Here is a 57,671-nt window from a genome sequence, read left to right on the forward strand (position 1 = left end):
TCCACAGACAGGCCACCAGAAAGACCACGCCGCCCAGCCACTCGGCGGCGCCGGCGAAGCCGTCACCCATGACGGCCAAGGGCTCCTGGTTGCCGGTCAGCGAAATGATGGCCGCCTGGGCCACGCCGAACAGGCTTTCACCCACGATCATGCCCGAGGCCAGCAGCATGGCGCGGCGCTGGGGCACATCGGCGAATTTCTCGAACGGCACGCCGGCCGCCTTGGCGCGCTGGGCCAGCACGCGGTCGACGATGTAGGCCAGCAGGGCGCCCAGGCTGACGGGCACGGTGACCGTCATGGGCAGGTAGATGCCCAGGGCCACGGCCAGCGGCGGCAGGCGGAAGCGGCGGGTGGTGGCCTTCAGCACCTCATCCACCACCACCAGGCAGATGCCGACCACGGCGCCGATGCCCAGCATGGACCAGTCCAGCTTGCCGCTGAGGATGCCGGTGGCCAGGGTGGCCATCAGCGTCGCCTGCGGGGCGCCCAGGGTCTTGGTCGGGTCCATGCCCGGGTCCAGCGGCGCGCCGGCAAAGCCGTAGGCGTGCTGCAGTAAATTCAGCACCGGCGGGATGACGGCGGCGCCGACGATGCAGCCCAGCACCAGGGCCACCTGCTGGCGCCAGGGCGTGGCGCCCACCAGCTGGCCGGTCTTCAGGTCCTGCAGGTTGTCGTTGGCGATGGTGGCGATGGTCAGCACGACCGAGGTGGTGAACAGCGCCAGCGCCACGGCGGCGCCGCGGATGACCGGATCGGCCACCCCGTCCTTGCCCAGCAGGGTGACCAGCAGCAGGGACGAGGCGATGGCCGCCAGGATGCCGATGCTGGAGATGGGGCTGTTGGAACTGCCGATCAGGCCCGCCATGTAGCCCGAGGCGGCGGCGACGATGAAGCCCATGACGGCGGCGAAGACGACGCCGGCCAGGACCAGCACCACCAGGTGGGTGGACAGCGGCGTGCCCAGGATGAAGGAGATGAACAGGCCCGCCAGCGGCACCAGCAGCACGGCGGCGATGGCCATGACGTAGTGGAAGGGGATGTCCTGCTCCACCCGGGGCACGGAATGGACGTTGCCGGCACGCACGGTCTTCATGGCGTTCAGCGAGGCGCGGATGCCGTCCGTCATGGGCTTGGCCAGGACGATCAGGGTCCAGATGGCGGCGGCGGCGATGGCGCCGGCGCCGATCAGGCGGACCTGCTGGCGCCAGACGACGCTGTTGGCGTACTTGATCAGGTCCATGCCATCGGCGGGCGGGTGCAGCCAGGTCAGGATGGGCACGGCGCCGAACCAGGCGATGGCGACACCGACGAACATGGCGAAGCCCACGGTGGCGCCCACCAGGTAGCCGGCGCCCAGCAAGGCCATGGACAGGCCGGTGCCCAGGCCGGTGACGGCGTTGCCGATGCGCAGGAAGCCCTGGAACTGCTCCGTGAAGAAGCGCATCGCCGTCATCAGGAAGAACCCGATGGAAACCAGGGTGCCGGCGATCACGTCGCGCAGGCCGGCGCCCTTGGCGGCCTCGTCCGCACCGGCCTCGCCGGCGGTGTCGGGAGAACCGACCTTCAGCACCTCGGCGGCGGCCACGCCCTCTGGGTAAGGCAGGTTGCCCTGCACCACCATGGCCCGCCGCAGGGGCACCGTGTACATGACGCCCAGGATGCCGCCCACGGCGCAGATGCCGGCGGACTGCCAGAAGGGGAACCCGGTCCAGTAGCCGACGATGACCAGGCCGGGCAGCACGAAGATGACGGACGACAGGGTGCCGGCGGATGAGGCCAGCGTCTGCACGAAGTTGTTTTCCTGGATGGTGCTGTCCTTGGCCAGGCGCAGCACCGCCATGGAGATGACCGCCGCCGGGATGGAGGAGGCGAAGGTCAGGCCCACCTTCAGGCCCAGGTAGACGTTGGCGGCGGTGAACACCACGGTGATCAGGGCACCCAGGATGATGCCGCGCAGGGTCAGTTCCCTAATCGAGCTGCGCGCGAACCGGGTCATCGGATGAAATCCGTCATATGTGAGGAATCCCCATCTGCGTCGTATCGACGTCGTCGTGTAGGCGCCGGCCGCTTTCGTGAGCCCCTTCAAGCGGGCGCCGGGCTGGATGGGCCGGGAGTTTAGCGGGCGCCCCCGGCCCCGTCGAGGCCAGCCGGACGGACCAGGCCAGAATCCGGGGCTTTCCCGCCAAAAAGCAACGGGGCCGGCGCTGGGCCGACCCCGTTCCTTACTTTATTGCGTCGTTGACGCGGTTCCCTCAGGCGCCGGGCGCCGCCATCCGGCGGCTTGGCCATCCTCGCTCCGCCCTTCGGTGCCCGCTGTGGGGCCAGCGGTCGCTGGCCTTGTCGGCACGAGGATCGTGGTCAGGGGCGCCTGGGAGATGGCATCAAGCCGGCTGGTTCAGGTACAGCAGCCAGGCCTTGGCCAGTTCGCCGACACCTTCCGGCGCGCTGGTCAGTTCCTGGAAGGCCTTCTGGGCCTGGTCCTTCTGGCCGGCGTTCAGGTAGGCGACGGCCAGGTGCAGCTTGGCGTCGTTGGGGGCCTTCAGGCCGCCCTTGTCGATGCCCTTCTGGATCAGCTCGATGGCCTTGGTGTAGTTGCCGTAGCTGGCGTAGGCCTCGCCCAGCTTCTCCAGCGGCAGGCCCGTGGGGGCCTTGGAGACTTCGGCGACCTGCTTGTCGATGCCCTTCTGGTCTTCGGCGGCGGCCTTCGTCGCCTCGGCCAGCATCTGCTTGGCGGTCGGGTTGCCGGCCAGCTGGCTCTGCCCCTTTTCCAGGACGGCCTTGGCTTCACCCGGCAAGGTGGCGCGGGTGGCCAGGTCGGCGTACTCCAGGTACTCGTTGCTGCCCTTGATGGCGCCGACGCGCGCGCTCAGGCGGTAGAGGTCCAGCGCCAGCCGGTCGGAGAAGCCGGGCTTGCGCGGCAGGAAGGCCAGGTAGTCGGCCCAGTAGTCCGGCTTCTGGTAGTGCTGCAGCAGGATGGCGATGTAGTCGACGTAGCTGCCATAGTCCTTGCGCTGCGCGGCGCTGTCCACCAGCATCTGGTAGACCTGCTCCTGCGCCGGCTTGCCGGCCTTCTCATCGGCGTCGATGGCCTGCTTGCAGTTCGTGTCGGTCGCGGCCCAGTCCTTCAGCGACCAGGAGGCCTGGCAGCGCAGGGTGTACATTTCCGGCGTGGCGCCGCCCTTCTGGATAACGGCGTCCGACTTGGCCAGGAACTTGGCGTAATCCTTGTTCTGGTAATACAGTTGCGACAGAGTCCGCTCGCGCTTGGCGGCGTCCGCCTCCGGCAGTTGGTTGGTGGCCAGCTCGGCCTCCAGCGCGTCGATCAGGTGCGGCGTGTCGTTCAGGCCCAGATAGGCCTGCACGCGCATCTCGGCGATGAAGAAGTTCTCGTACGGCGTACGGTCGGCCTTGGTGGCCTCGGCCTGCGCGGTGGCGTCGATGATGGCCTGGTAGTTCTTCTCGTCCAGCGCCTTCTGGGCGGCCTGCAGCGGCGGGGTCAGCTCCTTGCTGATCTGCTTCTCCGGCGGCGTGGCGTCGGCCTTTTCCTTGTCCTTGGCCTGGGCGGTCCCGATACCGGCGGCCACCAGGGCACCCAGCATGAGGGGATAGAATTTGGCGCGCATTCGGTCCTCGTCGATGGCAATCAGGTGATGGCCCGGTTCGGCGTCGCGTCGAAGGGGCCAAGGTCGAATTCGGGGCAACCGCCTCCCCCATCGCCGCGATCTTCCCCGATGGGGACGTCGCTGCCACGGAAGGATAGGGTTAATCCCTGGCGGGGCGACCCTGCGGGATGGAACGGGTGCTCGTCAACCCCTACACCCGTCTTCTGTCAAAAGCAGGGCGGGCGCATCGAAAGAGGCCGGCTTAGCCGAAAGTAAGGTCCAGCAGGTACAGGGCGGCGCCGATCAGGGCGCCCAGCACCGTGCCGTTGATGCGGATGAACTGCAGATCCTTGCCCACGCCCTCTTCCAGCCGGCGGGCGAAATCGGCGGCGTCCTGCGCCTTCAGGGTGTCGGTGATGAAGCTGCGGATGGACACGCGCCAGCCGGGGATGGCGGCCAGGAAGGCCCCTTCCACCGCAGCGTCCAGCCGGCCACGGGTGGCTGGTTGCTCCAACTCCTGCGCCAGCGACAACAACATGGCGTCCAGCGCGTCGCGCAACACGCCATCCGGCTTGGCCGCGTCCTCCAGCGCCGCCGTCTTCAAGCGGCCGATCAGATGGTGCAGCAGCAGGCGCAGTGTCCTGATGTCCACCGCGTTGCGCAGCACCGACGCCAGCCGGTCCCCCAGGGGGTCGCCGTCCAGGATGCGGTCGGGGATTTCCGCCAGCCATAGCCGCAGGGCGTGGCCGGCCTCGCTGTGGGGGCTGCGCAGATCGAACAGGTGGCCGGCCAGGGCGTCCGTCACCTGGTCGGCCAGACTGCGGTCCAACGACCGGGGCATCCACCATTTCGACCGGGTGGCGACCGCGTCGCGGATGTGCGGCCGGCTGCCGTGGATCAGCACCACGCCGTAATCCGACACTTCCTGGATCAGGGCTTCGAACAGGGGGCTGTTGACGGCCTCGCGCAGCAGGCGGGCGACCATCGGCCGGATGTCCATGGCGCGCAAACCTTCCATCGCCGCCCGGGCCAGGGCCTCGCGCAGCGCCGCCTCGCGTCCCCGGGACAGCAGGCGGGGCAGGGCGGCCAGCGCCAGGTCCGCCAGCTGGGCCCGGTTGGCGGGGTCGGCCAGGGCGCCGGCGAGCTGGTCGGCGGCGTTCAGCCGCTGCACCTGGCCCCGCAGCCGGTCGGGGGCCAGGAACTCGCTGTCGATGTAGGTCGCGATGCCGTCGGCGATGCGGTCGCGGTTCTGCGGCACCAGGGCGGTGTGGGGCACCGGGACGCCCAGCGGATGGCGGAACAGGGCGGTCACGGCGAACCAGTCGGCCAGCCCGCCCACCAGGCCCGCTTCCCCCACCGCGCGCAGCAGACTCCAGAACCCCGGCCAGGGCCAGCCGATATAATCGGGCAACAGGCGCGGCACCAGACGTGCCGCCAGCCACAGGCAGGCGACGGTGGCGAGGTAGAGGCCGGCGACGCGCCGCCAGCGGCGCAGGGCGGCGGCGCGGTCGCCGGCGGTGGCGGGGTCGAAGGGCAGGGGCAGGGGGTGGTCAGGCATGGGCATCCCGGGGGGGTGTGGCGGGCCTCATGATGACGGCGCCCGGCGGCGCTGTCCCGGACCATATGGCCGTGGCGGGACGGAACCACCCGCCACGTCGAGACCAGCGGCTGGGAAACCGCGGCGGCCGGCGGCCGGTTCCCCGGAAACCACAGGTTGCGGTGGCCGGACCGTCAATCGGCGGCGTCTTCCTCCTCGTGGAAAGGGAAGCCGCGCAGGGCGCTGTCCATGTCGCCGCTGTCGGAATGGAAGCGATAGGTGCGGTCGGCGGGTGCGCGATAGCGTCCGGACTGCAGGCCATCCAGGATGCGGGCGGAGATCCAGCCCGACAGCAGGCTGGCGGGTGCTGCCAGCGCCCGATCCGGATGCTTGAGGTAGGCGCGGTCGTAAAGGGCGGCGCCGATGGCCGCCCCATGCTGGGCCAGGAACTCCGCCAGCAGATCGACGAATTCGACGGGTTCCAGCAGGGGTTCCACCGTGCCGGCGGCGCGTGCCAGCACAGGGTACAGCAGGTGGGTGCGATCGGCGAAGCGGCCGTCACGCTCCACCCGATCGGCCACCAGGTTCAGGTAGCGACTGCGGGGGGCGGGCTGGCTGCGCAAGGCCGCGTCCAGGATTTGGCGGTGGTTCATGCGGCGGCGTTCGGCGTCTGCAACTTTTCCTGGCCGGCCAGCTTGCGGGCTTTCCCGTAGCGGGGCCACCTTTTTATATAGGTTCCGCCGGCCGCGTTACCCAGGGCGGTGAAAGGGGCTGCTGGGCGCGCGCGGAGCCGCTTCCCGCCGACGGGGCTGGATTTTGCCGGCAGCAGCCAGTAGACCAATGGCCGACAGCCCCTGATCCGGGCGGCACTGATGATCCAGCAATGACTTCGGGAGAGACTTTTTATGCGGAAGCTCATCGAGGGATTTCTGAATTTCCGCGCCAACGCCCTTCCCGAATACGCGCGCCGTTTCCAATGGCTGGCGGAGGTTGGGCAAAATCCGCGCGCGGCCGTGGTCGCCTGCTGCGACAGCCGCGTCGACCCGCAGATGATCTTCTCGGCCGGGCCTGGCGACCTGTTCATCATCCGCAACGTCGCCAACTTGATCCCACCCTACCAGCCCAACAGCGACTTCCACGGCACCAGCGCCGCGCTGGAATTCGCCGTGCGCCAGCTGCGCGTGGGCGACATCATCGTCATGGGTCACACCCGCTGTGGCGGTGTTAAGGCCCTGATGGCGGAGGGGGAGGCCGACGGCGACTTCATCGGCCACTGGATGTCCATCGCCAAGAGCGTGCGCGGCAAGGCCCGGGACACGGCCGAGGCCGAGCGTGAGGTCATCCGCCTGACCATCGCCAACCTGCTGACCTTCCCCTGGATCAAGGCGGCGGTTGAGGCCGGCGGCCTGCGCCTGCACGGATGCCTGTTCGACGTGGCCGACGCCGACCTGCTGCTGCTGAACCAGGCCACGGGGGAGTTCAGGTCCGTGCAGGAGGGCATCGAGGGTATTCCCCTCTAGCCGGTACGCAGCCGAAACGACAAAGGGCGCCCCTCGCCAGGGCGCTCTTTTTTATTCCTGGAGCCAGTCGCCGGAGGCCAAGCCGCCTGATGATCAAGGCGTACTAAACAGGCTGTGCCGGGCAGCCGATAAACCGGCTGCCGGCCGGCAGGTGCTCGCCCTTCATGGCCAGGGACAGGGGGCCCAGCTCGGAACCCCGGCCCAACACGGAATCGTATAGCACCACAGACCCGGCCCCGACGTGGGCGCCGGCCTCGATGGTGACGGGGCCCAGCTTCATGACCCGGTCCTCGAACAGGTGGGTCTGCAGGGTGACGCCCGGGCCCATGGCGGCATCGTCGCCGATGTGGATCATGTCCAACTCGCACAGATAGGCCGTTTCCAGATAGACGCGGCGGCCCACCGTCGCGCCCAGCAGGCGCATGTACAGCGGCAGGAAAGGCGTGCCCAGGAAGGGGCCCAGGACCCAGCCCGCGAGGGCGTCGTACAGCGAGGTCACGAACTCGATGCGCCAGACGGCCGTGCTCCACAGCGGGTGGATGCCGGGGCGGAAGCGGCCGATCACCCCCCACTTCACGCAGGCCAGCAGCAGGGCGGCGCTGACGCAGATGACCAGCGGGCCCAGGCCCAGCCACAGCAGGGCCAGCCACAGGCTGGAGACGGCCAGGGCGTGGGCCGCCAGCCACAGGGCCCCCACGGTGGCGATGCCGGTGATGGCGCCCTGCAGCAGGACGCGCAGCGCCTCGATGGCGGCGCGGGTGGCGATCAGGCGCGACGTGGGGGCGACGGTGTAGGCCTCGGAAATGCCTTCCACCTTCTGCCGCCGGGGCAGTCGCACCGGCGGCAGGCCCAGCCAGTCCGTCTGGCGGGCGGCGTCCGAGGGGGCGGTGGACAGCACGCCCACCAGGCAATTGTCCGGCAGATCGGCGCCGGCCGGCAGGAAGGCGGAGTTGCCGACGAAGGTGTCATGGCCCACCCGGGTGGGCGCGAAGCGCACCAAGCCGCCGTGGATGGCCGGGCTTCCCACCAGCGAGGCGTCGGCCAGGAAGGCGCGGTCACCCACCTCCAGCTGCTCCGGCACCACGTGGGCGACGGTCGACACCTCGCAGGCGTGGCCGATCTTGGCGCCCAGCAGGCGCAGCCAAGTGGCGGAGAAGAGGCTGCCGTAGACGGTGTACAGCTGCTCCACCGCCATGCGGTGCACGCGGTCGGCGAACCAGCGGTGGCACTCCACCATGCTGTCCAGCCGCACGCTGGCGCGGCCCACCACCGGGGGCACCAGGCGGCGGGCGCCCAGCAGCACCAGGGCGGTCCAGGGCATGCACACCGCCCCACCCACCACGCCGGCCAGCACCAGCAGCGGGCCCATGCGGGCGATGGGCAGCTCGGTGCCCAGCACCAGGGCAAAGGCGACAGCCAGGGGCAGCAGGGTCAGGAAGCGCACCAGGCTGAGGGCGGCCAGCCCCAGCAGGTAGCGGCCGGCGCGTGGCCGCAACGGCCCGTCCGCCCGGCCCACCATCCAGTCCGGCCGCGACGACGGCCCGGCGGGGGACCCCGCCCACACCGCATCGGCCGGCACCACGGCGCCGTCGATCAGGCAGCTGCGCGCGTCCAGGCCGGCGCCGGCCTCCAGCGCGCTGCCCAGGCCGACGATGGATGCGGCGCCCACGGTGGCGTTCGGGCCGATGGCCACGGTGCCCACCTCGATATGGCCGGCGCGCACATGATGGGTCAGCAGCAGCGTGTCCTCCCCCACCGTGGCGTGGTCGCCGATGGTGATCAGGTCCCACAGCATGCCACCGTGGCATCCCAGGAAGCTGCCATGGCCGATACGCCCGCCCATGGCGCGGGCGTATAGCCGCATCAGCGGCGTGCCGGCGATCCAGGACATGGGCAGGGCGGCCTCGATATGGCTGACCGTCCACCAACGCCAGTGCCACAGGCCCCACAGGCGATGGCGTCCCGGGCGCACGCGGCCCAGCAACAGCCATTTGGCGGCGATGGACAGAGCGAAAGATACCGGCAGGGCGGCGATGGACAGCCCGGCCATGATGACGAAGGACAGGGGGCTCAGCCGCCCGGTCATGCCGTGGTGGACCAGCACACCTAGCATGACCAGCATGGGCAGGCCGCCCAGCGCCGTCACCAGGGGCAGGGTCAACGCCTGGGCCAGGCCGAAGGCCAGGTGGCGGCGGGTGCTGGCGCGCCGTGTCTCGCTGGTGACCTTGGGTGTCGGCGGCGCCGCCAGCACCTGGGCCAGGCCGCGCACCGTGGGGTTCAGGTACAGCGCGCGCACCGTGGCGCCGGGGTGGCGCTGACGCAGGCGGGATATGGCGGAGGCCGCAGCCAGCGAATGGCCACCCAGGTCCATGAAGAAGTCGGCGTCGCGGGCGCGGATGGGCCGGCCCAGCGCCTGGGCGAAGGCGTTGGCCACCTCTTCCTCCGCTTCACCCTGTGGCGGGTCGCCGATGTCCTCCGGCACGTCGCGGGGCGTGGGTTCCGGCAATTCGCGCCGGTCGATCTTGCCGCCCACGGTGCGGGTCATGGCCGGCACCTTCACCAGGAAGCTGGGGCGCATGTAGGCGGGGACCGACGCGGCGACGTGGGCGGCGATGGTGTTGCGGTCGGCCGTGCCGACGTACCAGATCACGATGCTGTCGACGCCGGCCACGGGGCGCACGGCGGCGGCGGCCAACTGCACGCCAGGGCAGCCGGCGGCGATGGCCTCGATCTCGCCCAGCTCGATGCGGAATCCGCGCAGCTTCACCTGGTTGTCCACCCGGCCCAGGAAATCGACGCGGCCGTCGATCAGGGGGCGGCCCAGGTCGCCGGTGGCGTACAGGCGCTGGCCGGCGGCGTCCACCTTGAAGCGCTTGGCCGTTTCCTCCGGCCGGTTCAGGTAACCGTCGGCCAGGGCCGGGCCGCCGATATGAATCTCCCCCGTCTCGCCCACCGGCACCGGCAGGCCGTCGGGGCCCAGCACCAGCACGCGGTAGCCCGGCAGTCCCCGCCCGATGGTCACCGGCTGGCCGGCCCGGGCCTCGTCGGCCGTCGCCACCACCGAGGCCTCGGTGGGCCCGTAGGTGTTCAGCATGCGCCGGCCCGGCGCCCAACGGTCGACCAGGGCGGCGGAACAGGTCTCACCCCCCACCACCAGCAGGCGGACGTCGGGCAGGTCCTCGTCGATCAGGCCCAGCAGGGTGGGAACGGTGGAGAAGAAGGTGGCGCGGCGGCAGCGCAGCTCCCCGGCCAGCAGCTGCGGGTCGCGCATCACCAAGCCGGAGGCCGGCAGCAGGCAGGCGCCCGCGGCCACGGCCAGCCACACCTCCTCCACCGAGGCGTCGAAGGCCAGCGAGAATCCCTGCCACACCCGGTCCGTCTCGGCCAGCTGATAGACCTGCGAGGCGCCGCGCACATAGGTCATGACGGCGCCGTGCGACAGCACGACCCCCTTGGGCAGGCCGGTCGTGCCGGAGGTGAAGATGAGATAGCAGGTGTCGGCCGGCGTGGCCGGCAACACCGCGTCCGGCAAGCCATGGGCCGAGACGATGGGGTCGTCCAGCAGGGCGGTGCCGATCAGATCCTCCGGCGCCACCGAGGCGACGCCGGGCACGGCGAAGTCGCCAGCGGCGTCGACCATCAACAGGCTGTCGGATTGTTCCGCGATGCTGGCCACGCGGGCGGCGGGCCAGCTGGCGTCGATGGGAATATAGGCGGCGCGGCGCAACAGGATGCCGAACAGGCAGGCGTATAATTCGGCGGTGCCCCGGCCGCGCAACATGATCCGCGCGCCAGGGCCCACGCCCCGGGCGGCCAGGGTGGCGGCCACGCGACGGGCGCGCTCGCCCATGTCGCCCCAAGTCAGCATGAAGCCGTCGCCCGTCTCCACTGCCGGCAAGGCCGGCGTGGCGGCCACGCGCGCCAGGAACAATGCTGCCAGGGTTGGCGCGCCGGCCAGGCCATGATGCGGGCCTTCCGCGTCCATCCGTTCGGCGATCAACGAACCGCTGAGCATCAACGTCCCACCCTTGAGCCCCGGTGGACGAAGAGCCGCCCGCCGGGGGAACCCCGGTATACGCCGGTAAAGGTCCACATTCCCATTACCGATTTCATCCCCTACGGAGGGATGGGCACCCCGAATTCATGGGGGGGCGCATGGGGCCGCGGCACCGGTCCGAACCTATCCGATACACACCCGTTGTAGATGGCCGATCGACCCCCCATGTCAAGCGGTTGGCCCATCGACCCAGGGTCGCATACAAAATAAAGGGGGGCGAGGGGGAAAGCCCTACTTCCCTGGAGGTAGGGTCCAGGGACCGCCCGTGTCGGCGCTAATGCTCCGTTACAAAACGATACAAAGAGCGGCTTTTCCCGTAACACAACCCTCTGTAGGTTCAGCCTCGAAACAGGCGGACCTGCGGAGATTAGGCTTTTGGTCAGATCTTCCGCTGTAAATCAGGCGTTGTCCGCCACCACGGTCGCGGGGGCCGTGGGTTCGCTGGCAGGCACGCCCCTTTTGGGTTCCCCCAAAAGCGCTGGACTGTGCCCGCACGAGCCCTTGCTTCCATCGTCCGTGCCACCGCCAATCCCGACATCCAACGCGGCAGCGGTTTGGGTGCCGGCCGGACAGAAGGCTAAAGACGATGAGCATCCATTCCGCTGAACTTCCGGCCGACCGGACCGACCTGGGCGCTTACGCACCGGGGGCCCCTGGCCGCGTGCGGGGCCGGTCGGGGCTCAAGCGCTATCGCTGGTGGTTGCTGGCCGGGGGTGTCGTCGTCCTGGGCGCCATCGCCGCCGCCGTCCTCATGCGCTCAGGCGCCAAGCCGGCCCCTGCCGCCGCGCCCGCCAAGGTGTCCGCCCTGCCGGTGACGGTGGCGCCGGTCGTCGTGGCCCCCGTCACCCGCACCCTGCTGGTCACCGGTTCGCTGGCTGCCTTCGATGACCTGCCCATCGGCACGGAAACGTCGGGCCTGGCCCTGGCCGAGGTCCTGGTCGACATCGGCGACACCGTGAAGAAGGGCCAGCTGCTGGCCCGCTTCAACGACAGCGTCCTGCGCGCCGACCTGGCCGAGAAGGAGGCCCTGCTGACCGAGGCCAAGGGCAACGTGGTCGAGGCCGACGCTAACTACGCCCGCGCCCAGGACCTGGTGCGCACCGGCGCCATGAGCGCGCGTGACCTGGACAACCGCCGGGCCCTGGCCGTCAGCATGCGCGCCCGCGTCGGCGTGGCCGAAGCCAACCGCGACCTGTCGATCGCCCGGCTGAAGCAGTCCGAGGTGCGGGCGCCCGCCGACGGCACCATCACCGCCCGCTCCGCCCGCATCGGCGCCGTGTTGTCCGCCGGCGGGACCGAGCTGTTCCGCATGATCCGCGAGAACCGCGTGGAGTTGGTGGCGGAGGTGCCCGAGAACGACATGATGGTGGCCAAGGCCGGCCAGACGGTGAACGTCACCATCGACGGCGACAACATGGCCCACCACTACACCGGCACCATCCGCGTGGTTGAGCCGACGGTGGACAACAAGACCCGCCTGGGCCGCCTGCGCATCGATCTGGAGCGCAATCCCGACCTCCGCCCCGGCATGTTCGTCACCGGCCGCGTGGCCGTGGGCCAGGCCGACGGCCTGGTGGTGCCGGAAGCCGCCATCGTCTACCGCGAGGTGCGGCCGGTCGTGTTCGTGGTGGACCAGGAAAACAAGGTCGCCGCCCGCAGCGTCACCACCGGCGCCCGGCAGGACGGCAACATCGCCATCGTGTCCGGCGTGAAGGCGGGCGAGAAGGTGGTGCTGTCCGGCGCCGGCTACCTCAAGGACGGCGACGTGGTCACCGTGGTCGACAAGGCTGTGGAAGGCACAGTCAAGCCGCTGCCGGTGCAGCAGTAAACCGGGAAAAGGGGGCCCCATCATGAGCAGCGGCAATATCTCCGCGGTCGCCATCCGCCATCCCATCCCGCCCATCGTCCTGTTCATCGTCCTGATCATCGCCGGCATCGTCGCCTATTTCAGTCTGGACGTGACCGGCAGCCCGGATCTCGATTTCCCCGTGGTCACCGTGACGGTCAGCCGTCCAGGTGCCGCGCCGTCGGAGATGGAAGTCCAGGTGACCAAGCTGGTCGAGGACGCGGTGTCCAACATCGTGGGCCTGGACCATGTGTCGTCCGACATCACCGACGGCCTGTCCAACACGGTGCTGGAATTCAAGATCGGCTATGACACCGATCGCGCCGTGAACGACGTGCGCAACGCCGTGGCCCGCATCCGCGCCAACCTGCCGTCGGACATCTATGAGCCGCAGGTGGAACGCCAGGACGTCACGGGCGACGAAATCCTGACCTACGCCGTCTCCTCCGACACCCGGTCGGTGGAAGAGCTGTCATGGCTGATCGACAATGACATCAGCCGCGCCATCACCCATGTCTCCGGTGTGGGCGCGACGGATCGCTTCGGCGGTCTGGACCGCGAAATCCGCATCAACCTGGATCCCAACCGCCTGATGGCGCGGGGCATCACGGCGGACGAGGTCAATTCCCAGCTGCGGGCGCTGAACGTCGACCTGCCGGGTGGTCGCGGCGCCGTCGGCACCAAGGAACAGTCCATCCGCACCCTGGGCTCCGCCCGGACGGTGGAGGATCTGGCCAATACCGAGATCACCATCCCGGTCTACTTCGGCACCTTCGCCGGCTCCGCCGCCAAGGTCCGCCTGAGCGACCTGGGCACCGTGACCGACGGCACGTCGGAGATGCGCTACATCTCCCGCTATGACGGCCATCCCACGGTGGGCTTCAGCATCCGCCGCGCCCCCCACTCCTCGGAAGTGACCATCGCCAAGGGCGTGGACGAGGAAATCGACCGGCTCAGCAAGCAGTATCCCGACGTCCACTTCAACCTGATCTTCGACAACGTCAAGTACACCAAGCAGAGCTTCGCCGGTTCGGTCGAGGCCCTGGTCCTGGGCTCCTTCCTGGCGGTCCTGGTGGTGTGGTGGTTCCTGCGTGACGGCCGCGCCACCTTCATCTCGGCCGTGGCCATGCCGCTGTCGACCATCCCGACCTTCCTGGCCATGAAGTGGTTCGGGTTCTCGCTCAACGGCATCACCCTGCTGGCCCTGTCGCTGGTGGTCGGCATCCTGGTCGACGATGCGATCGTGGAGATCGAGAACATCGTCCGTCACATCCGCATGGGCAAACGCCCCTTCCAGGCGGCTCTGGAGGCGGCGGACGAGATCGGCCTGGCGGTGGTCGCCACCACCATGACCATCGTCGTCGTGTTCCTGCCGGTGTCCTTCATGTCCGGCATCGTCGGCCAGTACTTCAAGTCCTTCGGCGTGACCGTGGCCGTGGCCGTGCTGTTCTCGCTGCTGGTGGCCCGTCTGATCACGCCCTTGATGGCCGCCTATATGCTGAAGCCGGCGCAGCCCGACCACCATAACGAGGGCGGCCGGTGGATGCGGCAGTACAGCCGGCTGCTGGGGTGGAGCATGAACCACCGCTGGCTGACCGTGCTGGCCGGCATCGGCATCTTCGCGGTGTCGCTGTTCATGGCCGCGATGCTGCCCTCCGGCTTCGTGCCGCCCAGCGACAACGGCCTGTCCACGGTGCAGGTCATCCTGCCCCCGGGCGCCACCCTGGCCGAGACCGACGCCACCACCCAGATGGTGGGCAACATCCTGGCCAAGCGGCCCGAGGTGCTGCACGTCTGGACCCGTGCCGGCCGCAACAACCAGCTGCGCAACGGTGCCGTCACCGCCATCCTGAAGCCCAAGTCCGAGCGCATGAGCAAGCAGGACTTCGAGGCAGCCGTGACGCCGGAACTGAACCGCGTGCCGGGTGCCCACATCGGCTTCAACTCGTCCATCGGCTGGGGCGCCAAGGACATCAGCGTCCTGCTGACCAGCAACGACGGCCCGGCGTTGGAACGCTTCTCCAACCAGGTGCTGGACGAGATGCGGCAGCAGCCCTTCCTGGCCAACGTCACCTCCACCGCGGCCCTGCTGCGTCCTGAAATCCAAATCCGTCCCTTCTTCGACCGCGCGGCGGAGCAGGGGGTGTCCGTGGCCGCCATCGGCCAGGTGGCCAAGATCGCCACCCTAGGCGACCTGGACACTAGCGTGGCCAAGTTCAACCTGGGTGACCGCCAGGTGCCCATCCGGGTGCAGATCGATCCCAAGTACCGCGCCGACATGGACGTGGTGGAGAACCTGCGCGTCCGCACCTCCGCCGGTGACCTGCTGCCGCTGCGCGCCGTCGCCAGCATCGGCATGGGCGCCGGCGCCGTGGAGATCGAACGCTTCGACCGGGCCCGCAAGATCGCGGTCGAGGCCGACCTGCGCGGCATCGAGGTGGGCGAGGCCATGAAGAAGATCAATGAGCTTCCCTCCATGGCCCACATGCCGCCCGGCATCTCCAAGCCCGCCTACGGGCAGACGCAGGAGATGCAGAACATGATGATCGGCTTCGCCATCGCGCTGGCCACCGCCTTCCTTCTGATCCTGGCGGTTCTGGTCCTGCTGTTCCGCAACTTCTTCCAGCCGCTGACCATCATGACCGCCCTGCCGCTCAGCTTCGGCGGCGCCTTCGCGGCCCTGCTGATCGGCCACATGTCGCTCTCCCTGCCGGCCCTCATCGGCATCCTGATGCTGATGGGCATCGTGACGAAGAACTCCATCCTGCTGGTGGAATACGCCATCGTCTCGATGCGCGACCGGGGCATGAGCCGGCGCGAGGCCCTGCTGGACGCCGGTGCCAAGCGCGCCCGCCCCATCATCATGACCACCATCGCCATGGTGGCGGGCATGGTTCCCATCGCCATCGGCGTGGGCAACGACAGCTCCTTCCAGCAGCCGATGGCGACGGCCGTGATCGGTGGCCTGATCACCTCGACCCTGTTGTCCCTGGTGTTCGTGCCGGCGGTGTTCACCATCGTGGACGACATCAACAAGTGGCTGACGCCCAAGTTCGGCCGCTTCATCACCCCGAAGGAAGGGCCCGCCCAGGCCGTCCCCCTACATCCGGTGGTGAAGAGCGCCGAGTAAGCGCCAGACGTTCAAGCGGTATGCGGGCGGGTCCTTCGGGGCCCGCCCGCTTGTTTTCGGTCAGTTGCCCAGCAGGCCCGCCCCCAGGTTGATGCCCAGGGCCAGGATGGCGGTGTTGAAGATGAAGGACAGCAGGCTGTGGGCCAGCACGGCGCGGCGGATGGCGGGCCCTTGCGTCGTCACGTCCGACACCTGGGCCGTCATGCCGATGGTGAAGGCGAAGTAGAGGAATTCCCAATAATCAGGCTGTTTGCAGCCCGGGAAATCGATGCCCTTGCCCTCCAGCCAATAGGAATGGGCGTAGTGCTGGGCGAAGATGACGTGGACGAAGCTCCACGAGCAGAAGACGGTGGTGGCGCCCAGCGCGGCGCTGCCGGCCGCATGGGCCGTGCCCTTGGCGTCCGCCACCTCCATGACGATGGCGGCCAGGGACGCCAGCGCCGCCGTGCTGGTGACCAGCAGGATCACCCACTTGCCCGACTCCAGCTCCCGCGCACGGGCGCGGATGCTGTCCAGGTTGGCGCGGCCGAAATGGATCAGCACCAGGGCGATATAGAGGATGATGCCGGCGCACCAGCCGATCAGCACGGCGCTGACGGGCGGAACCGCGCGTGACGCGGCCAAGCCGACGGCGACGCTGAACGCCAGGCCGATGTACAGGCTGGGGTGGTGGCGGAAGGGCTGCAGCGGATTGAAAGCGGCCATGGACGACGGCCCCGGCGATCTGGGGAAGGGAAGTCCAGCGTTAAGCCGCTGGCCCACGCGGGGCAAGAGGACAAGAGGAAAGGCCGTCCCGGCGTTTCGACCGAGGGAATAAGCCGGTGGTGAAAGGCGGTGTGGCGGTACCCTATCGCCGTTTTGCCCCGTTTCACCACCCGCTATGGCCTTTGGCCTACCGGGGCAAGGTCGAGTGGCGGGCCGTACCGACAACGCGCCTGTTGCAATACCGTCCAAAACATCGTCCTCTGGCGCCCTGACTGGCCGGACGCCCATCTATACGGGTCCCGGTCCTCCTGGTTTCTTGCCGTTATTATCTATCGGGGTGGAGGCCCCGCTGCCCATGGTGCGTAGCTTCGCCGCGGCCCTCGCTTTGGCTGTCTTCCTGCCCGCCGCCGCCACAGCTTCCCCCAAGAGCGCGCGCCGGCGCCGCCGCCGACCGCCCCGGCCCAGCCGGCGAAGCCCGGCCTTGGCACGCCTCCTGGTGTGCCCGCGGGCACGCCCCCTGCGGGGGCGACTCAGGCGCCGGCCGATACGGGCCCCTTCGGCCTGACGGGGCTGGAGGTGAACGCCGAGCGGGACGATCCCGAGGCCTGCTTCACCTTCAACCGGCCCCTAGCCAAGGCGCGCGCCGGCCTGCAGGACCCCTACGCCGGCAAGGTCGAGGTGCTGGCCAAGAACACCGCCCCCACCGCCGGGACCGAACCCGGCACGCCCGTGCAGAAGCCGGTGGTGGCGCGTGACCGCACCCTGTGCGTCCAGAAGCTGGAGCATGGCCATCACTACACCGTGACCCTGAAGGCGGGCCTGCCCGCCGCCGGCGGCGCCGAGACCCTGCCGGCCCCGCAGTCGCGCGAGATCGAGGTGCTGAACCGCCGGCCGGTGCTGTCCTTCCGCAGCGGCGGTTACATCCTGCCCCGCATCGGCCGCGACGGCCTGCCGCTGCGCACCATCAACGTGGACCGCGCCCGCCTGCAGGTGCTGCACATCAAGGACCGCTCCCTGGTGGAGCAGATCTATTACGGCCGCCTGAACCAGACGCTGAACGACCTGGACGTCGGCTCCCTGGTGGAAAAAAACGGGGAGCTGGTGTGGCGCGGTGAGATGGCCGTGGGCGCCAAGCGCAACCAGGCGCAGGTCACACCCTTCCCCATCGACGCCGTCCTGGGCCAGCTGAAGCCTGGCGTCTACGTGGCGGTGGCGGAGGACGCCGGCGCCAAGACCGCCGGCTGGGAAGGGCGCGCCACCCAGTGGTTCATCGTCTCCGACTTGGGTCTGACGACGCTGTCGGGCAGCAACGGCCTGCTCGTCTACGTCCATTCCCTGCGCACGGCGACGCCGCTGGCGGGGGTGGAGGTGCGGGTGGCCGCCCGCGACAACAAGGAACTGGGCAAGGTGCTGACCGGTGCGGACGGCGCCGCCCGTTTCGACCCGGCCTCGGGTGCGGCCAAGGGCCAGGCCCTATTCGCCAGCACCAAGGATGGCGACTTCAGCTTCCTGGATCTCTCGGCCCCTGGCCTGGATCTGGCCGCGCGCGGTGCCGCCGGCCGCCCGTCCCCGGGCGCCCTGGACGCCTATGTCTTCGCCGAGCGCGGCATCTACCGCCCCGGTGAGGTGGTGCACGTCACCACGCTGTTGCGCGACGCCGCCGGCCTGGCGGTGGCGGGCCGTCCCCTGACCTTGAAGGTCCAGCGTCCCGATGGGCTGGAGATCGAGCGCTTCACCCTGGCCGACCGGGGCATGGGCGGTTATGCCGCCACCGTGGACCTGCCCAGCAACGCCGCTGGCGGCGCCTGGACGGTGACGGTGCACACCGACCCCGATGGCCCGGCCGTGGGCATCCTGCGTTTCCAGGTGGCCGACTTCGTGCCGCCGCGCGTTGACTTGGACCTGACCGCCGACCAGTCCCGCGTGGGGCCCGATGGCGCGCTGACATTGGACATCACCGGCCGCACCCCCAGCGGCGCCCCGGCCGCGAACCTGGCCGGCACCCTGTCGGTGACCCTGCGCCCGGCGGCCGATCCCTTCCCCGATCTGAAGGGCCCGCAGTTCCAGGGCTATCGCTACGGCTTGGCGCAGGAGGACGCGGTCCCCCGGCAGGAAACGCTGCCCGGCTTCGCCACCGACGCCAACGGTGTCGCCAGCGTGGCCGTGTCGCTGAAGGGTAAGCTGGACGGTTCCCGCCCGCTGGAGGCGGTGGTCCACGCCGCCCTGTTCGACGTGGGCGGCGGCACAACGGGCCACGACCTGGTGGTGCCGGTGGAACGCCATCCCTACACCATCGGCATCCGGCCCCGCTTCAACGACGACGCCGTGCCGGAGGGGGCGACCGCCGCCTTTGACGTCATCGCCGTGTCGCCGGACGGCAAGCCCTTGGACAAGGGCCAGCTGTCCTATGACCTCTATGAGGAACGCCTGGATTACGTTTGGTTCGAGGCCAATGGCAGCTGGGACTACAAGCCCCAGGTGCACGACCAGAAGGTGACGGGCGGCACGCTGGCGGCCAGCGCCAAGGCGCCGGCGGGTGTCGAGGTGCCCGTATCGTCCGGACGCTACCGGCTGGAGGTGTACGACCCCGCCACGGGCGTGGCGGGCAGCGTGCGCTTCGCCGCCGGTTCGTGGGTCAGCGCCCGGCTGGGCGAGACGCCGGACGCGGTGGAGGTGACGGTGAAGGGCGCCGTGGGCGGCGGCCCGCTGGTGCCTGGGGCCAAGGCCGCCGTCTTCGTGCGCCCGCCCTACCGCAGCACCGTGCTGATCACGCTGGCCGACCGCGCCGTGCGCCAGACCCTGACCCGGGAGATCGGGGCCGAAGGCGCCCTGGTGGAAATCCCGGTCGACGCCGACATCGGCGGCGGCGCCTACGTCATCGCCAATGCCTTCGCCCCGGTGGAGGCCGGCCGCCGTTCCCTGCCGCGCCGCGCCGTCGGTGTGGACTATCTGCCGGTGGCCATGGCCGGCCATACGCTGACGCCCAAGCTGGACGGCCCCACGGAGGCCAAGCCACGCCAGACCGTGCACATTCCCATCCAGGTGCCGGGCGTGGCGGCGGGCCAGGGCGTGCACCTGGTGCTGGCCGCCGTCGACCAGGGTGTGCTGGACCTCACGGGCTACAAGACGCCTGACCCCGAGGCCTGGTTCTTCGGCCAGCGCCAGCTGGGCGTGGATATCCATGACGTCTACGGCCGCCTGACGGCGCCCCATGGTGCCGCCGGGGCCGCGCCGCCGGCGCCGGCCCCCACCTCCGATGCCGTGCCGCCGCGCGGCGCCCCGGTGGTGGCGCTCTATTCCGGCATTCTGGCCGTGGGCAACGACGGCAAGGTGCAGGTGCCCCTGACCCTGCCCGACTTTCAGGGCCATCTGCGCTTGATGGCCACCGTCTGGTCGGCCGGCGCGGTGGGCCATGCCGATCGGATTCTGTCGGTGCGCGACCCGGTGCAGGCCGACATGGCGCTGCCCCGTTTCCTGGCGCCGGACGACACCGCCCGCTTGGCCCTGACACTGAACAACGTCAGCGGCACGCGCGGCAGCTACACCGTCACCCTGCAGGCCGAGGGCCCGCTGTCCTTCCCGGTGGACACCGCCAACCGCGGCGTGGGCGCCAAGAAGCGCAAGGGCAAGGACGTGGTGCGGCCGGAGCCGCGCGAGATCGTCGCTGTCTTCCACGGCCTGGCCAAGGGCGGCAAGGTCACCCTGAACCGTGTGGTCAAGGGCTTGGCCGTGGGGCCGGGCCGTCTGCTGATGACGGTCAAGGGGCCGGAAGGCGTGGTGTTGGTCCGTGAGTTCGCGGTGCCGGTGCGGGGCAACCTGCCCGTGATCACCCGGCACCAGACGGTGGACATCCGCCCCGCCACGACCGTCCAGGTTCCGGCCGAGTCGGCCCAGGGCTTGCGCCCCGAAACGGCGGTGTCGGGCCTGGCGCTCAGCCCCCTGCCGGAACTGGACGTGCCGGGACTGCTGATGACTCTGGACCGCAATCCCTACGGCTCGTCGGAACAGATCGCCAGCCGCGCCCTGCCGCTGCTGTACCTGGGGGACGCCGGCAAGGCGCTGGGCCTCTACACCGACGCCACCCTGCGGGAACGCATTGATCGCGCGATCGACAAGCTGCTGACCCTGGAACGGGCCGACGGTGGTTTCGCCCTGTGGTCGGCCGACGGCCCGGCCGAGCCCTGGCTGTCCGCCTATGTCATGGACTTTCTGACCCGGGCGCGCGACGCCGGCCACGCCGTGCCGGACGCGCCCTATCGCAAGGGCCTGGATTGGCTGGTGCGCAGCATTGGCAACAGCTGGGTGGAACCGGCGGACCTGCCGGCCCGCGCCTACGGTCTGGCCGTGGTGGCCAAGGCCAAGGCGGTGGACGCGACGCCCGTACGCTATTTCTATGAGACCTTCTGGGACAAGCTGCCCACCCGCCTGGCCCGCGCCCATGCCGCCGCCGCCTTGGCGGCCGTGGGCCTGCCCCAGGCCCAGGACGCCTATAACCGTGTCGACGGCTTGCGCATCACCCTGCCAGGCATGCGCGACTTCGGCTCCGATCTGCGTGACCGGGCGGCCAGCCTGGCCCTGCTGGCCGAGGGCAACGCGCCCTTGGACCGCGTGACCGCCCAGGCCAAGGAAGTGCAGGGCCTGCTGCGCGAGCCGGCCCTGGTCAGCAGCCAGGAGCGCGCCTGGCTGCTGGTGGCCAGCCGCGGCCTGATGCAGCGGGCGGGGTCCATGACCCTGGGCCTTGCCGGCCAGACGCCGGCCGAGACCCGGCCGCTGGTCCGCCGGCTGGAGATCGGCGGCCGTCCCCTGATGGTCAACAACGGCGGCCAGGCGCCGATACAACGCACAGTTGCGGTCGCCGGTGTCCCCTTGGCGGAATCCCAGGCCCCAGCCAATTCGGGGCAGGGCTATACCATCGAACGCCGCCTGCTGGATCTGAAGGGGCGGCCGGTGGACCCGGCGCGCGTCCACCAGAACGACCTGCTGGCCGTGGTGCTGTCCGGCAAGGTGGACGGCGCCACCCCCACCCAGGTGCTGGTCAGCGACCCGGTCGCCGCCGGCCTTTCCATTGAGACGGTGCGCATCGCCCGGGGCGGCCTGCCGCCGGAACTGGCCGGCGCCGTGGGCGACCTCAGCGACGCCACCCATGTGGAGGCGCGGGAAGATCGCTACGTCGCCGCCGTCGACTTGGCCGTCGATCGCCGCGAGTTCCGCCTGGTCTACCTGGTCCGCGCCGTGCTGCCCGGCACCTATTCCCTGGCGCCGTCGCAGGTGGAGGAATGGACCTCGCCCAACCATCAGGCCACCGGCACCGCCGGTAGCTTGACGATTGTGCCGTAGCCGGGGACCATCCGGGAGTCCTCAAGGCTGATGTCGGAATTGGCGCATAAAAACAGCCCCGGAGGCGATGGCTTCCGGGGCTGTGATCTTTCCTGGGCGGGGGAGGGGCGGGCCTCAGGCCAGGGCGACCCACACCGCTTCACGGCCCTTGGGCGCGTCGGCGATGCGCATCTGCACCCGCTGACCCTCGTCCAGATGGTCCATGCCGCAGCGGCGCAGGACGCTCTTGTGGACGAAGACGTCCTTGCCGCCGTCATCGGCCAGGACGAAGCCGAAGCCTTTGTCGGCCTTGAACCATTTGACGGTGCCGTCGATCTCGATCTCCGACCCGGTGGGGACCCGGTCGCGGGTGCGGGGTGCGGGGCCGCCGCTGCGTTCGGGCGGTGCGGCCGTGCCGGTCACCTCCACGATGCGCAGCACTTGGGGGCCTTTCGGGCCCGCGCCGATGGTGCACAGCAGTTCCGTTCCCTCGGTGATGTCGGCCAGGCCGGCGCGGCTGACCACCGAGATGTGCAGGAAGGCGTCAGGCGTTCCATCCTCAAGGGCGACGAAGCCGAAACCCTTCGAGGTGTTGAACCATTTAACCTGGGCCTTGGCCGGGAGACCCTCCTCCTGGCTGAAGGCGTCATACGATCCGAAGCGTGGCACGAGGCAGTACCTTCCCGATTGCGCCGGGTTCGCCCAAACGGGCGCCGGCCCGATGATCTCACCTCCCAACAACCGCCGTTCCGGGTGCGCCCGGTCCGGTCCGGAACTGTCCCTGGTTTTCTTCCAATGCGGCGGCTTAACCCGTCTTAATGGTAAACATAAACGCCGGGGGACCGCTACTGTAATGTGTGGGGAAATGCTGCGCTGCGGCAGGGGCTTCGTTCCTTTCATCCACAGGGCTTGGGCATCTGGCCGGGGCCGGTTTCACGGCGGCGCCCAAACTCTGGTGGCAACTTGGGGTTGTTGGGTATCGGCCTCCGACGCGGCCGCCCGGCGCCCAGCCGTTGCACGAAACGCTTGAGTAGCGTCCACGATGCAGGCACGTTACCGCCCTAGACCGGGGATGGATGCCCCGGCATGTCGGTTGCCGATACGACCGCCGGGTATGCGTCCCTCGTCGCCAGGTCGGCACCCTGAGCTTCAAATCACGAATTGGAGCGGTGGCACCCCCATACCTGAGTGGAGGGCCGCCCCTGGGGAGAAAACGTATGATGGCCGACCCGGCCGTGAGTGCGGCGCACATTTGGGAACATAGCTATCCGGCGGGCGTGGATTGGAACGCGCCCATACCGGTGAAGCCCCTGACGGACCTGTTCGACAGCTCCGCCGCGCGCTTCGCCGACCGGCCCTTCATCGATTTCCTGGGAAAACGCTACACCTATCGCCAGGGGGCCGACATGGTCGACCGGGTGGCGAAGGGCCTGCAGGCGATGGGCGTGGGGCGGGGCAGCAACGTGGGCCTGTTCCTGCCCAACACCCCCTATTCCGTCTTCTGCTACTACGGCATCCTGAAGACCGGCGCCACGGTGGTGAACTTCAACCCGCTGTATGCGGAGCGCGAACTCGTCAAGCAGATCAATGACTCCGAGGTGGAGATCATGATCACGGTCGACGTGCCGCAGTGCTACGACAAGCTGGTCCTGATGCTGGGCCAGACTTGCCTCAAGACCATCGTCACCGGCCGCATGGCCGACATCCTGCCGTTCCCGAAAAGCCTGCTGTACCCGCTGGTGAAACGGAAGGACATCGCCCACCCCCCGGCCGACGGCCATAACCTCAGCTTCCGCGCCCTGACGGCCAACGACGGGCGCTACGCCCCCGTGACCATCAACCCGGTCGAGGACGTGGCCGTGCTGCAGTACACCGGCGGCACCACCGGCGTGCCCAAGGGCGCCATGCTGACCCACGCCAACCTGACCGCCAACACGGTGCAGTCGGCGCTGTGGTTTTACCAGGGTCGGCCGGGGCAGGAGCGCATGCTGGGCGTGCTGCCCCTGTTCCATGTCTTCGCCATGACGGGCGTCATGAACCTGTCGATCTACCTGGGCGCGGAGATGATCCTGCTGCCCCGGTTCGAGATCGAGCAGGTGCTGGACACCATCGACAAGAAGAAGCCGACCCAGTTCCCGGCGGTGCCCACCATCTACACCGCCATCAACAACTACAAGGACCGGGCCAAGTACGACCTGTCCTCGCTGGCCTTCAGCATCTCCGGCGGCGCGCCGCTGCCGCTGGATGTCTGCCAGACCTTCGAGGGCCACACCGGCTGCAAGCTGGTGGAAGGCTACGGCCTGTCCGAGTCGTCGCCGGTGGCCACGGTCAACCCCATCGACGGCCCGGTGGGCGGCAAGGTCAAGGTGGGCTCCATCGGCCTGCCGATGCCCGGCACCGTGATCGAGATCATCGACGTGGAGGACGGCAAGACCCCCGTGGCCCAGGGCCAGCGGGGCGAGGTCTGCATCAGCGGCCCACAGGTCATGAAGGGCTACTGGAAGCGTCCGGATGAGACGGCGCTGACCCTGCGCGACGGCCGCCTGCACACGGGCGATGTCGGCTATATGGATGAGGACGGCTACATCTACATCGTCGACCGCATCAAGGACATGATCCTCGCCGGCGGCTACAACGTCTATCCGCGCAACGTGGAAGAGGCCATCTACCTGCACCCGGCGGTGAACGAGTGCATCGTGCTGGGCGTGCCCGACCCCTATCGCGGCCAGACGGTGAAGGCCTACATCAAGCTGACCGAGGGCCACACCCTGACGCAGGCGGAGCTTTGCGACTTTCTGCGCGACAAGCTGTCGGCCATCGAACTGCCCAAGCAGGTGGAATTCCGCACCGAGCTGCCGAAGACCATGATCGGCAAGCTGTCGCGCAAGGCCCTGCTGGACGAGCTGGAGGCGCAGAAGAAGGCCTCCTGACGCCGGCACCAGCTTGCGCCTAATATCCACGGCGGCGGTGCCCAGGCATCGCCGCCGTTTCTTTTGACCCCATCCGTATCGCCCGAAGGTTCCCATGCCCAAAGTCGTCGTCGCCGGCAGCATCAACACCGACGTCCTCACCACCATGCATCGCGCGCCCCGCCCAGGGGAGACGGTCAGCGGTGAGACCGTGGCCTTCGGCCGAGGGGGCAAGGGCCTGAACCAGGGCATCGCCGCCGCGCGCCAGGGCGTGGCGGTGGAGTTCATCGGCCGGGTGGGCCGCGACGCCTTCGGCGACCAGGCGCTGGCCTTCTTCCAGGCCAATGGCGTGGGCACCAAGGGCATCGCCCGCACGGACACGGCCACCGGCACCGCCATCGTCATGGTCGATGCCAGCGCGGAGAACAGCATCGTCGTCATCCCCGCCGCCAATGGCGAGGTGGCGCCGGCCGATCTCGACGCCGTCCCCCTCCAGGCCGGCGACATCCTGGTCAGCCAGTTCGAAATCCCCCGCGCCACCATCGCCGACTTCTTCCGCCGGGGCCGCGCCGCCGGCGCCACCACCGTGCTGAACGCCGCCCCGGCGCTGGACGACGCGCCGGACAGCCTATGGGCCGATGTCGACATCCTGGTGGTGAACGAGACGGAGCTGGGCCACTTCGCCGGCGTGGATGTGCCCAGCGACGCGGCGGAGGGCGCCGTCGCCGCCGCCGCCCGCCGCCTGATGCGCCGCCCCGGCCAGACCGTGGTCGCCACCCTGGGCGTGCGCGGCGCCCTGGCGGTCACGGCCGACGACCAGGTCATCGTGTCCGGCCGCAAGGTCAAGGCGGTGGACACCACCGGCGCCGGCGACTGCTTCGTCGGCTCCCTGGCCGCCCGGCTGGCCCTGGGCGACACGCTGCCCCAGGCCATGCGCCACGCCAACGTCGCGGCCAGCATCGCCGTGACCCGGGTGGGGGCGGGCGACGCCATGCCCACCGCTGACGAGGTGCTGGCGCTATTGGTCTAAACCTACCCGGCAAGCTTTGCCCGGCGGCGGTTCATGATCCCCGTCGCCGGGCGTGGTCGTTGCAATCCTGTGTGGAAATCCAAGGCTTTCGGGGGCGTACCCAAGTGGCACACCCCTTGCTCTCCTCCTCGCGCAAAGACGCGACCTAGCCCCAAGGAGGAGTGGATGTCCTTCGTCCAGGATTGTGTGGACCTGTCCCGCCAGCACCTGATGGCCGGCTTCCTGGCGGAAGCGGAGATGAGCTGCCGCACCGCGCTGGCGACGGAACCGGTCCATGCCGAGGCCACCCACCTCCTGGGCGTCATCGCGCTGAAGGCCAACCGGCCGATCGAGGCCAACGACCTGTTCGAACGGGCCATCGCGCTGAATGGCGAGAACTTCCAGTATCACAACAGCCGCGGCGTCCTGCTGTACGGCTGCCGCCAGTTCGAGATGGCGGAGGTCTGCTTCCGTACCGCCGTCACCCTCAACCCCGACGACGCCATCAGCCAGAACAACCTGGGCAACGCCCTGCGCGCCCTGGGCCGGCTGGCCGAGGCCGAGGCCCGCTTCCGCGAGGCGGTGGAGATCAACCCCCGCTATGCCGAGGCCCACAACAACCTGGGCAACACGCTGCGCGAGCTGGGCAACCTGGAAGAGGCTGAGTTCTGCCTGCGCCATTCCCTGGGCCTGCTGCCCGACAACCTCGACGCCCTGTACAACCTCGGCACCCTGCTACTCTACACCGGCCGGCTGGAGGAAGCCGGCGGCCTGTTCGCCCAGGTGCTGGCCGCCGACAGCAGCCGGTATGAGGCCGCGATCTGCCTGGCGCAGGTGTTCCAGGGCCAGGACCGCACGGAGGACGCCGTCGCCCTGCTGACCGGTGTGCAGACCCGCCTGCCGGAAAACCAGGCGGTGCAGTACGCCCTGCAGCTGCTGCGCAGCACCCAGGTGCCGGCCTGGCACATCCCCCGTCTGAATGACCACGAGCGCAACGACGCCTATGAGGCGGCGCTGCTGCGCGCCATCCGACCGGGTGATCTGGTGCTGGAACTGGGCGCCGGCTCCGCCTTGGTCAGCATGATGGCCGCCCGCGCCGGTGCCGCCCGAGTCATCGCCTCCGAACCCCTGGCGGCGCTGGCCACCGTGGCGCGCGAGACGGTGGCGCTGAACGGCTACGCCGACCGCGTCACCATCGTGTCCAAGAAGCCGCAGGACCTGAAGCTGGGCGTGGACCTGCCGCGCCCCGCCGACGTGCTGGTGTCGGATATCGTCAACGTCGGCATGCTGGCGCCTGACATGCTGGCCATCCTGGACCATGCCCGCCGCAACCTGGCCCGCCCCGGCGCCCGCGTCATCCCCGCCGCCGCCACCGTCTGGGCCCAGCTGATCCAAGCCGACGACCTGCGCAACGTCAGCCCGATTCGTAGCGTCAGCGGTTTTGATATGAGCCGGTTCGACCAGTTCCGCGCCCCGGGCTATCAGCAGATCGACTTGGCCACCGACACCCACCAGATGCTGTCCGATCCGTTCCCGGCCTGGTTCTTCGACTTCCGTGTCAGCATGCCGGACAGCGACCTGAAAAGCCTGACCATCCAGGCGACCAAGCCGGGCCTGGTCCAGGGTGTGGCCTTCTGGTTCGACCTGCACATGGATGAAGAGGTGGTCTACAGCTCCCGCTCCGCCGCCCGCACCAACCACTGGAAGCAGGCCGTCTATTTCTTCGGCCACGATTTCCCCGTGGCCCAGGGCCAGCCCATGCTGCTGGGCACCGGCTACGACCGCACGCAGATTCACTTTTTCATCTAAGTTCCCTCAGGCGGCGGGCGCGGCCATCCGGCCGCTTGCCTTCCTCGCTGCGCCCTGCGGTGCTCGCTGCGGCGGACGCGGTCGCGTCCTAACCCAGTTCCGGGCGGAACAGGGTCTTTTGCGCCTTTTTGTTCCTAGGACGCGACTGCGTCCGCCGGAAGTTTCCGGGGAGCGGACTGGAAACTGAGGATAAGACCAAGCCAGCGGATGCTGGCGCCCGGCGCCTGAGGGCACGATTTACCAACCCAACCATTACCCCGAACGGGTGAAGTTGAAAGTTGATTCAGGCGATTGACATCGGTCGTCTCTGACCTTACGTTTACGTAAACGTAAGGCGCCGACCCTCCGCTGAATGAGAGGGGTTCGGCCAGCCCAGGGAGAGGACCCATGCCCGACGGAGCGCCCGTGACGGCGGTGGAAGAGACCTACACCATCAGTCAACTGGCCGAGGCGTTTGAGCTGACGCCCCGCACCATCCGCTATTACGAGGATGAAGGCCTGCTGGCCCCCCGTCGCGAGGGGCAGCAGCGGGTCTACACCCATCGCGACTGGGCGCGCCTGAAGCTGATCATGCGCGGCAAGCGCCTGGGCTTCACCATCGCCGGCATCAAGGACTTCCTCGACCTCTATGAGGTGGGCGACGCCCAGGTGCCGCAGATGCGCTTCCTGCTGAGCAGCGCCCGCGACCGCATCGCCACCCTGGAACAGCAGCTGCGCGACGTGCAGCAGACCCTGGTCGACCTGAAGGAGATCGAGGGCCTGGTGGTCGATCACCTGGCCCGCAAGGGCGCGCTGGACGTCTGACGGCGCCAGGCCGCATGCCGACTTTTCCGCCGTGCCGGGGACGCATCCCGGCCCGGCCCTTCCCGCGTCATCCCCCATCCGGCGCCCGCCCAATGAGGCGCCGCCCCGTTTGCCAAGGCGAGGAATACACCAATGACTAAAGCCGTTATCGCCGGTTACGCCCGGTCCCCGTTCACGCTGGCCAACAAGGGCGACCTGGTGAAGGTCCGTCCCGACGATCTGGCCGCGGCGGTGGTCAAGGCGCTGGTCGAGCGCACGGGCGTGAACACCGCCGATCTGGAAGACCTGATCGTCGGCTGCGCCTTCCCGGAAGGGGAGCAGGGCTTCAACGTCGCCAAGCTGATCGGCATGATCGCCGGCCTGCCCCAGGCCGTCGCCGGCACCACGGTCAACCGCTTCTGCGGCTCCTCCATGCAGGCCATCCACATGGCGGCGGGCGCCATCGCGCTGGGCGCCGGCAAGGCCTTCATCGCCGCCGGTGTCGAGAGCATGACCCGCATCCCCATGGGCGGCTTCAACCCCATGCCCAACGCGGCCCTGCACGCCGCCAACCCGGGCGCCTACATGGCCATGGGCATAACGGCCGAGAACCTGGCCAAGAAGTTCGGCTTCAGCCGCGCCGACCAGGAGGCCTACGCCGTCGCCTCGCACCAGAAGGCCGCCGCAGCACAAGCCGCCGGCCGCCTGGCCGATGAGATCGTCGGCATCGACGTGAAGGGCAAGCTGGTGGACAAGGACGGCTGCATCCGTCCGGAGACCACCGCCGAGGGCCTGGCTGGCCTGAAGCTGGCCTTCGACCAGGAGGGCACCGTCACCGCCGGCACCTCCAGCCCGCTGACCGACGGCGCTTCCGCCACGCTGGTGACCAGCGAGGAATACGCCAAGGCCCACGGCCTGCCCATCCTGGCCCGCATCCGCTCCGTCGCGGTGTCCGGCTGCGACGCCACCATCATGGGATACGGCCCGGTGCCGGCCTCGCGCAAGGCGCTGGAGCGCGCCGGCCTGACGGTGAAGGACATCGACATCGTCGAGAGCAACGAGGCGTTCGCCGTGCAGTCCATGACCGTGGCGCGCGAACTGGGCTTCGACCCCGCCAAGGTGAACCTGGATGGCGGCGCCATCGCCTTGGGCCACCCCCTGGGTGCCACCGGCGCCCGCATCACCGGCAAGGCCGCCAGCCTGCTGAAGCGCGAAGGCAAGCAGTTCGCGCTGGCCACGCAGTGCATCGGCGGCGGCCAGGGCATCGCCACCGTCCTGGAAGCGGTCTGATCGGCCCCCGGTTGAGGAGAGACCCCATGGAAATCAAAAGCGCCGCCGTCATCGGCGCCGGGGTGATGGGCAGCGGCATCGCCGCCCACATCGCCAACGCGGGCATTCCCGTCTTCCTGCTGGACATCGTTCCCCAGGCCGTGAAGGACAGCGGCGGTGACCGCAGCGTCGTCGCCAAGGGGGCGGTCGAAAAGCTGCTGAAGGGCGAGCCCGCCGCCTTCATGCACAAGGACGCCGCCCGCCTGGTGACCCCCGGCAATACGGAAGACGACCTGGAGAAGCTGAAGGACGTCGACTGGATCATCGAGGCGGTGATCGAGAACAAGGACATCAAGCACGCGCTGTACCGCCGTCTGGACGCGGTGCGCAAGCCGGGCTCGGTCGTCAGCTCCAACACCTCCACCATCCCGCTGGAGATCCTGCTGGAGGGCGCCAGCGACCAGTTCGCCGCCGACTTCATGATCACCCACTTCTTCAACCCGCCGCGCTACATGCGGCTGCTGGAGATCGTGGCCGGCCCCAAGACCCGGAAGGACGCCGTCGAGACCATCCGCCAGGTGTGCGACGTGCGCTTGGGCAAGGGCGTGGTGGACTGCAAGGACACCCCCGGTTTCATCGCCAACCGCATCGGCACCTACTGGTTCCAGGTGGCGGTGAACGCCGCCGACGACCTGGGCCTGACGGTGGAAGAGACCGACCTCATCACCGGCAAGCCGATGGGCCTACCCAAGACCGGCACCTTCGGCCTGCTGGACCTGGTCGGCATCGACCTGGGGCCGCACATCGCCAAGAGCCTCTTGTCCACCCTGCCGGCCCAGGACGATTACCGCCGCGTCTATCGCGAGAATCCGCTGCAGGCGAAGATGATCGCCGAGGGCTACACCGGCCGTAAGGGCAAGGGCGGCTTCTACCGCCAGACCAAGACGCCGGATGGCAAGCGGGTGCGCGAGACCATTGATCTCAAGACCGGCGCCTACCGCCCGACGGTGAAGGCCGAGCTGGCGTCGGCCAAGGAGCGCAGCCTGAAGGGCCTGGTGACCCACGGCGACAAGGGTGGCCAGTACGCCTGGAGGGTGCTGAGCCAGGCGCTGGCTTACGCCGCCAGCCTGGTGCCGGAGATCGCCGACACCATCCTGGACGTCGATGCCGCCATGCGGCTCGGCTACAACTGGAAGCAGGGCCCGTTCGAGATGATCGACGCCCTGGGCACCGCATGGTTCGCCGAGAAGCTGGAGGCCGAGGGCCTGCCGGTCCCGGCCCTGGTCAAGCTGGCCGCCGGCCGCCCCTTCTACAAGGTGGAGAATGGTCGCCTGCATTACCTGACCACCCAGGGCGAATACGCCGTGGTGGAGCGGGGCGAGGGCGTGCTGCTGCTGTCCGACGTCAAGCGGGCGTCCAAGCCCGTGGCCAAGACGGCGTCCGCCGCGCTGTGGGATATCGGCGACGGCGTGCTGTGCCTGGAATTCACCGGCAAGATGAACGCCCTGGACGACCAGGTGATGGCGCTCTACCGCAAGGCCATCGAGATCATCGGCGACGGCACGTCCGGGGCCTACAAGGCGCTGGTCATTCATAACGAGGGCGACAATTTCTCCGTCGGCGCCAACCTGGGCCTGGCCCTGTTCGCGCTGAACATCGCCCTGTGGCCGCAGATCGAGCAGGCGACGGCCGAAGGCCAGCAGACCTACAAGGCGCTGAAGTACGCCCCCTTCCCGGTGGTGGGCGCGCCTTCGGGCATGGCCCTGGGCGGCGGCTGCGAGATCCTGCTGCACTGCGACGCGGTGCAGGCGCACGCTGAAAGCTACATCGGCTTGGTCGAGGTGGGCGTGGGCCTGGTGCCCGGCTGGGGCGGCTGCAAGGAGATGCTGTTCCGCCACACCTACAACAAGAAGCGCCCGGGCGGCCCTATGCCGCCCATCGCCAAGGCTTTCGAGTACATCAGCACGGCCAAGGTGGCGAAGTCGGCGTTCGAGGCCAAGGAGATGCTGATCCTGCGCCCGACCGACGGCATCACCATGAACCGCGACCGGCTGCTGGCCGACGCCAAGGCCAAGGCCCTGGAGCTGGCCAAGGATTACAAGGCGCCGGAACCGCTGGAAATCCGCCTGCCCGGTCCCGGCGCCCGCACGGCGCTGGAAATGGCGGTGGACGGCTTCCACAGCCAGGGCAAGGCCACCGACCACGACGTGGTGGTGTCCGGGGAACTGGCCTGGGTGCTGAGCGGTGGCGACACCGACATCACCACGGTGCTGACCGAGGACGACCTGCTGGACCTGGAGCGCGAGGCCTTCATGCGCCTGGTGCGCACGCCCGGCACCATCGACCGCATCGACCACATGCTGTCCACCGGCAAGCCGCTGCGCAACTGACGCCCTGTCTTTGGGGGCCGGGGCGGGGAACCGCCCCGGCGTCTTCCAACGCTTAAGGAATTCTCCGATGCCGACCTACAAGGCGCCGCTCGAAGACATCGATTTCGTCCTGAACGACCTGCTGCAGGCCGACAACCTGACCAAGCTGCCGGGCTTCGAGGACGCCACCCGCGACCTCGTCTCCAGTATCTTGGAAGAGGCGGCCAAGCTCTGCGAGAACGAGCTGCAGCCCCTGAACCGCCCCGGCCATGAGGAAGGCTGCCACTACGAGAACGGCGTGGTGCGTACGCCCAAGGGCTTCAAGGAAGCCTACCAGGCCTACGTCGACGGCGGCTGGCAGGGCCTGTCCATGGACCCGAAGTACGGCGGCCAGGGCCTGCCGCACGCCATCACCTTCGTGCTGGAAGAGCTGCTGATCTCCGCCAACATGGCCTTCGCCATGTACCCGGGCCTGACCCAGGGGGCGTGGAACGCCATCCACACCCACGCCAACGATCAGCTGAAGGACACCTACCTGCCCAAGATGACCACGGGCGAGTGGTCCGGCACCATGTGCCTGACGGAGCCGCACTGCGGCACCGATCTGGGCCTGATCAAGACCAAGGCTGTCCCCAACGACGACGGCAGCTACAGCATCACCGGCACCAAGATCTTCATCTCCGCCGGTGAGCATGACCTGACCAGCAACATCATCCACCTGGTGCTGGCCAAGTTGCCGGACGCGCCCCCGGGCGTGAAGGGCATCAGCCTGTTCCTGGTGCCCAAGTTCCTGCCGACTGAAGACAACCAGCCCGGCCAACGCAACGGCGTCATGTGCGGCTCCATCGAGCACAAGATGGGCATCATGGCCAACGCCACCTGCGTCATGAACTTCGACGACGCCAAGGGCTGGCTGGTGGGTGAGCCGCACAAGGGCATGCGCGCCATGTTCACCATGATGAACGCCGCCCGCCTGGGCGTGGGCATGCAGGGCCTGGGCATCGCCACGGTCGCCTACCAGAACGCGCTGACCTACACCAAGGAACGCCTGCAAGGCCGGTCGCTGACCGGCGCCAAGGAGCCGGAGAAGGCCGCCGACCCGCTGATCGTCCATCCGGACGTGCGCAAGAACCTGATGACCATCAAGGCCTTCACCGAGGGCGCCCGCGCGCTGGGCTACTGGGTGGGCATCCAGCTGGACCAGGCCGACCACAACCCGGACCCCAAGGCCCGGGCCGAGGCGGACGACTTCGTGGCCCTGCTGACGCCGGTGGTGAAGGCCTACTTCACCGACATGGGCTACGAGTGCGCCACCATGGCCCAGCAGATGTACGGCGGCCACGGCTACATCCGCGAATGGGGCATGGAGCAGTTCGTGCGCGATGCCCGCATCGCCATGATCTACGAAGGCGCCAACGGCATCCAGGCGCTGGATCTGGTGGGCCGCAAGCTGGGCCAGGACATGGGCCGCCTGCTGCGCCGCTTCTTCCACCCGCTGGCGGGTGAGCTGGAGTTGGCGATGGAAGACACCGACCTGCTGGAATTCGCCGGCCCGCTGGCCAAGGCCTTCGGCAAGCTGCAGCAGGCCACGGCTATCGTCGCCCAGAAGGGGATGAAGAACCCGGACGAGGCGGGTGCGGCCTCCACCGACTACCTGCGCATCTTCGGCCTGGTGGCCCTGGGCTGGATGTGGCTGCGCATGGTCAAGGTGGCGAACGCCAAGCTGGCCGAAGGCGGCAACGGCAAGGCTGGCTTCTATGAGGCCAAGATCAAGACCGCCCGCTTCTTCGTCCAGCGCCTGCTGCCGGAGGTGGATTTCCGCTTCAGGGCCCTGATGTCGGGGGCCAAGACCGTCATGGATCTGGAGGCCGACCTGTTCTGAGCCCCACACCCGCTTTTTCTCCGTCGATGCCGGTTCGACAGCCATTGCGCGTTGTCCCGGCATCGACCAAACTATTGAAATGAGAGGATCAAACGCCAATCCCGGGACGGTTGTCCAAGAGGTGGGGGGATCCTTGAATTGGGCGTTTGGGAATGTGCGTTTGAACCAAGACCCACTCGGCTAATGAGACGCGCGCGTCGGCGGACAGCCGGCCGCATAAGGGAGGAAAAAAGGATGAAGTGGAGCAACACCGCGTTGGTCGGCGGCGCCTTCGCCGTCTTTCTGGGGGGCATGGCGGGCGTCGCCATGGCGCAGTCCGCGGCTGATCTGGGCAAGACCCTGACGCCGAACGGCGCCGAGAAGGCGGGCAACAAGGACGGCACCATCCCGGAGTGGACGGGCGGCATCACCGCCCCGCCGGCGGGGTACAAGGCCGGCGGCGTCTATGTCGATCCCTACGCCAGCGACAAACCGTTGTTCACCATCACCGGCCAGAACATGGCCCAGTACGCGGACAAGCTGCCGGAAGGCCTGAAGGCCCTGCTGAAGCAGTATCCCGACTACAAGATGAACGTCTATCCGACGCACCGCAGCGCCTCGCTGCCGAAGAGCGTCTATGACGAGACGTTGGCCAACGCCACCCGCGCCAAGCTGGTGGACGACGGCAACGGGGTCGAGGGCGCCAAGGTGGGCGTGCCCTTCCCGGTGCCGAAGTCGGGCGTGGAGGTGGTGTGGAACCACATCCTGCGCTGGAAGGGCAAGCAGCTGGAGCGCAGCTACGGCGCGGCCAATCCCCAGGCCGACGGCTCCTACACCATGATCAACATCAACGAGAAGTCGAAGTTCCTATACTCCGACACCGGTCCAGGACGGCCAGACCTCGCTGTACTTCCAGCAGGAAGTGACGGCGCCGGCCCGTCTGGCGGGCGAGATCCTGCTGGTGCACGAGACCATGGACCAGGTGAAGGAACCGCGTAACGCCTGGACCTACAACCCCGGCCAGCGCCGCGTGCGCCGCGCCCCCAACGTCGCCTACGACAACCCGGGCACGGCCTCGGACGGCCTGCGCACCTCCGACCAACTGGACGTCTTCAACGGCTCCCCCGATCGGTACGAGTGGAAGCTGGTGGGCAAGAAGGAGATGTACGTCCCCTATAACGCCTATCAGCTGCAAAGCGACAAGCTGACCTACGACCAGCTGATCAAGGCCAAGCACATCAACCAGGACTACGCCCGCTATGAGCTGCACCGGGTGTGGGTGGTCGAGGGCAAGCTGAAGTCCGGCACCAGCCATATCTACCCGCGCCGCACCTTCTACGTGGATGAGGACAGCTGGGGCATCCTGGTCGCCGACCAGTACGACAGCCGCGACCAGCTGTGGCGCGTGACCGAGGCCCACGGCATCAACTTCTACGATGTCCAGACCTTCTGGGCGGGCCTGTTCGCCGTGTACGACCTGCAGTCGGGCCGCTATACCGCCAGCGGGTTCACCAACCAGGAGAAGCCCTACAACTTCAACGTCAACCTGACGGCGGCCGACTTCTCGCCGGACAGCCTGCGCCGTTCCGGCGTGCGCTGAGGTTGGAATGGATAGGCGGCGGGGGAAGGCACCCCCGCCGCCGATACCCGGCCCTGACGGGCTGGCTATCACTGGAATCGCATCCGGCCGGGTTCAGGTCCGCCGGAGGCGTAAAGCCCGCGGGAGGAAGGACGCACCTCCCGCGGGCTTTTCCTTTTTCACCGGTGGAAATGGTGCCGGTCAAGTTTCCCTAAACGTAAAGGGGTAGGCGGGGCTTGATCTTGATCGGCCGTCGGGTAGGGAAAATAGCCCCGTGGCGCGATAAGCTGCGCCTCATGACACATCCTCCCCGCCACGGCGTGAGAACCAACCTTTCCACGGCGCGGGCCGCCCCGCCCCATCGGCGTGGACGCCGGGAACGCGGTCGTCCGCCCCATGCCGATGTGCTGACGCCGGCGGAGTGGCGGGTGGTCGAGGCCGTCCGCCACGGCCTGACCAATCCCCAGATCGCCCGGCGGCAGGGTGTCAGCATCGACGCGGTGAAATACCACGTCGCCAACGTCCTACAGAAACTGGGCTTCGCCAGCCGCGCCGAACTGCGGCGCTGGCAAGGTGTTCGCCGCGACAGCAACCTCGCCCGCAAGGAGTCGTCATCCATGGAGCCGCAAGCCAGCCTGGGACCGGTGGGTCAGATCGCCCGCCATGTGACGGACATCGCCGCCGCCCGCCGCTGGTATGGCGACGTGCTGGGGCTGCCGCACCTCTATTCCTTCGGTGGCCTGGCCTTCTTCGATTGCGGCGGCCTCCGCCTGTTCCTGTCCGAAGGGCAGGGGCCGGCCGAGTCCATCCTCTATTTCCGGGTCGGCGACATCCAGGCCACGTACGCCGCCCTGACCGCGCGGGGCGTGGACTTCATCAACGCCCCACACCTGATCCATCGGCATGGGGATGGGACGGAGGAATGGATGGCCTTTTTCAAGGACAACGAGGGCCGACCCCTGGCCCTCATGGCGCAGGTGCCCCCCGCGACCTCGTAACGTCAGGCGGTGGCGCGGGCGCTGCCGGTCTCGTTCTCCGGCGCGGGCAGACGCACGGTGACGATGGTGCCTCGGCCGGGAACGCTGGCGATGTCCAGGCTGCCGCCCAGCATTTCCACGAAGCGCTTGGTCAGGGGCAAGCCCAGGCCGGTGCCGCGCACGCCCGGCTGCTGGGCGCCGCGCACTTGGCCGAAGGGCTTCAGGGCGATGGGCAACTCATGCGGGGCCATGCCCACGCCGGTGTCGCGCACGATGAGGATCAGCGCGCCGCCCTTGTCGTCGGCCTGCACCTCCACCGTCACCCGGCCGCCGCGCGGCGTGAACTTCAGGGCGTTGGAGCCCAGGTTCAGGATGATCTGCCGCACCTTTTCCGGATCGGTGCGCAGGCGTAGCGGCCGCTCCGGCACTTTCACCGTCAGGTCCACGCCGCAGTCGGCCGCCAGGGTGCGCAGCATGCGGGCGCTGTCCTGCACGGCGCGGCCGATGTCGATGTCGCGGATGTCCAGCGTCACCTGGCCCGACTCGGCGCGGCTGAGGTCCAGCGTGTCGTCCACCACGGCGGCCATGTGGCTGGCGGCGGCGTGCACATCCTCGGCGTATTCCAGATAGCGGGCGTCGCCCAGGGGCCCGTGGAATTCCCGTCGCAGCAGGTCGGCGAAGCCCAGGATGGCGTTCAGGGGCGTGCGCAGCTCATGCGTGGCGTGGGCCAGGAACTCCGCCTTCTGGCGGATTTCCGTGCGCGTCTGTTCCAGCGCCGCCAGCAGCGTCCGCTCCCGCTCCTGCATCGCCTCCAGCGATTCCAGCAGGCGGGCGGTGCGGTCCTTGACCTGGATGTCCACCTGGCGCTGCTGCTGCGCCGCCTGATGGGTCAGGAACTGCAGATGGGCGGCGCAGGCCACGCGGGTCACCACCTCCGCCGGGTCGCAATTGTGGGCGATGAAGTCGGCGACGCCGCGCCGGCGCGCTTCCTCGCGCGCGGCGGCGTCCAGCACATTGGTGCGCAGCAGCAGGGTGGGACGCCCCGCCGCCGGCAACTGGGCCACCGTGCCCAGGGCGGCCATCAGGGCGCTGATGGCCGCAGGGCTGTCGCCCGGCTGGTTCAGAACCAGAACATCGGGGGACAGGTCACGGCAGTACTGCGGCAGGTCCCGCAGATCCTGCCGGCAGTGCACGAACCGGAAGCCGCCCTGGCGCAGCAAATCCACCAGGGAGATCAGCAATCCCTGGTTGCCATCCACCAGCAGGACGGTGGCGTTACGTTGATCTTGGGCCAAAAGGCTGGCCGGGGTCTTGAATAGTTCGGGCATGGGGTCTCTAAAGCTGATCCCCCACTTTACAGGATTCCCGCACCTTTGTCCCGGGGCGTAAGCGTCGCTGGGACTAAAAGCAAAGTCTTGGCCGAAGGTTTAGTTAATGAGTTAGAGACTAGGCTGGAGGTATTAGATTCGACATGTGAACCGCGCATGAATGATGCGTTTGGCCCGTTGTCTAAAAATTTCCCGGCATTTTCAGCGTTCCGCCGACCATTTCCGACGATGAGACCGGTGTCACGGCGTGCGTTTGTACCAGCGCTCAGCCGCCTGGTCGTCTTCCCGTTTGGCCGCGACCCAGCGGGCGCCGGCCGGCGTTTCCTCCTGCTTCCAGAAGGGCGCCTTGGTCTTCAGCCAGTCCATCAGGAACCAGCAGGCCTCGAACGCGGCGGCGCGATGGGCGCTGGCGCAGGCGGCCAGCACGATGCGGTCGCCCGGCAGCAGGCGGCCGTGGCGGTGAATGATCAGCACCCCGTCCAGCGGCCAGCGCGCCCGCGCCTCCGCCTCGATGGCGGCCAGCTGCCGCTCCGTCATGCCGGGATAGTGTTCCAGGGTCATGGCGCTGACGGCGTCGCCGCCCGCGATGTCACGGACCAGCCCCACGAAGCTGGCCACCCCGCCGACGGACGGGTTGCCGTCGCTCAGCGCCGCCAGCTCGGCGCCCACGTCGAAATCCTCCGCCTGGACGCGTATGGCCATGTCAGCCTCCGGTCACCGGTGGGAACAGGGCGACCTCGTCGCCGGCCGCCAAGGGGTGGTCCAGGCCGACGTAATCCTGGTTCACGGCGACCTTGACCACGGCGCGGTTGGCCAGCGCGTCGGCGTAGGTGGGCCCGCGCGACTGCAGCCAGGTGATCAGGTCGCCGGTTGTGGCCACGTCGGCGGGCGGCGCCACCTCTTCCTCGGCGGTGCCGATCTTGGCGCGCAGCCAGGCGAAATAGAGGATGCGCATGACGCTCAGGCCCCCGTGCGCACGGGGGCGGCGCCCGGTGCCTTGGTGGATTCTGCGGCAGGGATGGCGGCGCCGGCGGGGGCCAGCATGTGGCGCAGGCCGGCGCGCAGGTAGTCCCAGCCGGTGATCAGGGTCAGCACGGCGGCGGCCCACAGGCCGATCTCGCCGATGGGGCGCACGTACAGCCAGTCGGGTCCATGGTCGCCCACGATCAGCCAGCCAATGGCCATCAGCTGGATGGCGGTCTTCCACTTGGCCAGGCGCGAGACGGGGACGCCGACCCGCAGGCCGGCCAGGAATTCCCGCAGGCCCGACACCATCACCTCGCGCAGCAGGATGATGACGGCGGGCAGCACGGCATGGCCGGCGATCTTATGGTCGGCCACCAGCAGGAACAGCACCGCCGCCACCAGCAGCTTGTCGGCGATGGGGTCCAGGAAGCGGCCGATGATGGATTCCTCGTGCCACGCCCGCGCCAGGTAGCCGTCGAAATAGTCGGTGATGCCGGCCAGGGCGAACAGCCCGGCGGCGGTCCAGGCCGTCCACGTCGCCGGGAACCACAGCAGGGCCAGGATGACGGGAATCAGCGCGATCCGCGACAAGGTCAACAGGTTGGGCAGGCTGGTCAGCATGAAGCGGTCCGGCGATTTCAGGCGGCACGGCGGGGCGGCGGTCTCTTGAAGGTGGAGTTTAGCCGTCCGGATGGAAGTGGTCATAGATGATTTTGGCCACGGCGTCCGATATCCCGTCCACCGCGCGCAAGTCGGCCAGTCCTGCCCGTGAAACGGCTTGGGCGGAGCCGAAATGCAGCAGCAGGGCCTTCTTGCGCTTCGGGCCGATGCCCGCCACTTCGTCCAGCGGGCTGGCGCTGATGGCCTTTTCCCGGCGTTGGCGGTGGCTGCCGATGGCCCAGCGGTGGGCCTCGTCGCGCAGGCGCTGCAGGAAGTAGAGCACGGGGTCGCGCGGGTCCATGCCGAAGGGCGCGCGGCCCGGCATGAAGAAGCGCTCGCGCCCCGCGTCGCGGTCGGGGCCCTTGGCGATGCCCACCAGGGCGATATCCGACAGGCCCAGCTCCGCCAGCACCTCCACCACCACGCCCAGCTGGCCCTCGCCCCCGTCGATCAGCAGCAGGTCGGGCCAGGTGTCGCCCGCGCGCTCCGGGTCCTCCTTCAGCGCGCGCTCGAACCGGCGGGTCAGCACCTCGCGCATCATGGCGAAGTCGTCGCCCGCGGCCTTGGGGTCGCGGATGTTGAACTTGCGATAGGCGTTCTTGATGAAGCCGTCGGGCCCCGCCACCACCATGCCGCCGATGGGATGGGCGCCCTGGATGTGGCTGTTGTCGTAGATCTCGATGCGGGCGGGCGGGGCCTCCAGCCCGAAGATCTCGGCCACGCCGGCCAGCAGCTTGGCCTGGCTGCCGGTTTCCGACAGGCGGCGGCCGTGGGCCTCGCGCGCGTTGGTCAGGGCGTGGTCCATCAGGCGCTTCTTGTCGCCGCGCTTGGGCACGGCCAGCTCCACCTTGCGGCCGGCGCGCAAGGTCAAGGCCTCGGCCAGCAGCTCCTGCTCCTCCGCGTCCTCGCTGATCAGCACCAGGCCGGGAGCGGCACGGTTGTCGTAGAACTGGGCGATGAAGGCGGACAGCACCTCCGCCGTGCCCTGGTTCTTGTCATGGCTGGGGAAATAGGCGCGGTTGCCGTTGTTGCGCCCGCCCCGGAAGAAGAAGACCTGGATGCAGGTGCTGCCGCCGTCCTGGTAGGCGGCGATGATGTCCGCGTCCTCCATGCCCTCGACATTGATGTCCTGATGGGCCTGGATGGCGGTCAGCGCCCGGATGCGGTCGCGCATCTTGGCGGCCGTCTCGAAGTCCAGCGCCTCCGACGCCGCCATCATGGCGCTCGCCATGCGGGTCTGGATGTCGCGGCTCTTGCCCGCCAGGAAGGCCGCCGCCTCGTCCACCTGCTCACCATACTGGGCGCGGCTGACGCGGCCGACGCAGGGCGCGGTGCAGCGCTTGATCTGGAACTGCAGGCAGGGTCGGGTGCGGGTGGAAAAGACGCTGTCGGTGCAGTTGCGCAGCAGGAAAGCGCGCTGCAGGGCGGTGATGGTGCGGTTGACCGCGCCGGCCGAGGCGAAGGGCCCGAAATAGTCGCCGGCCCGGTCCCGCGCGCCCCGGTGCTTGATCAGGGCCGGATAGTCATGATCCCGGGTGATCATGATGTGGGGGAAGGTCTTGTCGTCGCGCAGCAGCACGTTGTACCGCGGCATCAGACGCTTGATCAGGTTGGATTCCAGCAGCAGCGCCTCGACCTCGGTATGGGTCGTGACGAACTCCATGGTCACCGTCTCGGCCACCATGCGCTGCAGCCGCACCGGCAGTTTGGCCGGCATGGTGTAGTTGGCCACCCGGCGCTTCAGGTTGCGCGCCTTGCCGACATACAGGACGTCGCCGCCCTCGTTCATCATGCGGTAGACGCCGGGCGTCACCGGCAGCGTGCGCAGGTAGGCCTTGATGGTCTCCACGCCCCGGTTCAGGTCGGCCACCGTGCGGCGGCGCACTTTAGGTGCGGCCCCTGGGGGCACGGCTTCCTGGGGTGCGGTCCCCGGCGTTTCGATCGGGGTGTCGGGATTGGTGTCGGTCATGGCCATGGGGCGGACACTCTGCCCATTGGCGGCTCCGGGTCAATGGCCATCGCGTCGCGCGTCGCGCTCCCCCGGTTGTATCGGCGCCCTTCCAAAAAACGTCCGGTCGAGCTTATCGCTTCCGGGGTAAGGGACGGCGAATCATCCCCTGTTCGAGGGGGTGGGGAAAACGCCGCCATAGTCCACGGAAGCTGTGGATAAGTTTGCGGAAAAGCCTTTGATAGCGTGTGCCGACGCAGGCGCCACAAGGCTTTCAGGGTTTTGCCTTAAAATTAGGCATAAAACGCTAAGTTATTGATTTTGCTACGACAGCAATCTGTCAATATCTAACAAATAGTTCATTATAGGCAAAAAAGGGATTGACACGATTGGCTGCCGGCCGGATCCGGCCGTTGTGTAAAACTCGCCGCGACCGTCGATTTCCACGGATTTCCTGGGGCGGACTTGAACGACCGGAAAGAATCACCAAGGCAGACCAAGCCCATACGCAAACATACGCAAGTATGCCTTGCCACCCACGGTCGATTTTCCGCCACACTCACGTCTTAAACTGGATTTTGATCGCGATTGGCGATGGCTGGTATTCCCGCCGACGCCGGACCGCCCGACACCCGGATAAGAATGGAGTACCCCATGCGCGTCCTGAAGACCCTGATGCTTACGACCGCCCTACTGGCAACGGGTGGCGCGGTGGATGGGCTATGCAACCGGGCGGTGGCGGCGGTCCCCGCCGGCACGCCCGTCACGATGGACGCCGCCGACCGCCAGGCGGCGGAGACCCTGGTCGACTTCCTGCAGAAGACGCGGATCCTGGCCGGTCTGCCGCCGCTCAGCCGCCAGCCGGTGCTGGACGAGGCCGCCGCCGCCCGCGCCTTGGCGCTGGCCAGCGGGACGGACACGCCCGACCTGCGCCAGGGCCTGATCCACTCCCTCTACATTCCCATGCAAGACATCGCGCTGGAGGCTCGGGCCTCGGGTGATCCCGGCCAGCCGCTGGCCATCTGGCAGGACACCGGCTCCACCGTTGGCGCCCTGGCCACCCCGGGCATGACCGACGTGGGCGTGGCCCGCGTGGCCAATCCCGCGCCCAACGGGCCCAACGACGCCTACATCTGGGTGGTCGTCCTGGCCCAGCCGTTGCGCACGCCGGCGGAATTGCCGGACAGCCCGAGATGGAGTCCCAGGTGAGTTCTGGCGCCGGCGTCGCCATCCGGGGACTTGGCCGTCCTCGAAAATCTCTGGCGGCCCCGGTTGGGGCCTGGGAAAATGGGAAATCTGGGTGCTCAAACGAAAACGGCCGCCCCGTCACCAGGGCGGCCGTTCCCGTGATCGCCGTCGCGTCGCTTACCGCAGGGCGGCGGTCGCGCGCTGGATGCGGCGGCAGGCTTCCTCCAGCGCTTCGGTCGAGGTCGCGTAGCTGATGCGGAAGTGCGGGGCCAGGCCGAAGGCGCTGCCCTGGACCACGGCCACCCCTTCCGATTCCAGCAGATATGTCACGAAGTCCTCATCCGTGTTCAGCACGGCGCCGCCGGGCGTGGTCTTGCCCAGCGTGCCGGCGCAGGACGGATAGACATAGAAGGCGCCCTCGGGCCGGGGGCAGTGGATGCCCGTGGCCTGGTTCAGCATGGACACCACCAGGTCGCGGCGCTGGCGGAAGACCTCGGCGCGTTCCGTGATGAAATCCTGGGGGCCCACCAGGGCCTCCACCGCCGCCGCCTGGCTGACGGACGACGGGTTGCTGGTGGACTGGCTCTGGACGTTGGCCATCGCCTTGATCAGCTGGACGGGACCGGCGCCGTAGCCAATGCGCCAGCCGGTCATGGCATAGGCCTTGGACACGCCGTTGACCGTCAGGGTGCGGTCGTACAGGGCCGGCTCCACCTGGGCCGGGGTGACGAACTTGAAGCCGTCGTAGACCAGGTGCTCGTACATGTCGTCGGTGAACACCCAGACGTGCGGGTGGCGCACCAGCACATCGGTCAGGGCCTTCATCTCATCATAGGTGTAGGCGGCGCCCGAGGGGTTGGACGGGCTGTTCAGCATGACCCACTTGGTGCGCGGGGTGATGGCGCGCTCCAGTTGGTCGGCGCGCATCTTGAAGCCGCTCTCGGCCCCGCATTCCACGAACACCGGGGTGCCCTCGGCCATCAGCACGATGTCGGGGTAGCTGACCCAGTAGGGGGCGGGGATGATGACCTCGTCGCCGGGCGACAGGGTGGCCATCATGGCGTTGAAGATCACCTGCTTGCCGCCGGTGCCGACGCTCACCTGCTCCGGCTTGTACTCCAGCTCGTTCTCGCGCTTGAACTTCAGGCAGACGGAGCGCTTCAGTTCCGGCGTGCCGTCGACGTCGGTGTACTTGGTCTGCCCCTGCTGGATGGCGCGGATGGCCGCCTGCTTGATGTTGTCGGGCGTGTCGAAGTCCGGCTCGCCGGCGCCCAGGCCGATGATGTCGCGGCCGGCGGCTTTCAGCGCGCGGGCCTTGGCGGTGACGGCGATGGTCTGGGACGGTTTAATCCGGGCGAGACGCTCGGCAACGATCGACATGACGGCTACCCTTGTTGGGAAAGGAAAATCCGCGGCGGACCTTAAACCCGGCAAAAAATGGGCACAACCGCAGCCCGCGCATGCCGCGCCTGCCGCGACGGAGGCCCCGCGACATTAAGATGCGCGCCGGCGCGCGTGGCCATGATGACAGCCCGGGCGTGGATGGGGTAATCAACCGGCATGGCGCAAGATATCAGCGATCAGGCCTCCCAGCTCATGGGCGTCAGCCAGATGGTCACCATCGGCACGGTGGCGCTCGTCATCATCGTGCTCATGCTGGTGGTGATGTGGGCCCTGCGGCCCAAGACCCGCGCCCTGTCGCGCCGCCGCTACAACGCCGAGGCCTACCGCCGCAAGCTGGCCTTGGACGACGCCGGCTATTCCGTGGTGCACGGCATCCACATCCGTGACAAGCAGGGCAAGGCGCTGCGCGTCGACCACCTGATCCGCCTGCCGGCCAGTGTGCTGATGGTGATGAGCGCGCCGGCCGACATGGGCGGCCGCATCAGCGCCCAGACCAAGGCGGGGCAGTGGCGCTACCTGGCGGCCAGCGGCAAGGTCGGCTTCTTCGTGAACCCCGTGGTCCAGGTCCAGCCGCTGATCCACATCATGAAGGCGCGCTTCCCCATGGTGCGCCTGCGCGTGCTGGTGGTGTTCCCCGACGGGACGGAGTTCACCAGCGGCGTGCCCAACACCGCCTGCCTGGCCGCTGACTTCCTGGCCACGCTGAAGTCCATGGCGCGCGAGGATGGGATGGAGAGCGAGGCCATGGCGGCGGCATGGGAGCCCCTGTCCAAGGCGCTGGCGCGCAGCGGTGCCAACGCCACCAACGCCGGGCGCGACGAGGAGGGGGGCGCGAAAGGACGGTCCCCCGTAAAAGCCGCCAAGCGGCCTGGAAAAGTGGCGCGGCGCAGCCTACCTTGAGGCCATGCCGCACGATGCCCACACCATAGAACCCAACCTGCCGTTGCCCATGACCATGCCGCGGGGCGGCGCCCTGCCGCCGGCCATGGACGGCGTCCCCCTGCGCATCCAGTCTGAATTCCAGCCGGCCGGCGACCAACCCCAGGCCATCAAGGAATTGCTGGAGGGGATCCACGCGGGGGAGCGTGACCAGGTGCTGCTGGGCGTCACCGGCTCGGGCAAGACCTTCACCATGGCGCACGTCATCGAACGGCTGCAGCGCCCCACCCTGATCCTGGCGCCCAACAAGACCCTGGCGGCCCAGCTGTACGGCGAGATGAAGAGCTTCTTCCCCGACAACGCGGTGGAGTACTTCGTCAGCTATTACGACTACTACCAGCCTGAGGCCTACGTTCCACGCACGGACACCTATATCGAGAAGGAAAGCTCGATCAACGAGCAGATCGACCGCATGCGCCACGCCGCCACGCGGTCGCTGCTGGAGCGGCGCGACTGCATCATCGTGGCGTCGGTGTCGTGCATCTACGGTATCGGCTCGGTCGAGACCTATTCGGAAATGACCCTGCCGGTGAAGGTGGGGCATGTGCTGAACCGCACCCACTTCCTGCAGCGGCTGGTGGAACTGCAGTACCGCCGCAACGACGTTGGCTTCGGCCGCGGCTCCTTCCGGGTGCGCGGCGACACCATCGAGCTGTTCCCGGCGCACATGGAGGACAGGGCCTGGCGCTTCTCCCTGTTCGGGGATGAGCTGGAGGCCATCCAGGAGATCGACCCCCTGACGGGCGAGAAGATCGCCAGCCTGAAAGAGGTGCGCATCTACGCCAACAGCCACTATGTCACGCCCAAGCCCACGCTGTTGCAGGCGGTGGAGCAGATGAAGCGCGACCTGAAGCTGCGGCTGGAGGAGTTCACCGCCCAGGGCAAGCTGCTGGAGGCCCAGCGGCTGGAGCAGCGCACCACCTTCGACATCGAGATGATGGTGGCCACCGGTTCCTGCGCCGGCATCGAGAACTATTCCCGCTACCTGTCGGGCCGCGCGCCGGGCGAGCCGCCACCCACCCTGTTCGAATACCTGCCGCACGACGCCTTGCTGATCGTGGACGAAAGCCACGTCATGGTGCCCCAGGTGGGCGGCATGTATAAGGGCGACTACATGCGCAAGTCGACCCTGTCGGACTACGGTTTCCGCTTGCCGGCCTGCATCGACAACCGCCCGCTGAAGTTCGAGGAATGGGACGCCATGCGGCCCCAGTCCGTCTTCGTCTCCGCCACCCCCGGCCCGTGGGAAATGGAACGGACGGGCGGCGTCTTCGTGGAACAGGTGGTGCGCCCCACCGGCCTGATCGACCCCGAGGTCATCATCCGTCCCACCGAGACCCAGGTGGACGACGTGATGGCGGAGTGCCGCGCGTGCATCGCCAAGGGCCAGCGCGTCCTGGTCACCACCCTGACCAAGAAGATGGCGGAGGCGCTGACGGATTATATGCACGAGGCCGGGATCAAGGTCCGCTACATCCATTCCGACGTCGAGACGTTGGAGCGCATCGAGATCATCCGCGACCTGCGCCTGGGCGCCTTCGACGTGCTGATCGGCATCAACCTGCTGCGCGAGGGCCTGGACATCCCGGAGTGCGGCCTGGTCGCCATCCTGGACGCGGACAAGGAAGGCTATCTGCGTTCCCGCACCTCGCTGATCCAGACCATCGGCCGCGCGGCGCGCAACGTCGACGGCCGCGCCATCCTGTACGCCGACAAGACCACGGCCAGCATGGCCGCGGCGCTGGAGGAAACCAGCCGCCGCCGGGAGAAGCAGCGCGCCTATAACGAGGCCCACGGTATCACTCCGGAATCGGTGAAGAAGCAGATCGCCGACGTGCTGAACTCGGTTTACGAGCGCGGCGACCGGGTGAACGTGAACACCGGATTCGCCGAAGAGGGCAGCCTGGTGGGCCACAACCTCAAGGCCGCCATCGCCGACCTGGAAAAGAAGATGCGCACCGCCGCCGCCGATCTGGAATTCGAGGAGGCCGCCCGCATCCGCGACGAGATCCGCCGGTTGGAAGCCATCGACCTGGGCCTGGATCCCGGCGCCACGCCCCTGCGGGCCAGCGCCATGGGTGAAAAAGTCGCGCCAGCGCGGTGGGCGAGAAATCCAACATCAAGGCGCCCATTCCCGCCGGCCGCCCGGCCGGCGGCAAGCCCGGCGGACGGCGCCGCAAGGGACCTTGATTAATTTTATCCGGGTAATATTGACTCTGAAGTCGCCTGGGCCTAGATATCGCGTCGTTCATGATGATGGAGGATGCGATGGGCCTGGACCCGGATATGCGCTGCACCGCCTTCGCGGGCACCCGCTTTCTCGCCACCGGTACCTTGGTGGAGGTGGCGCTGGCGGCCAAGGCGGCGCAGGACGCGGGCGACGACGGCCTGATCTTCATCTTCAATGAGGCGACGGGCCGGGCCGTGGACGTGGACCTGCGCGGGACCGTGGAGGCGGTGCGCGGCCGCCTGGCCCCGGTGTTCCCTGCCGACCTGACGCCGGCGCCCGCCCGGCCGGGCCGACCCAAGCTGGGCGTGGTGGCGCGCGAGGTCACGCTGCTGCCCCGCCATTGGGAATGGCTGAACAGCCAGCCGGGCGGCGCGTCGGTCGCCCTGCGCAAGCTGGTGGACGCCGCCCGCCACGCCAATGAGGGGACGGACCGCGTGCGCCAGGCGCGGGAGGCCGCCTACCGCTTCATGTCCACCATGGCGGGCGACCGCACCGGCTTTGAGGAGGCGGCGCGCGCCCTGTTCGCCGGCGACCACGCCGGGCTGGAGACGTACAGCCGCGACTGGCCGGCGGACGTGCGCACCCACTCCCTGCGCCTGGCTGGTCCCGCGTTCAGCGCTTAAAACGCGCGTTCCCAATACTGGCCCGTCAGATCCTTGCCGAAGGAATGGTGCGCCTCCTCCCGCACAAGCTTGAAACCCGCCTCTTCATAGATGCGGCGGGCGCTGTGCAGGACGCTGTTGGTCCACAGGCTGACGCGCCGGTAGCCGGCCGCCTCGGCGAAGGCCAGGCACTCCGCCACCAGGTGCCGCCCCAGGCCCAGGCCGCGCGCCGCCGGCTCGACGTACAGCAGGCGCAGCTTCGCCACCTCGTCGCTGTCGCGCACCAGGAAGATGGAGCCGATGATGGCGCCGTCGCGCTCCGCCACCCAGCAGCGTTCCCGCCGGTGGTCGTAGCTCTCGATGAACTGGGCGGCGATGGTGGCGATCAGGGCCTCGAACCGTTCGTCCCAACCGTATTCCCGGGCATACAGCAGCCCCTGCCGGTGGATGATCCAGCCCATGTCGCCCGGCCGGTGGGGGCGCAGGACGTAGGCGGGACCGGCCGGGCGGCCACCCAGCAGGGCGCCGGCCTGCGCCAGGGCCTGGACCAGGCGTTCCTGGCCCTCGGGTGGAATTGCTTCCAGCAAGGCCGCCACCTCGGCCCGCGATCGTCCGTCGATCAGGGTGAACAGGTCGCGGCCGGCGGCGGTCAGGGTCAGCAGGGACTGACGGCCGTCGGTGGGGTCGGCCCGGCGCTCGATCAGCCCCCGCCGCTCCAAGCCGCGCAGCAGGCGGCTGAGATAGCCGGCGTCCAGGCCCAGATCCATCGCCAGTGACTTGGCCGCCGTGTCCGGGCGTTGCGCCAGCTCGAAAACGATCCGCCCTTCCGCCAGCGATAGGTCCGTACCCAGCAACCCGTCCTGCAGCACGCCGATGCGGCGGGTGTAGATCCGGCTGAACCGCCGCACAGCCGCCACCTTCGCTTCCAGGCCATCAACCATCGCCACGGCTCCCCTCGCAAGATGATTGCTAAAATCATCCACTTAGTTGACTTGGTCAATCAAATTGCCATGACTGGCCGGCGTGATGTGACGCGGGAGGGTCAGAAGAACAGGCGGACGCCCAGCTGCGCCTGGTTCTCGTGCGCCTCGATGGGTAGGTCGACGTTCAGGCGCTGCTGCCGGCGGCTGTCCACGTGCACCCATTCGACGGTCCAGCGCATCCAGGCCAGCGGCCGGTAGGAGAGGGCGGCGGTGTAGGCCTTGCCGTGCTCGTCGAAATGGGGACGGGTGGTGACGGGCGTGTCCTCGTGCGTGCCGAAGGCGTCGAACCGGCCGCTCAGGCGGAACCGGCCCCATTCCTGGCTGGCCAGCAGGTACAGGGCCTGGAAATGGCCGTCGCTCTCGCTGGCGGCGGTGGGATGGATGCTGGTGGCGCCGCGCATGGCCTGGGCCAGCAGGGTCAGTCCCTCCGCCGGCATGATCTTGTAGCCGGCGCTGTCGAAGTCGGTGTCCCAGGCGTAGCCCTTGCCGTTGGTGACACTGGGATCGCCCCGGTTGTCCCAGTGCAGGTAGGACAGCTCGCCCCCCAGCGGGTCCGTCCAGCGCCCGCCGACATAGAAGCCCGGCTGATGGTCGATCTCCGCGAAGGGCTGGAAGCTGGCGGGCGGGCTGCGGTGCTGGTGCATGGGCACCTCGTCCGGCAGGCGCAGCTTGTCCAGCAAGCCGGCCGGCCGTTCGATCAGGGCCCAGCCGCGATAGTCCAGCATCTCGCCCGTGCCGTCATTGCCGGCGAAGACGGCGCCGATCAGATCGAAGCGGCCGCCGCCCGGTCCAGTCCGGCCGCCAGGTGAGCGTGACCTCCGATCCTTCGGTACGCAGTTCCTCCCCCACCCAGCTGTTGATGGCGCTGGGCGTCAGGGTGTAGCGGCTGGTCCAGGCGATGCCGTCGTTTTCCAGGGAGATGGGCGGGAAGAAGGCGCCGGCCTTCACCTGCCAGGACAGCGGCCCGGTGGGGGCCGGGCGCCAACGGACATAGGCCTCGATGATGTCCACCGCCGTGCGCTGTTCCCCCTCCGCCCGCACATGGGTGTAGACGTCCAGGCCAGGGATCAGGTGGGCGGTCGCCGTCAGCGACGCCTCCTCCAGCGTCGTGGTGCGCGACCCGGGATCGCCCCCGGTGCGCAGCTTTCCCAGGCCGCCGTCGAAGGTGCTGCGGTCGTCGGGTGTCCGCGCCACCCGCGCGTCCAGCAGGCCATGGAACTCGATGTCGGGATAGCCATCGGATGCCAAGGCGGATCCGCTGGCCAGCAGCATCGTCCCCGCCGCGAAGAGGAAAGGCCGCGCAGCGGCGCGACGGTTCATGCGCGGGCTTCCCGCAGGGCGCTCTGCCAGGGGATCTCCCCGGCGGCGTGGCGGGCCAGGAAGTCGTCGAAGGCGCCGGGCATCAAGGGGCGGGCGATGAAATAGCCTTGGGCCAGGTCACAGCCCATTTCCGCCAGCAGGGCCAGGCTGGCGCCGTTCTCCACCCCCTCCGCCGTGACCTTGTAGCCCAGGTTGTGGCCCAGCTCGATGATGGACCGGACGATGGCCTGGTCCTGCGCCGTTTCGTCCAGCGCCTTCACGAAGGAACGGTCGATCTTGATCTCCCGTACCGGCAGGCGGCGCAGGTAGGCGAAGGAGGATTGGCCCACGCCGAAATCATCGATGGACAGCTCCACCCCCCGGTCGGCCAAGCGGCGCAGCATGGCGATGGCCGCCTCCGGCTCGCCCATGATGGCGCTCTCGGTGATTTCCAGCATCAGCCGGTCGGGTTTCAGGCCGGTCTCGCCCAGTAGCGCGTCGATGCGGTCGGGCAGGGCGGCGTCGCCCAGATCACGCACCGACAGGTTGACCGACATGCGCAAGTCGTGGCCGGCCGCCGCCCAGGCGGCCGACTGGCGCAGCGCCCGGCGCAGGCCCCAGCGGGTCAGGTGGCGGATGGCGCCCGTTTCCTCCGCCAGGGGGATGAAGCTGTCAGGCGGGACGAAGCCGCGGCGGGGATGGGTCCAGCGCACCAGCGCCTCCGCCCCCACCACGCGGCCGGTCTGGGGCTCCAGCTTGGGCTGGTAGGCCAGTTCCAGGGCGTCCTGCTCGATGGCGATCTTCAGGTCGCCCATCAGCGACAGCCGCTCCGGCCGGTGCGGGTCGGCGGCGTGGTCGTAGACGCGGACGTAAGGTTCGGCGGCACGGGCGCCCAGCATGGCCACATCGGCGTGGCGCAGCAGGATGCTGGCGGTGTCGGACGGGGGTGCGCCCGGCGTGGCGTCGGGATGGACGGCGATGCCCACCCCCGCCGCCAGGTCCACGGTCACGTCGGCCTCGCCATAGGGCGCCTCGGTATAGGGGGCGTCGAAGGCGGCCACCAGGGCGGGGGCCAGCGCCCGCGCCGCGGCCGTGTCGCGGTCCACCAGCAGGACGGCGAAGCCGTGTTCCGACACGCGGGCGATGACGGCGTCGCCGGCGCCGTTGGCGGCCAGGGCGCGGGCCAGGCGGTCGCCGGCGTCACGGGCCACGCGGTCCGCCAGATCGTGGCCCAGGGTGTTGGCCACCTCGCGCAACCGGTCCAATCCCACCAGCAATAGGGCCACGCCGTGCCCTTGGTCGATCGCCAGGTCGACCTGCTCCTCCAAATTCAGGCGGTTGGGCAGGCCGGTCACGGCGTCGTGCAGCGACTGGTGGCGGATGTGCTCCTCACGGTCGGCGATGGCCTGGGCCATGTCATCGAGGGCGGTGGTCAGCTGCCCGATCTCGTCCTTGGTGCGCACGGGCGGCAGGGGGGTGTAGTCGCCGTCGGCGATGCGCCGGGCCACGGCGGCCAGGGCCGTCACCGGGCGGGTGACGCCGCGCGCGATCAGGCCGATGCCGGCCAGCGCCGCCACCAGGCCGCCGGCCATCAGCGTGCCCATGTACAGCATGATCTTGCGGTAAGGGGCCAGGGCCTGGTCCAGCGGGTACTGCAGCACGGCCATCATGGGCAGGCTGCCGGGCGCCGTGGGGATGGGCGTGGTCAGCACCAGGTATTCGGCGCCGTGCTTGGTCAGCAGCTGCGGCTCGGTGGCGACCGGTTGGCCGGGGGCGGCGATGCCGGCCAGCGGATCCATGGGGTCGCCGGCGGCGGCCACCACCGACCAGGGGGCATCCGGCGCCGTCTGGCCGGCCAGCGCGATGTCCTTGCGCAGGGGTGACAGGGCGCGCAGCTCCTCCGCGAAGCGGTCGTCCACCCGCACCATGATGCAGATCCAGGCGATGGGGTCGGGCAGCAGCACCGGCACCACCACCAGGCGATAGGGCACGCCGTCCACCACGCCGGACGCCGCCGCCCGGCCGGACTCCCCGGCCAGGGGCAGCAGGTCGGGGAAGGCGAAGCGGCCCAGGCCCGTCAGCTCGCGCGGGTGGGCGGTGTCGGCGGCGATGGTGCCGTCCAGATCGACCAGCAGCATGCGGCTGGCGCCCACGCGCCGGCCGAAATTGCGCAGTGCGCTGATGGCGGTGCCGCTGTCGTGCACGGCGATGGACTGGCGCAGGGCGTAGTCCAGCGACATGATCTTGGCGTCTTCGGCCAGGTGGCCGGCCAGCGTGTCCAGATGGCGGGTGAAGGACTGGGCGCTGGTCACCAGCTGCTGCTTGCCGGTGTCGATCAGGGCTGATCGCGCCACGCCATACAGGATGACCATGGTGCCCAGTTGCACGACGGCCAGGGTGGCGACCAGGAACAGCACCAGTCTATTTCTAAAGCCGAGAGCCACGGGGCCGCGTCCTGTCGTTTCTTATGGGCTTAATAGCCGCCGCGTTCAGGGTCCACGCCCTGCCTTGTGTCAGGCAGCAGGGCGGGCAGGGTCAGGGTGACGGGGGCGCCCAGCGCCGTGGCCGCCACGGTCCGCTGCGGCGCCGTGGTGCCGGGCTTCAGCCGGGGCTGCCACGCGGCGACGGTGACGCCGGCGGCGGGCAGGCCGCTCAGCTTTGCCGTGCCATCCCTGCCGGTCACCGCGGCGAAGGGGGCGGCCGTCACGTACAGGTGGGCGATCATATGGTCGTGGATGTTGCAGCCCAGGGCCACCACGCCGGCCTGGTCGAACTTGCGCTGGCCGATCTGCCCAGGCGACAGCACGAATTCGAACTTCGCGGCTTCGGAGTAGGAATAGACGTGGTGGCGGGTCAGGTCGCTGTTGCGGAAGGTGACCGCGCCGCCCTTGGGCACTACCATGACATAGGGCATGAAGGCCTCGTCGATCTGGTCCACGATCAGGGGGGCGGACGGCGTCATGGGGGGCAGGGCGGCCCCCTCCGGCGTGGCGGTGACCACCGCGTCGGCGACGGGACGTCCGCCGCCATCCACCACCATGACCGTCAGGTCGGCCGCACGGGCCAGGGGTGCCAGGGCCAGGCTCGCGGCCAGGAAAGCCTCAAGGCGGATCAAGGCCATGCGGCCGGTCTTCATCATCGCGCGACCGTGATCGGTGCCGCCGGCGAAACCCATAAGGCGCCCCTCGAAGGCAGGTTGTTTTTTCGACGCGCAAGTGTGCCACAATCCGCGCGCCGATCCGTGGACATTTTCCCTAAGCACAGGCGCCGGAAAAGTCCACCGGGGGTGACAAACCGCCTCGGTTCCGCGCCGGCTCCCTGGGCCGAAGCGGGAAGGCGGCATGGCGCGCGGTGGAAATTAGAATAATTCTAAATTCACTTGCCGACCGCCGTCCGAGGGGCTACTTTGACCGGCAGATGAGAGAACGGAAGGAAACAAGAATGGCTATCGACATCGGCATCTCCGAACAGGACCGCAAGGCCATCGCCGAGGGGCTCAGCCGCCTCCTGGCCGATACCTACACGCTGTATCTGAAGACCCATAACTTCCATTGGAACGTTACCGGGCCGATGTTCAACACCCTGCACACCATGTTCATGACCCAGTACACCGAGCTGTCGGTGGCGGTGGACGACATCGCGGAACGCATCCGCGCCCTGGGCTTCCCGGCCCCCGGTTCCTATGCCCAATTCGCCGAGCTGACCGTCATCCGGGAAGAGCGCGGTGTGCCCAAGGCGGAGGAGATGATCCAGCAGCTGGTCGAGGGGCAGGAAGCGGTGGCCCGCACCGCCCGCTCCATCTTCCCGGTGGCGGAGAGCGCCAGCGACGAGCCGACCTGCGACCTGCTGACCCAGCGCCTGCAGGTGCACGAGAAGACCGCCTGGATGCTGCGCGCCATGCTGGAAGGCTGATCACGCTTATGCGACGGCATGGGGTTCCCCCATGCCGTTGTTAGGACGCGACCGCGTCCGCCAGAGCGAGCACCCCCCTATAAGGGAAAGGGGGGCGCATTGAGGAAGCCAAGGCCACGGATGTGGCCGCCCGGCGCCTGAGGGAGCAGTAAAGCGAAAGGCGGTCCTTGCGGGCCGCCTTTCGCTTTGGAGGATCAGGATCTTAGCGCGGCCTGCCGCTCGATGCGCTCGTGCAGGCCGGCGGGGGCCAGGCCCAGGGCCATCAGGCCCTCCGTCGCCACGAACATCGGGCCGATCAGGGCCTGGAACAGGTTGTCCAGCAGGGCGGGCTTCTTCCCCTCGTAGACGTGGCCCAGCAGCTGCAACGCCCAGCCGCCGACGAACAGGGCGCCGGCCAGTCCCTGCACCGCGCCGACGGACAGCCGGTCCACCAGCCAGGCCGACAGCAGCACCGACGGCACCAGCAGCAGGCCCAGCGCCAGGCCCACCGGGCGGTTCAGGGCGATCCACAGCGCCCAGACCACGGCCGACAGGACCAAGCCCAGGGTGACGGTGCCCACGCCCGCCACGTCATCCAGGCGCACCAGGGTGCAGGCCAGCACGACGGAAAAGACGATCACCGGTATGCCCACGGCATGGGTCGCCTTGTTGCGGCTGTCGCGATGGTAGGTCGTGTACATGGCCATCTGGCGCTCAAAGAACGTATCCGCCACCGGCCCCTCCCTCTTGTTCAAGGTTATCGATCGCTAACCATAGCGTCTTTCCCGTCTCATTGCGCGGCATATCCGGCCTGATGCCCCTCCACGACCCGGTCGGCCAGGCGGCCCATCAGCTCCGCCAGGTGGTCGAAGCGGGCGGTGTAGCCGCCCAGGCCCAGGGTCAAGGACCGCAAATCGACGATGAAGTCGCCCATGTCCGCCTGAGGGATGTAGGCGGTCACCTGGTCCCACCCGGTCCAGCCCGGGCGCACGTCGAAGCCCAGGATTTGCCCCCGCCGGCCGCTCAGCAGGCGCTGCGCCTTGGCCGTGAACTCGGTGGGCGTGACCACGGTGACCAGCAGCACGGGTTCCAGCAGCACCGGCTCCGCCTTGGCCAGGGCCTCCTGCACCGCCATGCGGCCGGCCGTGCGGAAGGCCTGCTCGCTGCTGTCCACGGCGTGGAACTGGCCGCCGGTCAGCGTGACGGACACGTCCACGACGGCGAAGCCCAGGGGGCCGCTGGCCAGGGCCTCGCGGGCGCCGTCCTCCACAGCCGGGATGAAGGAGCGGGGAATGGCGCCACCCACCACCTTGTCCTCGAAGCGGAAGCCTTCGCCGCGGCCCAGAGGTGTCACCGTCAGGTGCACGTCGGCGAACTGGCCATGGCCGCCGGACTGGCGTTTGAAGCGGGCATGCTCCGCCACCATGCGCCGGATGCTTTCGCGATAGGGAACGGCCGGCGGCCGGCCGGACACGGCCAGGCCGAAGCGGCCGCGCAGGCGATCCAGCGCGAGGCCCAGATGCACCGTGCCCTGGCCCGACAGCACCATCTCCCCATCCTGCATCGCCAGGCGCAGATCCGGATCCTCGTCCAGCAGTTTGGCCAGGGCGCCGGTCAGCTTGACCTCGTCGGCCCGCTGTTCCGCCCGCACGGCCAGGGCGTGCACCGGTTCCGCCGCCACCGGCCAGGACAACGGCGCGCCCGCCTCCCCTTTGGCGGACAGCAGGGCGCCGGGCTGGGCGTGTTCCAGCTTGGCCAGCGCCACCACCGCCCCCGGTCCGGCGCCGGTGATCTTGGTGGGGGTGGCCCCGCCCAGGGCGAAGATGCCGCCCACCCGGTCGGCTCCCAGGGCCTGGCCGTCCGTCACCTCTCCCTGCCAGACGCGGCAATAGGCCAGGCGGCCGCTGTGCGGGGCGTGGTGGATGCGGAAGGGCTGGACCAGGACCCCGTTTCCCTCCAGCCCCAACCGCCGGGCGCTCATGCCCACCGGCGGCGCCTCATGCCGCAGGGCCTTCAACAGGCGGCGCACGCCGTGGTCGTTCTGGGCGGAACCCAGGAAGACGGGGACGATCAAGTCGTCGGCCAGGTCGCGGCTCAACTGGCGGTACACGTCCGCCGGCGGTGGCGACACGTCATCCAGCAACTGCTCCAGCAGCGCGTCGTCGAAATCGGCCAGGGCCTCCAGCAAATCCTGGCGGGCGGCGCGCTCGCGCGATAGCACCGCGTCCGGCATGGGCACGGTCTCGGACTTGGCGCCGGCGCAATAGCGGTAGGCCCGCTCGCTCACCAGATCCACATAGCCGGTGACGGCGCGGCCCTGGCGGATGGGGACCTGGCGCAGCACCAGGGGCCGTTGCGACACGCCCTCCAGTGCCGTCATCAGGTCGGCCACGCGCACGTCGCCGCCGCCCAGCTGGTCAACCTTGTTCACGAACAGCAGGTGGGGGATGGCGTTCTCATCCAGGAAGCGCAGCAGGGGGGCCAGCATGGCGGCCTTGTCCGGCACCGGCTCGCACACCACCACGGCCACGTCGGCCACCATCAGGGCGCGATGGGTGTCGCCCGCCAGCTCGATGGAGCCGGGACAGTCCAGGATGTGCCATGGATCGTCCAGATACGCGCAGGTGTGGACGCTGACTTCCGTGCTCATGTGGCGCGCGCGGGCCTCGGCGCTGGCGTCGCCGGCGCTGGTGCCGTCTTGCACGCCGCCCTTGCGGGCGATCTGGCCCGTGGCCATCAGCAGGCTTTCCAACAAGGTGGTCTTGCCGCTGAGGTAGGGGCCCACCAGGGCCGCGCACCGCGGCGCCGTTCTTGTGCCGTTGCTCATCCTTAGCCTCCGGATCTCGTCGTCCGGGGCCTGGTACTGGGCGGTCATGCCGAGCCGGGGGCGCCTTGGCACGCAGGGGCACTGATGATCAGACGCTGGCGATGGAAACGTCGCTGACAGGAACGTTGTAGGCGCCCGGGGAACGACGGCCGGAACCAGTCCGGGCACCCGCTTCCTCCCGAGGCATGATGACACACCCGCTCCGCCCGGCTGTCGAGTGAAAAGCGCGTCCTCGGCCCATTCGGCGGCGGGGCGGGCCGATGTCGCGGCTGGCTATGGAATCCATAGCCGGCTGGGTCCTTGATATGGCCGTGGCCGTCCCCTCTTTATAAGGTGCGCCGGAATGGGCGGATACCGCTCAACGCGAAGGAAACGAGGGAACGGCACCATGCTGATCAGGACCAAGCGTGACTGGGAATTGCCGGAGTCGGCGGCGACGCCGGAATCGGCCTATGTCAACCGCCGCGCGCTGATGGCGGGGGCCGGCGCCATAGCCGGCGGCCTGGCCCTGGGCCGTGCGCCGGCCGCCCTGGCGGCGGATGCGCCGGCGGGCGCCCCGGGGCGCAATCCCGCCTACACGCTGGACCGGCCGGTGACGCCCGAGGACGCCGCCACCAGCTACAACAACTTCTATGAGTTCGGCACGTCCAAGGACGTGGTGACGGCGGCGCAGAAGATGCCGCTGCGCCCCTGGACCCTGCGCATCGATGGCATGGTGGAAAAGCCCCTGACCCTGGGCATCGACGATCTGCTGAAGGCCATGCCGGTGGAGGAACGGCTTTACCGCCACCGCTGTGTCGAGGCCTGGGCCATGGCCGTGCCGTGGATGGGCTTCCCGCTGGCCAAGCTGGTGGCTTTCGCCAAGCCGCTGGCATCCGCCACGTATGTGGAATTGCAGACCTTCGGTCGTGACGTCTATCCGGCGCCCGGCCTGCGCCAGCCCTTCTATCCCTGGCCCTATGTCGAGGGCCTGACCATGGCGGAGGCGACGAGCGAACTGGCCTTCATTTCCACCGGCCTCTACGGCAAGCCCTTGCAGGGCCAGAACGGCGCGCCGCTCCGCCTGACCTTGCCATGGAAGTATGGCTTCAAGTCGGTGAAGTCGGTGGTGCGGATCAGCTTCACGGA

General features: G+C 68.8%; 38 protein-coding genes and 1 pseudogene (2 of these 39 running past the window's edge). 19 read left to right on the forward strand and 20 right to left on the reverse strand.

Annotated features, from left to right (window positions below; genetic code table 11):
- The 4 genes from UAA55_RS19245 to UAA55_RS19260 all read right to left on the reverse strand — a co-directional run.
- Window positions 1-1,996, reverse strand: partial view of an OPT family oligopeptide transporter gene (locus UAA55_RS19245; protein ID WP_322954752.1) — the 5' portion only. 32 nt of this gene lie to the left of the window's left edge; 1,996 of the gene's 2,028 nt are visible here — the first part of the coding sequence; the start codon lies at window positions 1,994-1,996; its stop codon lies off the left edge, out of view.
- 385 nt (window positions 1,997-2,381) lie between these two features.
- Window positions 2,382-3,623, reverse strand: a complete 1,242-nt coding sequence (locus tag UAA55_RS19250; protein ID WP_322954753.1) for a tetratricopeptide repeat protein — start codon at window positions 3,621-3,623, stop codon at window positions 2,382-2,384.
- Between the two features lie 241 nt (window positions 3,624-3,864).
- Window positions 3,865-5,160 carry a DUF445 domain-containing protein gene (locus UAA55_RS19255; RefSeq protein ID WP_322954754.1) on the reverse strand — a complete coding sequence of 432 codons (1,296 nt, stop codon included), beginning with the start codon at window positions 5,158-5,160 and terminating at the stop codon, window positions 3,865-3,867.
- 173 nt (window positions 5,161-5,333) lie between these two features.
- Window positions 5,334-5,792 carry a hypothetical protein gene (locus UAA55_RS19260; protein WP_322954755.1) on the reverse strand — a complete coding sequence of 153 codons (459 nt, stop codon included), beginning with the start codon at window positions 5,790-5,792 and terminating at the stop codon, window positions 5,334-5,336.
- A gap of 252 nt (window positions 5,793-6,044) precedes the next feature.
- On the opposite strand from UAA55_RS19260, the gene UAA55_RS19265 reads away from it, so the two are divergent.
- Window positions 6,045-6,659, forward strand: a complete 615-nt coding sequence (locus UAA55_RS19265) for a carbonic anhydrase (protein WP_322954756.1) — start codon at window positions 6,045-6,047, stop codon at window positions 6,657-6,659.
- A 103-nt stretch (window positions 6,660-6,762) separates the two neighbouring features.
- Here UAA55_RS19265 and UAA55_RS19270 read toward each other — a convergent pair whose 3' ends face one another.
- Window positions 6,763-10,674 (reverse strand): Pls/PosA family non-ribosomal peptide synthetase, encoded by a 3,912-nt coding sequence (locus UAA55_RS19270; RefSeq protein ID WP_322954757.1) that lies wholly within the window; start codon window positions 10,672-10,674, stop codon window positions 6,763-6,765.
- A gap of 628 nt (window positions 10,675-11,302) precedes the next feature.
- Here UAA55_RS19270 and UAA55_RS19275 point away from each other — a divergent pair.
- A complete protein-coding gene (locus UAA55_RS19275) occupies window positions 11,303-12,544 on the forward strand; it encodes an efflux RND transporter periplasmic adaptor subunit (RefSeq protein WP_322954758.1) in 1,242 nt (413 codons plus the stop codon).
- Between the two features lie 22 nt (window positions 12,545-12,566).
- Window positions 12,567-15,692: an efflux RND transporter permease subunit gene (locus UAA55_RS19280; RefSeq protein ID WP_246134616.1), complete on the forward strand. Its 3,126-nt coding sequence runs from the start codon at window positions 12,567-12,569 to the stop codon at window positions 15,690-15,692.
- 60 nt (window positions 15,693-15,752) lie between these two features.
- On the opposite strand, the gene UAA55_RS19285 is transcribed toward UAA55_RS19280, so the two are convergent.
- Window positions 15,753-16,397: a DUF1345 domain-containing protein gene (locus UAA55_RS19285; RefSeq protein WP_322954759.1), complete on the reverse strand. Its 645-nt coding sequence runs from the start codon at window positions 16,395-16,397 to the stop codon at window positions 15,753-15,755.
- Window positions 16,398-16,895: 498 nt separating this feature from the next.
- Here UAA55_RS19285 and UAA55_RS19290 point away from each other — a divergent pair, with 498 nt between their 5' ends.
- Window positions 16,896-21,734 (forward strand): alpha-2-macroglobulin family protein, encoded by a 4,839-nt coding sequence (locus UAA55_RS19290; protein WP_322954760.1) that lies wholly within the window; start codon window positions 16,896-16,898, stop codon window positions 21,732-21,734.
- 114 nt (window positions 21,735-21,848) lie between these two features.
- Here UAA55_RS19290 and UAA55_RS19295 read toward each other — a convergent pair whose 3' ends face one another.
- Complete coding sequence (locus UAA55_RS19295; protein ID WP_322954761.1) at window positions 21,849-22,382, reverse strand: cold-shock protein; 534 nt, start codon at window positions 22,380-22,382, stop codon at window positions 21,849-21,851.
- A 548-nt stretch (window positions 22,383-22,930) separates the two neighbouring features.
- Between UAA55_RS19295 and UAA55_RS19300 the strand changes: the two genes are divergently transcribed.
- The 9 genes and pseudogenes from UAA55_RS19300 to UAA55_RS19340 all read left to right on the forward strand — a co-directional run bounded on the left by UAA55_RS19300 (window position 22,931) and on the right by UAA55_RS19340 (window position 36,299).
- On the forward strand, window positions 22,931-24,643 hold the full coding sequence (locus UAA55_RS19300) for a long-chain-fatty-acid--CoA ligase (RefSeq protein WP_322954762.1): 1,713 nt from the start codon (window positions 22,931-22,933) through the stop codon (window positions 24,641-24,643).
- 94 nt (window positions 24,644-24,737) lie between these two features.
- Window positions 24,738-25,652, forward strand: coding sequence for a ribokinase (locus UAA55_RS19305; protein WP_322954763.1), 915 nt, complete (start codon window positions 24,738-24,740; stop codon window positions 25,650-25,652).
- A gap of 165 nt (window positions 25,653-25,817) precedes the next feature.
- Window positions 25,818-27,440 (forward strand): tetratricopeptide repeat protein, encoded by a 1,623-nt coding sequence (locus UAA55_RS19310; RefSeq protein ID WP_322954764.1) that lies wholly within the window; start codon window positions 25,818-25,820, stop codon window positions 27,438-27,440.
- Between the two features lie 387 nt (window positions 27,441-27,827).
- Complete coding sequence (locus UAA55_RS19315) at window positions 27,828-28,244, forward strand: MerR family transcriptional regulator (protein ID WP_322915044.1); 417 nt, start codon at window positions 27,828-27,830, stop codon at window positions 28,242-28,244.
- Window positions 28,245-28,376: 132 nt separating this feature from the next.
- Window positions 28,377-29,513, forward strand: coding sequence for a thiolase family protein (locus UAA55_RS19320; protein WP_322954765.1), 1,137 nt, complete (start codon window positions 28,377-28,379; stop codon window positions 29,511-29,513).
- A gap of 26 nt (window positions 29,514-29,539) precedes the next feature.
- Window positions 29,540-31,882, forward strand: a complete 2,343-nt coding sequence (locus UAA55_RS19325) for a 3-hydroxyacyl-CoA dehydrogenase/enoyl-CoA hydratase family protein (protein WP_322954766.1) — start codon at window positions 29,540-29,542, stop codon at window positions 31,880-31,882.
- A gap of 67 nt (window positions 31,883-31,949) precedes the next feature.
- A complete protein-coding gene (locus UAA55_RS19330) occupies window positions 31,950-33,743 on the forward strand; it encodes an acyl-CoA dehydrogenase C-terminal domain-containing protein (protein WP_322954767.1) in 1,794 nt (597 codons plus the stop codon).
- 498 nt (window positions 33,744-34,241) lie between these two features.
- Window positions 34,242-35,322 (forward strand): annotated as a pseudogene (locus UAA55_RS19335) (DUF1329 domain-containing protein).
- Window positions 35,323-35,597: 275 nt separating this feature from the next.
- Window positions 35,598-36,299 (forward strand): LuxR C-terminal-related transcriptional regulator, encoded by a 702-nt coding sequence (locus tag UAA55_RS19340; protein WP_322954768.1) that lies wholly within the window; start codon window positions 35,598-35,600, stop codon window positions 36,297-36,299.
- A 2-nt stretch (window positions 36,300-36,301) separates the two neighbouring features.
- Here the strand turns inward: UAA55_RS19340 and UAA55_RS19345 are convergent, their stop codons facing one another.
- From UAA55_RS19345 to uvrC, 5 genes are all read right to left on the reverse strand, one after another.
- Window positions 36,302-37,606, reverse strand: a complete 1,305-nt coding sequence (locus UAA55_RS19345) for a sensor histidine kinase (protein WP_322954769.1) — start codon at window positions 37,604-37,606, stop codon at window positions 36,302-36,304.
- A gap of 240 nt (window positions 37,607-37,846) precedes the next feature.
- The gene (locus UAA55_RS19350; protein ID WP_322954770.1) at window positions 37,847-38,308 is read right to left on the reverse strand and encodes a molybdenum cofactor biosynthesis protein MoaE; all 462 of its coding nucleotides are present in this window, start codon (window positions 38,306-38,308) and stop codon (window positions 37,847-37,849) included.
- 1 nt (window position 38,309) lies between these two features.
- Window positions 38,310-38,561 (reverse strand): molybdopterin converting factor subunit 1, encoded by a 252-nt coding sequence (gene moaD / locus UAA55_RS19355; RefSeq protein WP_322954771.1) that lies wholly within the window; start codon window positions 38,559-38,561, stop codon window positions 38,310-38,312.
- A gap of 5 nt (window positions 38,562-38,566) precedes the next feature.
- Window positions 38,567-39,193 (reverse strand): CDP-diacylglycerol--glycerol-3-phosphate 3-phosphatidyltransferase, encoded by a 627-nt coding sequence (gene pgsA, locus UAA55_RS19360; protein ID WP_322954772.1) that lies wholly within the window; start codon window positions 39,191-39,193, stop codon window positions 38,567-38,569.
- 58 nt (window positions 39,194-39,251) lie between these two features.
- A complete protein-coding gene (uvrC, locus tag UAA55_RS19365; protein ID WP_416235238.1) occupies window positions 39,252-41,201 on the reverse strand; it encodes an excinuclease ABC subunit UvrC in 1,950 nt (649 codons plus the stop codon).
- Window positions 41,202-41,834: 633 nt separating this feature from the next.
- Here uvrC and UAA55_RS19370 point away from each other — a divergent pair.
- A complete protein-coding gene (locus UAA55_RS19370; protein WP_322954773.1) occupies window positions 41,835-42,389 on the forward strand; it encodes a hypothetical protein in 555 nt (184 codons plus the stop codon).
- 156 nt (window positions 42,390-42,545) lie between these two features.
- Here the strand turns inward: UAA55_RS19370 and UAA55_RS19375 are convergent, their stop codons facing one another.
- On the reverse strand, window positions 42,546-43,748 hold the full coding sequence (locus UAA55_RS19375; protein WP_322954774.1) for a pyridoxal phosphate-dependent aminotransferase: 1,203 nt from the start codon (window positions 43,746-43,748) through the stop codon (window positions 42,546-42,548).
- A gap of 180 nt (window positions 43,749-43,928) precedes the next feature.
- Here UAA55_RS19375 and UAA55_RS19380 point away from each other — a divergent pair, with 180 nt between their 5' ends.
- From UAA55_RS19380 to UAA55_RS19390, 3 genes are all read left to right on the forward strand, one after another.
- The gene (locus UAA55_RS19380) at window positions 43,929-44,672 is read left to right on the forward strand and encodes an NERD domain-containing protein (protein WP_322954775.1); all 744 of its coding nucleotides are present in this window, start codon (window positions 43,929-43,931) and stop codon (window positions 44,670-44,672) included.
- Window positions 44,673-44,757: 85 nt separating this feature from the next.
- On the forward strand, window positions 44,758-46,905 hold the full coding sequence (gene uvrB, locus UAA55_RS19385; protein WP_416235239.1) for an excinuclease ABC subunit UvrB: 2,148 nt from the start codon (window positions 44,758-44,760) through the stop codon (window positions 46,903-46,905).
- A gap of 74 nt (window positions 46,906-46,979) precedes the next feature.
- A complete protein-coding gene (locus UAA55_RS19390; protein ID WP_322954776.1) occupies window positions 46,980-47,564 on the forward strand; it encodes a DUF2239 family protein in 585 nt (194 codons plus the stop codon).
- Here the strand turns inward: UAA55_RS19390 and UAA55_RS19395 are convergent.
- The 5 genes from UAA55_RS19395 to UAA55_RS19415 form a co-directional block, all read right to left on the reverse strand.
- Entirely contained in the window at window positions 47,561-48,484 is a 924-nt protein-coding gene (locus UAA55_RS19395) for a bifunctional helix-turn-helix transcriptional regulator/GNAT family N-acetyltransferase (RefSeq protein ID WP_322954777.1), read from the reverse strand. The genes UAA55_RS19390 and UAA55_RS19395 overlap by 4 nt on opposite strands.
- 101 nt (window positions 48,485-48,585) lie before the next feature.
- Window positions 48,586-49,251, reverse strand: coding sequence for a hypothetical protein (locus UAA55_RS19400; protein WP_322954778.1), 666 nt, complete (start codon window positions 49,249-49,251; stop codon window positions 48,586-48,588).
- A 13-nt stretch (window positions 49,252-49,264) separates the two neighbouring features.
- On the reverse strand, window positions 49,265-49,846 hold the full coding sequence (locus UAA55_RS19405) for a hypothetical protein (RefSeq protein WP_322954779.1): 582 nt from the start codon (window positions 49,844-49,846) through the stop codon (window positions 49,265-49,267).
- Window positions 49,843-52,269 (reverse strand): putative bifunctional diguanylate cyclase/phosphodiesterase, encoded by a 2,427-nt coding sequence (locus tag UAA55_RS19410; RefSeq protein WP_322954780.1) that lies wholly within the window; start codon window positions 52,267-52,269, stop codon window positions 49,843-49,845. The genes UAA55_RS19405 and UAA55_RS19410 overlap by 4 nt, the downstream gene beginning before the upstream one ends.
- Window positions 52,270-52,298: 29 nt before the next feature.
- Window positions 52,299-53,000 (reverse strand): cupredoxin domain-containing protein, encoded by a 702-nt coding sequence (locus UAA55_RS19415; RefSeq protein WP_322954781.1) that lies wholly within the window; start codon window positions 52,998-53,000, stop codon window positions 52,299-52,301.
- 266 nt (window positions 53,001-53,266) lie between these two features.
- Between UAA55_RS19415 and UAA55_RS19420 the strand changes: the two genes are divergently transcribed.
- The gene (locus tag UAA55_RS19420) at window positions 53,267-53,737 is read left to right on the forward strand and encodes a Dps family protein (protein ID WP_145613550.1); all 471 of its coding nucleotides are present in this window, start codon (window positions 53,267-53,269) and stop codon (window positions 53,735-53,737) included.
- A gap of 194 nt (window positions 53,738-53,931) precedes the next feature.
- Here the strand turns inward: UAA55_RS19420 and UAA55_RS19425 are convergent, their stop codons facing one another.
- On the reverse strand, window positions 53,932-54,450 hold the full coding sequence (locus UAA55_RS19425; protein WP_322954782.1) for an Mpo1 family 2-hydroxy fatty acid dioxygenase: 519 nt from the start codon (window positions 54,448-54,450) through the stop codon (window positions 53,932-53,934).
- 56 nt (window positions 54,451-54,506) lie between these two features.
- Window positions 54,507-56,543: an elongation factor G gene (locus UAA55_RS19430; RefSeq protein ID WP_322954783.1), complete on the reverse strand. Its 2,037-nt coding sequence runs from the start codon at window positions 56,541-56,543 to the stop codon at window positions 54,507-54,509.
- Window positions 56,544-56,931: 388 nt separating this feature from the next.
- Here UAA55_RS19430 and msrP point away from each other — a divergent pair, with 388 nt between their 5' ends.
- On the forward strand, window positions 56,932-57,671 hold the 5' portion of the coding sequence (msrP, locus tag UAA55_RS19435) for a protein-methionine-sulfoxide reductase catalytic subunit MsrP (RefSeq protein ID WP_322954784.1). It continues 214 nt past the right edge of the window; only the first 740 of its 954 coding nucleotides appear in the window; it begins with the start codon at window positions 56,932-56,934; its stop codon lies beyond the right edge, outside the window.

Source organism: Nitrospirillum guanabarense, assembly GCF_034653355.1.
GTDB lineage: Bacteria > Pseudomonadota > Alphaproteobacteria > Azospirillales > Azospirillaceae > Nitrospirillum.

Coding starts and splice junctions, on each gene's coding strand:
- UAA55_RS19250 (WP_322954753.1), bottom strand. CDS start 3,623: ATGCGCGCCAAATTCTATCCCCTCATGCTGGGTGCCCTGGTGGCCGCC.
- UAA55_RS19255 (WP_322954754.1), bottom strand. CDS start 5,160: ATGCCTGACCACCCCCTGCCCCTGCCCTTCGACCCCGCCACCGCCGGC.
- UAA55_RS19260 (WP_322954755.1), bottom strand. CDS start 5,792: ATGAACCACCGCCAAATCCTGGACGCGGCCTTGCGCAGCCAGCCCGCC.
- UAA55_RS19265 (WP_322954756.1), top strand. CDS start 6,045: ATGCGGAAGCTCATCGAGGGATTTCTGAATTTCCGCGCCAACGCCCTT.
- UAA55_RS19270 (WP_322954757.1), bottom strand. CDS start 10,674: ATGCTCAGCGGTTCGTTGATCGCCGAACGGATGGACGCGGAAGGCCCG.
- UAA55_RS19275 (WP_322954758.1), top strand. CDS start 11,303: ATGAGCATCCATTCCGCTGAACTTCCGGCCGACCGGACCGACCTGGGC.
- UAA55_RS19280 (WP_246134616.1), top strand. CDS start 12,567: ATGAGCAGCGGCAATATCTCCGCGGTCGCCATCCGCCATCCCATCCCG.
- UAA55_RS19285 (WP_322954759.1), bottom strand. CDS start 16,397: ATGGCCGCTTTCAATCCGCTGCAGCCCTTCCGCCACCACCCCAGCCTG.
- UAA55_RS19300 (WP_322954762.1), top strand. CDS start 22,931: ATGATGGCCGACCCGGCCGTGAGTGCGGCGCACATTTGGGAACATAGC.
- UAA55_RS19305 (WP_322954763.1), top strand. CDS start 24,738: ATGCCCAAAGTCGTCGTCGCCGGCAGCATCAACACCGACGTCCTCACC.
- UAA55_RS19310 (WP_322954764.1), top strand. CDS start 25,818: ATGTCCTTCGTCCAGGATTGTGTGGACCTGTCCCGCCAGCACCTGATG.
- UAA55_RS19315 (WP_322915044.1), top strand. CDS start 27,828: ATGCCCGACGGAGCGCCCGTGACGGCGGTGGAAGAGACCTACACCATC.
- UAA55_RS19320 (WP_322954765.1), top strand. CDS start 28,377: ATGACTAAAGCCGTTATCGCCGGTTACGCCCGGTCCCCGTTCACGCTG.
- UAA55_RS19325 (WP_322954766.1), top strand. CDS start 29,540: ATGGAAATCAAAAGCGCCGCCGTCATCGGCGCCGGGGTGATGGGCAGC.
- UAA55_RS19330 (WP_322954767.1), top strand. CDS start 31,950: ATGCCGACCTACAAGGCGCCGCTCGAAGACATCGATTTCGTCCTGAAC.
- UAA55_RS19340 (WP_322954768.1), top strand. CDS start 35,598: ATGACACATCCTCCCCGCCACGGCGTGAGAACCAACCTTTCCACGGCG.
- UAA55_RS19345 (WP_322954769.1), bottom strand. CDS start 37,606: ATGCCCGAACTATTCAAGACCCCGGCCAGCCTTTTGGCCCAAGATCAA.
- UAA55_RS19350 (WP_322954770.1), bottom strand. CDS start 38,308: ATGGCCATACGCGTCCAGGCGGAGGATTTCGACGTGGGCGCCGAGCTG.
- moaD (WP_322954771.1), bottom strand. CDS start 38,561: ATGCGCATCCTCTATTTCGCCTGGCTGCGCGCCAAGATCGGCACCGCC.
- pgsA (WP_322954772.1), bottom strand. CDS start 39,193: ATGCTGACCAGCCTGCCCAACCTGTTGACCTTGTCGCGGATCGCGCTG.
- uvrC (WP_416235238.1), bottom strand. CDS start 41,201: ATGACCGACACCAATCCCGACACCCCGATCGAAACGCCGGGGACCGCA.
- UAA55_RS19370 (WP_322954773.1), top strand. CDS start 41,835: ATGCGCGTCCTGAAGACCCTGATGCTTACGACCGCCCTACTGGCAACG.
- UAA55_RS19375 (WP_322954774.1), bottom strand. CDS start 43,748: ATGTCGATCGTTGCCGAGCGTCTCGCCCGGATTAAACCGTCCCAGACC.
- UAA55_RS19380 (WP_322954775.1), top strand. CDS start 43,929: ATGGCGCAAGATATCAGCGATCAGGCCTCCCAGCTCATGGGCGTCAGC.
- uvrB (WP_416235239.1), top strand. CDS start 44,758: ATGGACGGCGTCCCCCTGCGCATCCAGTCTGAATTCCAGCCGGCCGGC.
- UAA55_RS19390 (WP_322954776.1), top strand. CDS start 46,980: ATGGGCCTGGACCCGGATATGCGCTGCACCGCCTTCGCGGGCACCCGC.
- UAA55_RS19395 (WP_322954777.1), bottom strand. CDS start 48,484: ATGGTTGATGGCCTGGAAGCGAAGGTGGCGGCTGTGCGGCGGTTCAGC.
- UAA55_RS19400 (WP_322954778.1), bottom strand. CDS start 49,251: ATGCTGGACTATCGCGGCTGGGCCCTGATCGAACGGCCGGCCGGCTTG.
- UAA55_RS19405 (WP_322954779.1), bottom strand. CDS start 49,846: ATGAACCGTCGCGCCGCTGCGCGGCCTTTCCTCTTCGCGGCGGGGACG.
- UAA55_RS19415 (WP_322954781.1), bottom strand. CDS start 53,000: ATGGGTTTCGCCGGCGGCACCGATCACGGTCGCGCGATGATGAAGACC.
- UAA55_RS19420 (WP_145613550.1), top strand. CDS start 53,267: ATGGCTATCGACATCGGCATCTCCGAACAGGACCGCAAGGCCATCGCC.
- UAA55_RS19430 (WP_322954783.1), bottom strand. CDS start 56,543: ATGAGCAACGGCACAAGAACGGCGCCGCGGTGCGCGGCCCTGGTGGGC.